The organism is Actinosynnema sp. NPDC037264 (assembly GCF_055603705.1).
Map to the genome: position 1 here is coordinate 55227 of NZ_JBVJVK010000013.1, position 56679 is coordinate 111905.

General features: G+C 72.7%; 56 protein-coding genes (2 of these 56 running past the window's edge). 19 read left to right on the plus strand and 37 right to left on the minus strand.

The window, feature by feature from the left end:
* Positions 1–19: the start of a hypothetical protein gene (locus ACZ7GX_RS17115; RefSeq protein ID WP_498777641.1), read on the minus strand. The gene continues 167 nt to the left of window position 1, outside the view; 19 of the gene's 186 nt are visible here — the first part of the coding sequence; the start codon lies at positions 17–19; the stop codon falls past the left edge of the window.
* 123 nt (positions 20–142) lie between these two features.
* Between ACZ7GX_RS17115 and ACZ7GX_RS17120 the strand changes: the two genes are divergently transcribed.
* From ACZ7GX_RS17120 to ACZ7GX_RS17130, 3 genes are all read left to right on the plus strand, one after another.
* Entirely contained in the window at positions 143–718 is a 576-nt protein-coding gene (locus ACZ7GX_RS17120) for a 3'-5' exonuclease (protein ID WP_498777643.1), read from the plus strand.
* 90 nt (positions 719–808) lie between these two features.
* Positions 809–3055 (plus strand): helicase-associated domain-containing protein, encoded by a 2247-nt coding sequence (locus ACZ7GX_RS17125; protein WP_498777646.1) that lies wholly within the window; start codon positions 809–811, stop codon positions 3053–3055.
* 296 nt (positions 3056–3351) lie between these two features.
* Positions 3352–3534, plus strand: coding sequence for a hypothetical protein (locus ACZ7GX_RS17130; protein ID WP_498777648.1), 183 nt, complete (start codon positions 3352–3354; stop codon positions 3532–3534).
* 75 nt (positions 3535–3609) lie between these two features.
* On the opposite strand, the gene ACZ7GX_RS17135 is transcribed toward ACZ7GX_RS17130, so the two are convergent.
* From ACZ7GX_RS17135 to ACZ7GX_RS17150, 4 genes are read right to left on the minus strand one after another with little or no spacing between them, the layout of a single operon-like run.
* Positions 3610–4215 carry a GTP-binding protein gene (locus ACZ7GX_RS17135; RefSeq protein ID WP_230569779.1) on the minus strand — a complete coding sequence of 202 codons (606 nt, stop codon included), beginning with the start codon at positions 4213–4215 and terminating at the stop codon, positions 3610–3612.
* Positions 4196–4954 carry a DUF742 domain-containing protein gene (locus tag ACZ7GX_RS17140; protein ID WP_498777650.1) on the minus strand — a complete coding sequence of 253 codons (759 nt, stop codon included), beginning with the start codon at positions 4952–4954 and terminating at the stop codon, positions 4196–4198. Before ACZ7GX_RS17140 ends, ACZ7GX_RS17135 begins: the two co-directional genes overlap by 20 nt.
* Positions 4955–4984: 30 nt before the next feature.
* The gene (locus tag ACZ7GX_RS17145) at positions 4985–5404 is read right to left on the minus strand and encodes a roadblock/LC7 domain-containing protein (protein ID WP_033442969.1); all 420 of its coding nucleotides are present in this window, start codon (positions 5402–5404) and stop codon (positions 4985–4987) included.
* A complete protein-coding gene (locus ACZ7GX_RS17150; protein ID WP_498777652.1) occupies positions 5401–8760 on the minus strand; it encodes a sensor histidine kinase in 3360 nt (1119 codons plus the stop codon). Before ACZ7GX_RS17150 ends, ACZ7GX_RS17145 begins: the two co-directional genes overlap by 4 nt.
* Positions 8761–9315: 555 nt before the next feature.
* Here ACZ7GX_RS17150 and ACZ7GX_RS17155 point away from each other — a divergent pair.
* A complete protein-coding gene (locus ACZ7GX_RS17155; RefSeq protein ID WP_498777654.1) occupies positions 9316–10182 on the plus strand; it encodes an ABC transporter substrate-binding protein in 867 nt (288 codons plus the stop codon).
* Between the two features lie 125 nt (positions 10183–10307).
* On the opposite strand, the gene ACZ7GX_RS17160 is transcribed toward ACZ7GX_RS17155, so the two are convergent.
* The 4 genes from ACZ7GX_RS17160 to ACZ7GX_RS17175 form a co-directional block, all read right to left on the minus strand.
* Positions 10308–11228, minus strand: coding sequence for an LppU/SCO3897 family protein (locus tag ACZ7GX_RS17160; RefSeq protein WP_498777656.1), 921 nt, complete (start codon positions 11226–11228; stop codon positions 10308–10310).
* A gap of 65 nt (positions 11229–11293) precedes the next feature.
* On the minus strand, positions 11294–11764 hold the full coding sequence (locus ACZ7GX_RS17165; protein ID WP_498777658.1) for an LppU/SCO3897 family protein: 471 nt from the start codon (positions 11762–11764) through the stop codon (positions 11294–11296).
* A 65-nt stretch (positions 11765–11829) separates the two neighbouring features.
* A complete protein-coding gene (locus ACZ7GX_RS17170) occupies positions 11830–12705 on the minus strand; it encodes an LppU/SCO3897 family protein (protein WP_498777660.1) in 876 nt (291 codons plus the stop codon).
* 151 nt (positions 12706–12856) lie between these two features.
* On the minus strand, positions 12857–13477 hold the full coding sequence (locus ACZ7GX_RS17175; RefSeq protein WP_498777662.1) for an LppU/SCO3897 family protein: 621 nt from the start codon (positions 13475–13477) through the stop codon (positions 12857–12859).
* Positions 13478–13688: 211 nt separating this feature from the next.
* Between ACZ7GX_RS17175 and ACZ7GX_RS17180 the strand changes: the two genes are divergently transcribed.
* The 3 genes from ACZ7GX_RS17180 (at position 13689) to ACZ7GX_RS17190 (ending at position 16882) form a co-directional block, all read left to right on the plus strand.
* Positions 13689–15350, plus strand: a complete 1662-nt coding sequence (locus ACZ7GX_RS17180; protein WP_498777664.1) for a DNA repair helicase XPB — start codon at positions 13689–13691, stop codon at positions 15348–15350.
* 122 nt (positions 15351–15472) lie between these two features.
* Positions 15473–15937 (plus strand): hypothetical protein, encoded by a 465-nt coding sequence (locus ACZ7GX_RS17185; RefSeq protein ID WP_498777666.1) that lies wholly within the window; start codon positions 15473–15475, stop codon positions 15935–15937.
* 9 nt (positions 15938–15946) lie between these two features.
* Entirely contained in the window at positions 15947–16882 is a 936-nt protein-coding gene (locus ACZ7GX_RS17190) for an o-succinylbenzoate synthase (protein ID WP_498777668.1), read from the plus strand.
* A 9-nt stretch (positions 16883–16891) separates the two neighbouring features.
* Here the strand turns inward: ACZ7GX_RS17190 and ACZ7GX_RS17195 are convergent, their stop codons facing one another.
* The 13 genes from ACZ7GX_RS17195 to ACZ7GX_RS17255 all read right to left on the minus strand — a co-directional run bounded on the left by ACZ7GX_RS17195 (position 16892) and on the right by ACZ7GX_RS17255 (position 29679).
* On the minus strand, positions 16892–17923 hold the full coding sequence (locus tag ACZ7GX_RS17195; protein WP_498777670.1) for a serine hydrolase domain-containing protein: 1032 nt from the start codon (positions 17921–17923) through the stop codon (positions 16892–16894).
* The gene (locus tag ACZ7GX_RS17200; RefSeq protein ID WP_498777673.1) at positions 17920–18825 is read right to left on the minus strand and encodes a DUF6895 family protein; all 906 of its coding nucleotides are present in this window, start codon (positions 18823–18825) and stop codon (positions 17920–17922) included. Before ACZ7GX_RS17200 ends, ACZ7GX_RS17195 begins: the two co-directional genes overlap by 4 nt.
* Complete coding sequence (locus tag ACZ7GX_RS17205; RefSeq protein WP_498777675.1) at positions 18822–19514, minus strand: hypothetical protein; 693 nt, start codon at positions 19512–19514, stop codon at positions 18822–18824. Before ACZ7GX_RS17205 ends, ACZ7GX_RS17200 begins: the two co-directional genes overlap by 4 nt.
* Before the next feature lie 42 nt (positions 19515–19556).
* On the minus strand, positions 19557–19745 hold the full coding sequence (locus ACZ7GX_RS17210) for a hypothetical protein (protein ID WP_498777677.1): 189 nt from the start codon (positions 19743–19745) through the stop codon (positions 19557–19559).
* A gap of 199 nt (positions 19746–19944) precedes the next feature.
* On the minus strand, positions 19945–21045 hold the full coding sequence (locus ACZ7GX_RS17215) for a CapA family protein (RefSeq protein ID WP_498777882.1): 1101 nt from the start codon (positions 21043–21045) through the stop codon (positions 19945–19947).
* Positions 21042–21668 carry an SRPBCC family protein gene (locus tag ACZ7GX_RS17220; RefSeq protein ID WP_498777679.1) on the minus strand — a complete coding sequence of 209 codons (627 nt, stop codon included), beginning with the start codon at positions 21666–21668 and terminating at the stop codon, positions 21042–21044. The genes ACZ7GX_RS17215 and ACZ7GX_RS17220 overlap by 4 nt, the downstream gene beginning before the upstream one ends.
* Entirely contained in the window at positions 21665–22519 is an 855-nt protein-coding gene (locus tag ACZ7GX_RS17225; protein WP_498777681.1) for an FAD binding domain-containing protein, read from the minus strand. Before ACZ7GX_RS17225 ends, ACZ7GX_RS17220 begins: the two co-directional genes overlap by 4 nt.
* Positions 22516–24978, minus strand: a complete 2463-nt coding sequence (locus ACZ7GX_RS17230; RefSeq protein WP_498777683.1) for a xanthine dehydrogenase family protein molybdopterin-binding subunit — start codon at positions 24976–24978, stop codon at positions 22516–22518. Before ACZ7GX_RS17230 ends, ACZ7GX_RS17225 begins: the two co-directional genes overlap by 4 nt.
* On the minus strand, positions 24975–25517 hold the full coding sequence (locus tag ACZ7GX_RS17235; RefSeq protein ID WP_498777685.1) for a (2Fe-2S)-binding protein: 543 nt from the start codon (positions 25515–25517) through the stop codon (positions 24975–24977). Before ACZ7GX_RS17235 ends, ACZ7GX_RS17230 begins: the two co-directional genes overlap by 4 nt.
* A gap of 72 nt (positions 25518–25589) precedes the next feature.
* A complete protein-coding gene (locus tag ACZ7GX_RS17240) occupies positions 25590–26696 on the minus strand; it encodes an XdhC family protein (RefSeq protein WP_498777687.1) in 1107 nt (368 codons plus the stop codon).
* Positions 26689–27786, minus strand: coding sequence for a vWA domain-containing protein (locus tag ACZ7GX_RS17245; protein WP_498777689.1), 1098 nt, complete (start codon positions 27784–27786; stop codon positions 26689–26691). Before ACZ7GX_RS17245 ends, ACZ7GX_RS17240 begins: the two co-directional genes overlap by 8 nt.
* The gene (locus ACZ7GX_RS17250; RefSeq protein WP_498777691.1) at positions 27783–28661 is read right to left on the minus strand and encodes an AAA family ATPase; all 879 of its coding nucleotides are present in this window, start codon (positions 28659–28661) and stop codon (positions 27783–27785) included. The genes ACZ7GX_RS17245 and ACZ7GX_RS17250 overlap by 4 nt, the downstream gene beginning before the upstream one ends.
* Before the next feature lie 106 nt (positions 28662–28767).
* Entirely contained in the window at positions 28768–29679 is a 912-nt protein-coding gene (locus ACZ7GX_RS17255; RefSeq protein WP_498777693.1) for an AraC family transcriptional regulator, read from the minus strand.
* 72 nt (positions 29680–29751) lie between these two features.
* Here ACZ7GX_RS17255 and ACZ7GX_RS17260 point away from each other — a divergent pair, with 72 nt between their 5' ends.
* On the plus strand, positions 29752–30558 hold the full coding sequence (locus ACZ7GX_RS17260; RefSeq protein ID WP_498777696.1) for an NADP-dependent oxidoreductase: 807 nt from the start codon (positions 29752–29754) through the stop codon (positions 30556–30558).
* 72 nt (positions 30559–30630) lie between these two features.
* The gene (locus ACZ7GX_RS17265) at positions 30631–30852 is read left to right on the plus strand and encodes a PspC domain-containing protein (RefSeq protein WP_230569752.1); all 222 of its coding nucleotides are present in this window, start codon (positions 30631–30633) and stop codon (positions 30850–30852) included.
* Here the strand turns inward: ACZ7GX_RS17265 and ACZ7GX_RS17270 are convergent, their stop codons facing one another.
* The 5 genes from ACZ7GX_RS17270 to ACZ7GX_RS17290 form a co-directional block, all read right to left on the minus strand.
* Positions 30853–32202, minus strand: coding sequence for a beta-N-acetylhexosaminidase (locus tag ACZ7GX_RS17270; RefSeq protein WP_498777698.1), 1350 nt, complete (start codon positions 32200–32202; stop codon positions 30853–30855).
* Positions 32199–33044, minus strand: a complete 846-nt coding sequence (locus tag ACZ7GX_RS17275) for a carbohydrate ABC transporter permease (protein WP_498777700.1) — start codon at positions 33042–33044, stop codon at positions 32199–32201. The genes ACZ7GX_RS17270 and ACZ7GX_RS17275 overlap by 4 nt, the downstream gene beginning before the upstream one ends.
* Positions 33041–33928, minus strand: a complete 888-nt coding sequence (locus tag ACZ7GX_RS17280) for a carbohydrate ABC transporter permease (protein ID WP_498777884.1) — start codon at positions 33926–33928, stop codon at positions 33041–33043. The genes ACZ7GX_RS17275 and ACZ7GX_RS17280 overlap by 4 nt, the downstream gene beginning before the upstream one ends.
* Positions 33928–35202: an extracellular solute-binding protein gene (locus ACZ7GX_RS17285; RefSeq protein WP_498777702.1), complete on the minus strand. Its 1275-nt coding sequence runs from the start codon at positions 35200–35202 to the stop codon at positions 33928–33930. Before ACZ7GX_RS17285 ends, ACZ7GX_RS17280 begins: the two co-directional genes overlap by 1 nt.
* 94 nt (positions 35203–35296) lie before the next feature.
* A complete protein-coding gene (locus tag ACZ7GX_RS17290; RefSeq protein WP_498777704.1) occupies positions 35297–35950 on the minus strand; it encodes a copper homeostasis protein CutC in 654 nt (217 codons plus the stop codon).
* A gap of 129 nt (positions 35951–36079) precedes the next feature.
* Between ACZ7GX_RS17290 and ACZ7GX_RS17295 the strand changes: the two genes are divergently transcribed.
* The 4 genes from ACZ7GX_RS17295 (at position 36080) to ACZ7GX_RS17310 (ending at position 40591) form a co-directional block, all read left to right on the plus strand.
* Positions 36080–36277, plus strand: a complete 198-nt coding sequence (locus ACZ7GX_RS17295) for a hypothetical protein (protein ID WP_498777706.1) — start codon at positions 36080–36082, stop codon at positions 36275–36277.
* Positions 36278–36465: 188 nt separating this feature from the next.
* Complete coding sequence (locus ACZ7GX_RS17300; protein WP_230569746.1) at positions 36466–37071, plus strand: RNA polymerase sigma factor; 606 nt, start codon at positions 36466–36468, stop codon at positions 37069–37071.
* Positions 37072–37130: 59 nt separating this feature from the next.
* On the plus strand, positions 37131–37553 hold the full coding sequence (locus tag ACZ7GX_RS17305; RefSeq protein WP_268997141.1) for a carboxypeptidase regulatory-like domain-containing protein: 423 nt from the start codon (positions 37131–37133) through the stop codon (positions 37551–37553).
* 263 nt (positions 37554–37816) lie between these two features.
* Entirely contained in the window at positions 37817–40591 is a 2775-nt protein-coding gene (locus ACZ7GX_RS17310; protein WP_498777708.1) for a CHAT domain-containing protein, read from the plus strand.
* Positions 40592–40637: 46 nt separating this feature from the next.
* On the opposite strand, the gene ACZ7GX_RS17315 is transcribed toward ACZ7GX_RS17310, so the two are convergent.
* The 5 genes from ACZ7GX_RS17315 to ACZ7GX_RS17335 all read right to left on the minus strand — a co-directional run bounded on the left by ACZ7GX_RS17315 (position 40638) and on the right by ACZ7GX_RS17335 (position 46021).
* Positions 40638–41417, minus strand: coding sequence for a phosphodiesterase (locus ACZ7GX_RS17315; protein WP_498777710.1), 780 nt, complete (start codon positions 41415–41417; stop codon positions 40638–40640).
* A gap of 459 nt (positions 41418–41876) precedes the next feature.
* A complete protein-coding gene (gene groL, locus ACZ7GX_RS17320) occupies positions 41877–43499 on the minus strand; it encodes a chaperonin GroEL (protein ID WP_498777712.1) in 1623 nt (540 codons plus the stop codon).
* Between the two features lie 216 nt (positions 43500–43715).
* Positions 43716–44966, minus strand: a complete 1251-nt coding sequence (locus tag ACZ7GX_RS17325; RefSeq protein WP_498777714.1) for a serine/threonine protein kinase — start codon at positions 44964–44966, stop codon at positions 43716–43718.
* A gap of 123 nt (positions 44967–45089) precedes the next feature.
* Positions 45090–45296, minus strand: coding sequence for a cold-shock protein (locus tag ACZ7GX_RS17330; protein WP_033432301.1), 207 nt, complete (start codon positions 45294–45296; stop codon positions 45090–45092).
* An 80-nt stretch (positions 45297–45376) separates the two neighbouring features.
* Positions 45377–46021 carry an AIM24 family protein gene (locus ACZ7GX_RS17335; RefSeq protein ID WP_230569741.1) on the minus strand — a complete coding sequence of 215 codons (645 nt, stop codon included), beginning with the start codon at positions 46019–46021 and terminating at the stop codon, positions 45377–45379.
* Positions 46022–46075: 54 nt separating this feature from the next.
* On the opposite strand from ACZ7GX_RS17335, the gene moeA reads away from it, so the two are divergent.
* The 3 genes from moeA (at position 46076) to pssA (ending at position 49155) form a co-directional block, all read left to right on the plus strand.
* Entirely contained in the window at positions 46076–47290 is a 1215-nt protein-coding gene (moeA, locus tag ACZ7GX_RS17340; protein ID WP_498777717.1) for a molybdopterin molybdotransferase MoeA, read from the plus strand.
* A gap of 175 nt (positions 47291–47465) precedes the next feature.
* Positions 47466–48179: a phosphatidylserine decarboxylase gene (locus ACZ7GX_RS17345; protein ID WP_498777719.1), complete on the plus strand. Its 714-nt coding sequence runs from the start codon at positions 47466–47468 to the stop codon at positions 48177–48179.
* Positions 48180–48183: 4 nt separating this feature from the next.
* Complete coding sequence (gene pssA / locus ACZ7GX_RS17350) at positions 48184–49155, plus strand: CDP-diacylglycerol--serine O-phosphatidyltransferase (RefSeq protein ID WP_498777721.1); 972 nt, start codon at positions 48184–48186, stop codon at positions 49153–49155.
* Positions 49156–49641: 486 nt separating this feature from the next.
* On the opposite strand, the gene ACZ7GX_RS17355 is transcribed toward pssA, so the two are convergent.
* On the minus strand, positions 49642–50223 hold the full coding sequence (locus tag ACZ7GX_RS17355) for a peptide deformylase (RefSeq protein WP_498777723.1): 582 nt from the start codon (positions 50221–50223) through the stop codon (positions 49642–49644).
* Positions 50224–50334: 111 nt separating this feature from the next.
* Here ACZ7GX_RS17355 and ACZ7GX_RS17360 point away from each other — a divergent pair, with 111 nt between their 5' ends.
* Positions 50335–50631, plus strand: a complete 297-nt coding sequence (locus tag ACZ7GX_RS17360) for a DUF3263 domain-containing protein (protein WP_053715184.1) — start codon at positions 50335–50337, stop codon at positions 50629–50631.
* Positions 50628–51260, plus strand: coding sequence for a LytR C-terminal domain-containing protein (locus tag ACZ7GX_RS17365; protein WP_498777725.1), 633 nt, complete (start codon positions 50628–50630; stop codon positions 51258–51260). The genes ACZ7GX_RS17360 and ACZ7GX_RS17365 overlap by 4 nt, the downstream gene beginning before the upstream one ends.
* A gap of 80 nt (positions 51261–51340) precedes the next feature.
* Here ACZ7GX_RS17365 and folE read toward each other — a convergent pair whose 3' ends face one another.
* Complete coding sequence (folE, locus tag ACZ7GX_RS17370) at positions 51341–51952, minus strand: GTP cyclohydrolase I FolE (protein WP_498777727.1); 612 nt, start codon at positions 51950–51952, stop codon at positions 51341–51343.
* Positions 51949–52386, minus strand: coding sequence for a hypothetical protein (locus ACZ7GX_RS17375; RefSeq protein WP_498777729.1), 438 nt, complete (start codon positions 52384–52386; stop codon positions 51949–51951). Before ACZ7GX_RS17375 ends, folE begins: the two co-directional genes overlap by 4 nt.
* Positions 52387–52465: 79 nt before the next feature.
* Between ACZ7GX_RS17375 and ACZ7GX_RS17380 the strand changes: the two genes are divergently transcribed.
* Positions 52466–53161, plus strand: coding sequence for a helix-turn-helix transcriptional regulator (locus ACZ7GX_RS17380; RefSeq protein ID WP_498777731.1), 696 nt, complete (start codon positions 52466–52468; stop codon positions 53159–53161).
* A 138-nt stretch (positions 53162–53299) separates the two neighbouring features.
* Here the strand turns inward: ACZ7GX_RS17380 and ACZ7GX_RS17385 are convergent, their stop codons facing one another.
* The gene (locus ACZ7GX_RS17385; RefSeq protein ID WP_498777733.1) at positions 53300–55531 is read right to left on the minus strand and encodes an AAA family ATPase; all 2232 of its coding nucleotides are present in this window, start codon (positions 55529–55531) and stop codon (positions 53300–53302) included.
* A gap of 857 nt (positions 55532–56388) precedes the next feature.
* Positions 56389–56679: the end of a hypothetical protein gene (locus ACZ7GX_RS17390; protein WP_498777735.1), read on the minus strand. The gene runs 471 nt beyond the window's last position; 291 of the gene's 762 nt are visible here — the last part of the coding sequence; the start codon falls outside the window, past its right edge; its stop codon occupies positions 56389–56391.

Sequence of the window (56679 nt, forward strand, 5' to 3'; positions counted from 1 at the left end):
CGGGGCGGGCCTTGGCCACGGTTCCTCCTCGGTCGTGCCTTCGTCGGGACAAGTGTGCCTCATCCGCCCGGGTGACGACGCGCGGTGCCCGGCGGCGAAAAGCGAGAGCCACGTCACCGGTGTGATCCCTACCCTCGGGCCGGTGAGCGACACGACGGCACTGCTCAACGTGGTCGACATCGAGGCCACGTGCTGGGCGGGCGACCCGCCGCCCGGCCAGGTGAGCGAGATCATCGAGATCGGCCTGACCGCGGTCGACCTCGCGTCGGGCGAACGGGTCGGCAAGCACCGGCTCCTGGTCCGACCGCGGCGTTCGGCGGTCAGCCCGTTCTGCACCGAGCTGACCGGCCTGACGCAGGCGGAGGTCGACGGCGGCGTGGACTTCGCCGAGGCGTGCCGGCAGCTGGCCGTCGAGCACCGGGCCGGTTCGAGGCCGTGGGCTAGCTGGGGCGACTACGACCGCAGGCAGTTCACGCGGCAGTGCGGGGCGACGGGCGTGCCGTACCCGTTCGGTAGGCGGCACTGGAACGCGAAGCTGGTCTTCACGCGGGCGCACGGGCTGCGCAAGCGCCCGGGGATGGCGCAGGCCCTGCGGATCGCCGACCTGCCGCTGGAGGGCAGGCACCACCGCGGCGCGGACGACGCGTGGAACATCGCCGCCCTGGTCCTGCACCTGACCGGTCGCGACGCCTGGCCGGCCGAACCCACCGCGGACTGACGCCGGGCGGGGTCCGGCGATTCCGGCCGACCGCAGGGTTGCGGGGGCTGGCCGGCCCGGTGCGGGTGGTCGGCATATACCGTGGTGAGGATGTCCGGCACGACCCTCGCCGAGTGGCTGCGGGCGCAGGACGACTCCGCGCTCGTGGCTCTGCTGCGCGCCCGGCCGGACCTGGCCACGCCCCCACCGGCGGACACGACCGTGCTCGCCACCCGCATCGGGTCGCGGGCGTCCGTGGCGCGGGCCTGTGAAGACCTCGACACGCTGACGTTGACCGTCCTCGAAGCGCTGCTCGTGCTGGACGCCGACCTCGCGCCGGTCGGCCGGACCGCCGTGCAGGAGCTGTTCGGGCCGACCGACATCAGCGCGCCGCTCGACGCGCTGCGCGCCCGTGCCCTGCTCTGGGGCGGCGACCACGCGCTCAGCACCCCGCCGGCCAGCCGTGACGCGGTCAACCCGTTCCCCTGCGGCCTCGGCCGCTCGGTGCCCCGGCTCGCCACCGCCGACCTCACCGCCCTCGACCCCGACGAGCTCCGCGTCCTGCAGACCCTCGCGGCCGGTCCGCCCGTCGGCCAGACCAAGGACGCCGCGCACGTCGTCTCCCTCGCGGGAGCCCGCACGCCGATCCAGAAGCTGCTCGCCCGCGGCCTGCTGGTCCGGCGCGACGCGCAGACCGTCGAGCTGCCCCGCGAGATCGGGCTGAAGGTGCGGGGCGACCGACCGCTCGGCGCGATCCAGACCACCGAACCGCCGCTCACCACGTTCCGCCGCGACCCGTCCGACGTCGACCACACCGGCGGCGGGGAGGCGTTGGAGCTCTGCCGGCACGTCGAGACGCTGCTCAAGAGCTGGTCGGAGGACCCGCCGGCGGTGCTGCGGTCGGGCGGCGTCGGCGTGCGGGAGCTGCGCAAGCTCGCCAAGGACCTCGACGTGGACGAGCGCCGGGCCGCGCTGCTGGTCGAGCTGGTCGTCAACGCGGGCCTGGTCGCCGACACCGAGGGCCTCGAACCCGAGTGGGTGCCCACCACGCAGACCGACGCGTGGCTGGTCGCCGCGCCCGAGCACCGGTGGGCGACGCTGGCCCAGGCGTGGCTCGACCTGCCCCGGCTGCCCGGTCTGATCGGGCGGCGCGACGACCGGGACCGGCTGCTCAACCCGCTGGCGCCGGAGCTGAACCGGCCGGGCGCGCCCCGTGACCGCAAGCGCATCCTCGAGGCGCTGGCCGCGTTGGAGCCCGGCACCGCCGTGATGGAGCCGGACGAGCTGGCCGCCGTGCTGGCGTGGCGGGCGCCGCGGCGTGGCGGGCGGCTGCGCGACGAGCTGGTGCGGTGGACCGTGGACGAGGGCACGCAGGTCGGCGTCCTCGCGCACAACGCCATCACCGCCCAGGGCCGCACGCTGCTGTCCGAGGGTCCCGGCGCGGCGGCGAAGCGGCTGGGCGACGCGTTGCCCGCGCCGGTCGACCACGTGCTGGTGCAGGCCGACCTGACCGTGGTCGCGCCCGGGCGGTTGGACCCGGAGCTGGCCGACGAGATCGCGCTGGTCGCGGACGTCGAGTCGGCCGGCAGCGCCACCGTCTACCGGGTGCGCGAGAGCTCGGTGCGGCGGGCGTTCGACGCCGGGCGCAGCGCCGCCGACCTGCACGAGCTGTTCAAGACCCGGTCGCGCACGCCGGTGCCGCAGTCGTTGACGTACCTGATCGACGACGCGGCGCGCAAGCACGGCCGGTTGCGGGGTGGTGCGGCCGGGTCGTTCCTGCGCTGCGACGACCCCGTGCTGATCACCGAGGTGATGTCGCACGCCGCGGCCGAGCGGTTGGCGCTGCGCAAGATCGCGCCGACCGTGCTGGTCAGCCCGTTGCCGCTGGCGGAGGTGCTGGACGGGTTGCGCGAGGCCGGTTTCGCGCCCGCCGCCGAGGGCCCGGACGGCCACGTGCTGGACCTGCGGGCCGGTGGCCGGCGGATCGCGGGCAAGGGGCGGCGCAGGCCGGTGCAGCCGGGCGCGCCGTCGGACGAGCAGCTGGACGAGCTGGTGCGGGTGGTGCGGGCGGGCGACCGCGCGGCGACGACCACCGGCGGTGCGCGGGTCTCGGTGCCGGGTCACCTGGGCGCGGGACCGTCGGCCACGCTCGCGTTGCTGCAGCGGGCGGCGCGGGAGGGTCGCAGCGTGCTGGTCGACTTCGTGGACGGCCACGGCACGGCGGCCCGCCGCGTGATCACGCCGCAGGTCGTGGGCGGTGGCGTGCTGGAGGGCGTCGACGTCAGCTACGGCGAGGTGCGCCGGTTCCCCCTGCACCGCATCACGTCCGCCGCCCTGGTCGAGGGTGACGACGCGTAACCCCCCGTTCGGCACTGATGATCACCCGATCGGTGAACCCTGGACGCCCTAGCGTCGAGTCGCGGTGCTCGCGCCGCACACCACCCGTGCGTCGAACGGCCGGGCCACCCCCGCCTGCTCGGGCACGTCGAAGGGCGGCCTCCTACGAGGAGACCGCCCTTCGACGTGGTGGCACCGCCGGGACAAGGAGAGGCCGCGATCGGCGGAGCTGGTGCGAACGCGACGTCCCGGTGGCCGATCGGAGGTTCGCCCGAGCACCTCGCCGACCGCACGCACGCCCGTGGAGGGACTGGCCGATGGCTCGTTCGTGGAAGGACGTCAAGGCGGACAAGGCTCGCCGTGACGGCGAAGCCGGCCGCGACATGGCACGCGCCCGTGAAGACGCGCGCAACCGGACGCAGGCGTTCATCCTCGGCTTCCGCCTGGCCCAACCGGACGACCGACGAGGACCGTCGCCGAGCCAGGTCGACGGACGCTGAAGGGCGGCCTCCTACGAGGAGACCGCCCTTCGACGCGAAACCGTCACCACCCGCACCGGCCGACCGGGAAGCCGATCAACCCGCGCGGACCGACATCCACTGGCGCATGGCGTGCTCGACCAGCGTGATCAACGTCTGCTTGGTCGACTGCCGGTTGCGCGCGTCGCACGTCACTATCGGCACCGACTGGTCGATCGTCAACGCCTCCCGGACATCCTCGATCCGGTGGTGCAGCAGACCGTCGAAGCAGTTCACCCCGACCACGTACGGCAACTGCCGGTCGTCGAAGAAGTCGATCGACGCGAACGCGTCCGCCAACCGACGCGTGTCCACCAGCACGATCGCACCGATCGCACCCTTCACCAGGTCGTCCCACATGAACCAGAACCGGTGCTGACCCGGTGTCCCGAACAAGTACAGGATCAGATCCTGGTCCAACGACACCCGACCGAAGTCCATGGCCACCGTCGTGGTGACCTTGTTCGGCGTCGCCGAGAGGTCGTCGACCCCCGCACTGGCCTCCGTCATCACCGCTTCGGTGGTCAGCGGAACGATCTCCGACACGGAACCGACGAACGTAGTCTTGCCCACGCCGAAGCCACCGGCCACCACGATCTTCGCGGAGGTCGTCGGCTTCCGTTCGCCATCGGCCGCGTTGGGGCTAGAGCCTGCGAAGCCCACTGAGCACCCTCTCAAGGAAATCAATGGACGGCTTGTCCCCCGTGATCAAGCCACCCTGATGAATCAAAACCAAACCCATGCTCGCCATGTCGCCGATCAACACCCTGGCCACGCCGAGCGGGAGCCGGAGGTGGGCGGCGACCTCGGCCACCGACCTGGTGTCGGTGCACAGCCCGCAGATCGACCGGTGCTCGGGGAGCACGGCCGCGTCGCGTTCGAGACCTCGCTCGCTGGTCGACACCAGCGCCTCGATCGCGAGGTCGTAGTCGGGCCGGGTCCGGCCACCGGTCCGGGTGTACGGGCGGACCAGCGACCCGGACTCCGCCGCGGGGTTCTCCTCGCGCCGCACGACCGGCTGCGGGCCGGTCGTGTAGGGCACCTGTTCCGGCACGCTGTCCGGCAGGCCGTGCGCGCCGAAGAGATCGGCTCCCGGACCTCCGAACAGGCCGCTGCCGTACCCGTCGATGTCGAACCGGTTGGGAACGTCGTCGTAGTCGTACGACGAGTCGTCAACCTCACGCTGAGACATATCGCCTTGCCCCTGCCCTGTGCCTTCGACCCGTGACCGCTGCGCCTGTTCCGCCCGGCGGCCTCGCCACGAGTTGGGTGCGTCCTCGGCTTCCTCGTCCTGTGCGGGGTCGGCATCCGGCTCAGCGAATTGGAAGCCGCCGACCGCCCACTCCTGGTAGTCGAAGTTCCTACCGAAGCGTCGGCCGCCGGCGCCAGATCGTTCAGCCATTTACCTTCACCCCCACGATCTCATGAGGATCTACCGCCGAACCACGCCCTGGAGCTGCGCGCGCAGCTCCGGGGTGAGCTGCTGGCCCACGCGCTCGACCAGCAACGTCATCTCGTACGCGACGAGGCCGATGTCGCAGTTGGGGGCCGCGAGCACCGCGAGGCACGACCCGTCGCTGATCGACATCAGGAACAGGTAGCCCCGTTCCATCTCGACCACGGTCTGGTTGACCGTGCCCGCCTCGAAGCACCGAGCCGCGCCCGCCGTGAGGCTGACGAGCCCGGATGCCACGGCGGACAGCTGTTCGGCGCGGTCGCGGGGCAGGCCCTGCGAGCCGGCGAGCAACAGCCCGTCCGCCGACACGACCACGGAATGTGCCACACCGGGAACCCGGCGCACGAAGTCGGTGATAAGCCAACCAAAGCTGCCTGGCTGAGCTGCGGTCGTCACTCCTGCTCCTCGTCTTGCCGGCTCGACATGTCACCAGCGTAAGCGTCGATCAAAGCGTGTCGCCCTCGACGGACGCCCTGCTGAAGACTCGACATGCGTCCACGGATCGCGTCAGCCGATCGTGGTGGCAGCGGGGGCCGCTGCGGTTGCCGCTCCGAGGCCGTCGGCTTCGGTGCGGCGGATCCCGGCACAAGCTGAGCCTTGGGCACCCGCTTGGGCAACCCCGCCTGTGTCGTGGTCTCGGGCGCCTTGTTCAGCAAGGCCTGTGCCGCCTGCCAGCCCTCGTCGGCGGGGGATTCCCACACCGCCTCGGCGGCGGGCGCGGCCGGCTCGGGTTCGGCGACCGGTTCGGGCTCGGTCACGCGGGACACCTCCGCGGCGCGCTTGGGCAGGTTGTTGGGTGATCCGGGCCGCCGCTTGGGCAGCCCGCCCTCGGTCAGACTAGTGCCCTCGGCGCGGTCGGTCGTCGCTTCGCCCCGTTGGGGCAGCGCACCGCCCTCCGGCTCGCGCCTGGGCTGGGCGTTCTGGCCCGAGTCGAGCAGCCCTCGCGAGGGCAGCGGGTCGGCCGACGTGGTGGGCGCGACCGGCGGGATCGGGCGCGGCCTGCGGGTCGGCAGCGCCGACTCGACCGGCTCCGGCTCCGCGGCCGGCGCCGGTGGCACCGCCTGCGCGGTCGCCGCCGACGTCTCGCTGCCCACGGCCTGGAACCACTGGGAGAGGACCGCCTCGTAGATCGGCAGCCGCTCGGTCGGCGCGTCCAGGTCGCGGTCGACCTCCCTGGCCGCGGGCGCGGCCTGCGGGGCCGAGCCGTTGCGGTGCGCGGGCTCCGGGGCGGGCTCGGGCTCCGGTTCGACGAGGAAGCCGCTGTCCAGCGGCGCGAACTGGGTGGTCTCGAAGCCGTGCTCGTAGTCGGCGTCGTGCTCGGAGCGGTCCTCGTAGGCGGTGAACAGGGTCGGCTCGCCGAACGAGCCCTCCGGCTCCCGCTCCACGTCGCGCTCGTCCGCCGCGCGCATCCACGGCTGCGACACCTCGGCGGGGGTCTCCTCGGGCGCCTGCCCGAACGCCGGCGCCTCGCCGAAGGCGGGCACGCGGGCCGGGTCCTGCTCGCCCTGGCCCTGCACGAAGCTCACCGGGAACGCCGGCTCCTCCTCGACGCGCGGCAGGCTCGGGAAGCTCGCATCGTCGTCCAGGCGCGACACGGTGCCGGTGCCGAACGCGCCGGCGATGCCGGACGCGCGCTGCGCCGTCGTCCCGAACCCGGAGTCGCCGAAGCCAGCGGCGTCGCCGAACCCGGCCGAGTCGCCGAACCCGGCGTCCGCGAAACCGGAGTCGCCGAACGCCGAGGCGGGCTCGGCGCCCATCGGGGAGCCCATCGCGCCGGGCGAGGCGACCAGCGTGTCGGGCACGAGCACGAGCGCGGTGGTGCCGCCCTCGATGTCCTCGTTCGACCGCAGCCGCACCTTGATGTCGTGCCGCTTGGCCAGCCGCGCGACCACGTACAGGCCCATCCGGCGGGACACCGCGACGTCCACGTCCGGCGGGTCGGCCAGCCGCTCGTTGGCGTCGTTGATCTCCTGCTCGCCCATGCCGACGCCGCGGTCCTGGATCTCGATCGCCAGCTCGCCCTTGCGGGTGCGGGCGGTGCGCACGGTGACCTTCGTCACCGGGTCGGAGAACGCGGTGGCGTTGTCGAGCAGCTCCGCGATCAGGTGCACGAGGTCGTTGACCGCGCGGCCCTGGACGGTGAGCTCGGGGGTCTGGCCGACCTGCACGCGGGCGTACTGCTCGACCTCGGACACCGCGGCGCCGAGCACCTCGGCGGCCGGGACCGGGCGGGTCAGCCGCCGGGACAGGTCCGTGCCGGACAGGACCAGCAGGTTCTCGCTGTTGCGCCGCATGCGGGTGGCGAGGTGGTCCAGCTCGAACAGGCTGGCCAGCTGGTCGGGGTCCTGCTCGTCCTGCTCCAGCCGGTCGATCAGGTTCAGCTGGCGCTCGACCAGGGCCTGCGAGCGGCGGGACAGGTTGACGAACATCGAGTTGACGTTGTCGCGCAGGAGGGCCTGCTCGGCGGCCAGCCGCACGGCCTCGCCGTGCACCGCGTCGAACGCCCGGGCCACCTGGCCGACCTCTTCGCGGGTGGTGATCGGCACCGGCGCGATGGCCGTCTTCGCCGCTTCCTGCGGGTTCGGGTCGGCGAGGATCCGGTTGACCGCCTCGGGCAGGCCGTGGTCGGCCACCGCGAGCGCGGTGCGGCGCAGCGTGCGCAGCGGGTTGAGGATCGAGCGGGCCACGAACAGCGCCATGACCAGGGCCAGCAGCAACGCGCCCAGCACGATGCCGGAGTCGCGGAACGCCGCGGCGCGGGCCACGCCGGTCAGCTCGTCGGTCCGGTTCTGCAGCTGCTCCAGCAGCAGGTTCTCCACGTCCCGGGTGAGGTTCACGGTCAGCGTGGACGCGATGTCCCACTTCTCCGGGCGCAGCGACGTCATCGGCTTGTCGGCGGCGGCCAGGTTCAGCGCCGTCTCCTGCATGTCGTTCGCGGTGTCGACGATCAGACCCGTGACGGTGTCGTCGTAGATCTTCGCCTGGTCGGCCGTGGCGGACTTGCGGAAGTCGTTGCGGGCCGCGTCCAGCTCGGCGTTCGCGGCCAGCAGCTGGCGTTCCTGGCCCGGGCCGAACGCGCCGCGCTGGAAGACGTCGAGCATGATGCCGCGCTTGCGCGACTCCTGCTCCTTGATGCGGGCGATGGCGTTGGTGGCCAGGTGCAGCCGCACGAGCTCGGGCTCGTTGATGCCGGCGATGGCCTGCTCGCCGAGGTCGAGGAGGCTCTCCACGGACTCGGAGTAGGTGCGCATCACGGCGTCGGACGGGTACTGCGTCTCGCGGACCGCGTTGCGGAGGCTGTTGAGCCGGTTGAGCTGGCTGGACGCCCGGCGGAACCGGGTCACCACCTCGTCGTCGAGGTCGGCGCTGAGGTCCACGATCTTGGCGTTGAGGGCCTGGACGGTGTCCTCGACGCGGCGCAGCTGGCGGTCGAGGACCACGCGGTCGAGCTGCTTGCCCGACGCCACGTGGCTCGCGCTCAGGTCGCGCTCGCGCTGCAGCTGCTGCACCAGGTCGGCGACCGCCGACTCCAGCTGGATCTGGTTCGCGAGCCGGTTGAGGTCCGCCGCGTCGGCGAGGTCCGAGTTCACGCGCAGGCCGCCGAGCGCGACCGCGGCGATGGTCGGGATCAGCAGGACGGCCGTCAGCTTGGTGGGCAGTCGCCAGTTGCGCAGGCGCCAGCCGGCCGTGCGGGTCGGCTCGACCCGTCCGGCCGCGGTCGAGCCCGTCGTCGGTCCCGTTTGCTCGGTCACAGTTCCATCACTCAGCGCAACCAGTCCGTCACCCGTTCCGGGCCTTTCGGAGCGCGGTGTAATCCCCACGCCTGACTGGCTGGGACCTCTCTCTCGACGGGCCACCCTGGGCTTCCTCTTCCGGCAGCAGTGGTTCCGGCCTCTCCCCCGCGGACCGAAGCATGGACTCGAATTCGGGCCGAATTGCAGCACAGGAGCGGTGGTGCCGGCTAGTCACCCCCACCCCTCGCGGGGACACGACGGTCTGCGACGACCTGTGCCACCAGCCGGGGAGCGTAGTGCTCGACCCCAGCCCCGGGGAAGACTCCGGAAGCACTCACCGTATCGGAGCAGGGCTGTCGTTTCATACCTCCGGGTGGTTACCATCCCGGACATCGACAAGTGCGTCGAGAAATTCGTTGATCAAAAGACCCCGCTCTCGAGGTCATCCCGGCGAGAGGTGCCATGCCTACCCCAGCGCGTGTTCTGCGACGTGCGGCAGCGTTGTTCGCTTGTGCCGCCACCTTGACGGCGTGCGGACTGATCCCCGGCACCGACGGGAACAGCCGCCCCGAGGTGGAACGCAACACACTGCGCATCGGTGTGCTGCCGGTGGTGGACGTCGCACCGCTGCGCCTCGCGTTCAACAACAAGCTGTTCGAGAAGGCCGGGTTGCAGGTGCAGCTGGTGCCGCTGAACAACGAGTCCGAGGGCATCAAGCAGCTCGACACCACGCTGGACCTGACCTGGGCGACGCACGTCACGCTGTTCCGCAGCTACGCCGAGGGCACCCAGCTGCAGCTGCAGGGCGAGGCGTACCAGGCGGGCGCGAACACGATGGCGCTGGTCACGCTCGACCCGAACTACGACAGCCCCGGCAAGCTGCCCAACCCGCGCATCGCGGTGCCGTCGACCGGTGACGTCGGCGCGCTGACCACGAAGGCCGTGCTCAAGACGGCGGGCGTGGAGAAGCAGCGGATCAGGCCGTCCGAGATGCCGTTCGAGCAGATGGTCTCCGCGATGCAGGCCAAGCAGGTCGACGCGGCGTGGATGACCGAGCCGTACATCACGCAGGCCCAGGCAGGGGCAGGTGCGCGCATCCTCACCGACACCGCCGTCGGCCCGACCAAGGACTTCCCCATGTCCGGGTACGCGTCGAGCAAGAAGTTCGCCGACGGCAACCCGCGCACGCTGGCCCTGTTCCGGCAGGTCCTGCGGGACGCGCAGGAGGCGGCGTCGAACGACAAGCTGTCCGTGCAGAACGCGCTGACCGGCTACATGGACGTCGACCAGCAGACCGCGGCGCTGGTGTCCGTCGGCACGTTCCCGCTGTCGCTCAACCCGGTCCGGCTGCAGCGCGTCGCCGACATGATGGACACCGAAGAGGTGCTGCCGGAGCGGTTGGACGTCGGCGGGTTGTTGCCGCCTGGAACCACCAACTGACTCACCGTCAGCGAAACTCGTGCGATAGGGGCCTTCCCATTGCGGGAAGGCCCCTTGTTCTTTTCGATTTCCGCGTCGGTTGGAACTCGATCCGGCGGCGACCGCGTCACGACGCGGTCACTCGATCAAGCTTCCGTCAAGCAGATCGTCGTAGCGGGCTGTGAGTAAACGGTCACGGTGTCGCCACTCTCGCACTCGTTCTCGTCCGCCCGGCCCCGCACGACCTTGCCCACCTTGTACGAGGCGCTCGAATCGCAGGTCACCTTGGTGGTTTTGGCCGCGACAATCGTGCCGTCCTCCTTGAAGCAGTCGCCCTCCTCCGCGTTGAGCATCAGGCACAGCTTGAAGCCGTTGCTGCGCCGACCGCCACGGTCGGAGTACTCGGAGTAGTCGCCGGGCGGGCAGGAGTCGGTGCTGCTGTCCAGGTTGGCGGCCACCTTGAAGGCCGCCTCGGGCGACGAGCACTCGATCTTCTCGACGTCGGCGTCCGTGACCGAGGCGGAGATGACCTTGATGCAGTCGCCCGCCTCGGCGCCCGACGGGCCGGTGATGTTCGCGATGATGCCCGCGACGACGATGCCCACGATGCCCAGCGCCACGACCGCGACCAGCGCTTTCGCGCCGCGGGACGTGCCCTTGGCCGGCGGGGGCGGGAACTGCTGCGGGTAACCGGGCTGGCCGAACTGACCGGGCTGGCCGGGCTGGCCGAACTGACCTGGCTGACCCGGCTGACCGAACTGGCCGGGCTGACCCGGGTACTGGGGCCCGCCCGGGAATTGGCCCTGGTCAGGGTGCTGGGGCTGCGCGTACTGCGGCGGCTGGTCCGGGTAGCCGGGCATCGGCTGGTAGCCGGGGGCCTGCTGCGCGTGACCGGGCTCCTGCCCGTACCCCGGCTGCGGGTAGGGCTGCTGGTGGGGCTGCTGCGGGTACGACTGGTGCGGGTAGGGCGGTGGGGCCGGGAAGCCCTGCGGCGACGACGGCGGACCCCAGCCGGGCTGCTGGGGTGGCGGGAAGCCGTGGGGCGGCTGGTCGGGTGGGGTGGTCACCTGGCGTTCCTCTCGACTGCGAACGAGCGGAACGTACCCTCGCGCGCCGCGTGGGCGCAGCGATTTCAGCCCTTGTCGGACGCGCGGACCAGGCAGAACGTGACGGAGGGCTCCACGTAGGTCAACTTCTGGCCGTTGGCGCACTCCACCGGCTCACGGGCCACGTTCGCCACCCGGATCGCCATGGCGGCCGTGCACTCCACCTTCTTCATCCCCGACTCGCGGTCGCCCTGGTAGCAGGCGCCCTGCACGAAGTTGGGCATCAGGCACAACGTCTCCGCGAGCGTGAAGACCGTGTACGGCGCGCCGCCCGTGGGGCACTGCGAGCCCTGGTCGACGACCTTGGCCACCCGCACGTTGGCCTCGTGGGCCCCGCAGTCGAGCGGCCGGTACCTGGCGACGCCCTTCTCGGCCTTCTCGATGTGCCCGCAGCCGCCCGGCTCGGCGCGCTCGGGCCCGCCGGTGAGCAGCGTGAACGCGAACGCGCCCGCCACCACGACCGCGACCACCCCGAGGCCCCACCCGATCTTCCGCATGGAACAGGGCATCGGCACGGTCGCGCGCCGGGTTGAGCGGGTTCACCCGCCGGTGGTCACGGGCGTCACATCTCGGCGGGCGCCAGGCAGTACGTGACGGGCGGCTCCGGGTAGGCCATGCCCGCGCCGTCGGGGCAGGCCTCCAGGTCCGCGGCGCCCTCGATGACCTTGACCACCTTGATGGTCTCGGGGCCGGTGCACCCGGTCTTGACGAACCCGGTGCCCTCGTCGGGCTTGTAGCAGGAGCCCTCGGCCATGTTGGGCAGCAGGCACAGCTTGTAGCCGTCGCCGACGCTCGCGGCCGGGACGATCTCGGTGTAGAGGCCGTCCTCGGGGCAGGTGGCGTCGGTGGTCTCCAGGACCTTGGCCACCTTGTAGGAGGCCTCGTCGGCGGAGCAGTCGAGGGTGTCGACCTCGGCCCGGTTGTCGGCCTCGGCGGACACGCTGACGCAGTCGCCGACCTCGGCGTTGGCGGGATCACTGGTGAGGTAGCGCACGCCGTAGACGACGATGCCGATCAGCAGCACGACCAGCACGCCGATGAGGATCTTCCGGCCACCGCCGCCGGGCTTGCCGGTCCCGTTCGCCGCGGGCGCCTGGGAGGCGGGCTCGGCCACGGGGTCCGCGGCGGGGGCCGGTCGCGCGCCGGGCACGGCGGTCGGGCCGGCGGGCGTCACGGGCTCGTTGCCGGCCACCGGGCGTTCCCCGGCGGCGGAGCCCGGCTCGGGGGCGGTGTCGTCGGGCTCGGTGGAGCCGGGGCCGGAGCCCAGACCGGACGACGCGGGGCTTGCGAGGTCCCGCTCGTCGGCCGACGCGGCGGCGTCCCGCGAGGCCGCGATGCGCTCGGCGTCGGCGGGCGGCACGTCGGGACGGGCGGCGGGATCGCCGGCGGCCCCGGTCGGCGCGTCGTCGTCGGCGGGTCGACTCGGCTCGTTGCTCATGATCATCCTCGCTGGACGGGTGCGCGTGACGCCACAGAAGGTAGCGCCACGCGCACCCGCGAGGTGGATCAGCCGCTCGCGGCTCGGCGGGCGTCCCGCCCCGTCCTGCCGGAACAGGACGTCAGGGACGGCCGCGCGCTCGCGAGCCGGGTCAGGCTTCCTCGGTCGGCGCGAAGCAGAGGGTCGTCTTCGGCTCGGGGAACGTCAGCGGCGCGCCCTCGGTGCAGGCGCTCTCGTCGGCGGTGCCCTTGATCAGCTTGACCAGCTTGACCGTGCCCGCCTTGCCGCAGTCGACGGCCGGGTAGCCCATCTGCGAGGTGTTGTCGAGGTCGTAGCAGCTGCCCTCGACCAGGTTCGGCACCAGGCACAGCTTCGAGTCCGGGCCACGACGGGCGGACTCGGTGTACTCGTCGTAGTACTCGCCGGCGCACTTCGCGCTGGTGGAGTCGAGCACCTGGCCGACGGTGTAGTTCGCCTCGGCGGAGCCGCAGTCGACGGTCTTGAACTCCGGCTTCGTGTTCGTGCCGGTCACGTTCGCGCAGTCGCCGGCCTTGGTCTGCGCCGCGTCACTGGTGAAGTAGTTGATGCCGTAGACGACCACACCGGCCACCGCGATACCGATGATCGCGGTGAGGATGCGCGCGACGATGCCCTTCTTCTTCGGCGCAGGCGGAATCGGCTGGCCCTGCGGGGCGTTGTGGAACTGCGGGGCGCCCTGGTGCTGCGGACCGTTCTGGTACTGCGGTGCGGACGCGGGCATGTCCGTGCTCATGTGGACCTTCGTTCATCCGGGGAGGGCCCCAGTGCATCCGCGCGTAGGGTCGCGGTGGGGCGCAGGGACGCTATCGGCTGCACCACAAGGGCGTACGCGGCTTTACCGAACCGAGTCCGTAAGCGTTGCGTGCACGTGCGCGTACTGTCCGCTTTCGACTTGCACGCGGTAGGCACACTTGAAGGACACCAAGCGACAGGAGCGCGCACCCGTGACCGACGGCCCTTTGATCGTCCAGTCGGACAAGACCCTGCTGCTGGAGGTCGAGCACCCGCTGTCGGACGACGCGCGCACCGCCATCGCGCCGTTCGCCGAGCTCGAACGCGCGCCCGAGCACGTCCACACCTACCGCATCACGCCGCTGGCGCTGTGGAACGCGCGCGCCGCCGGCCACGACGCCGAGCAGGTGGTCGACGCGCTGGTCCGGTTCTCCCGCTACCCCGTGCCGCAGCCGTTGCTGGTGGACGTGGTCGACACGATGGGCCGGTTCGGCCGGCTCCAGCTGGCCAACCACCCCGCGCACGGCCTGGTGCTGAACTCGCTGGACCGCGCCGTGCTGGAGGAGGTCCTCCGGCACAAGAAGGTCAAGCCGATGCTGGGCGCGCGAGTGGACGACGACACGGTGGTCGTGCACCCGAGCGAACGCGGCCGGCTCAAGCAGCTGCTGCTCAAGATCGGCTGGCCGGCGGAGGACCTGGCCGGGTACGTCGACGGCGAGGCCCACCCGATCGACCTGGTCGAGGACGGCTGGGAGCTGCGCGACTACCAGCGCCGGGCCGCGCAGGCGTTCTGGGCCGGCGGCTCGGGCGTGGTCGTGCTGCCGTGCGGCGCGGGCAAGACGCTGGTCGGCGCGGCGGCGATGGCCGAGGCGGGCGCGACCACGTTGATCCTGGTCACCAACACCGTGGCCGGTCGGCAGTGGAAGCGGGAGCTGGTCGCGCGGACCTCGTTGACCGAGGACGAGATCGGCGAGTACTCCGGCGAGCGCAAGGAGATCCGGCCGGTCACCATCGCGACCTACCAGGTGATCACCCGCAAGTCGAAGGGCGAGTACAAGCACCTGGAGCTGTTCGACTCGCGGGACTGGGGCCTGATCGTCTACGACGAGGTGCACCTGCTGCCCGCGCCGGTGTTCCGGATGACGGCCGACCTCCAGTCGCGCCGCCGCCTCGGGCTGACCGCGACGCTGGTGCGCGAGGACGGCCAGGAGGGCGACGTGTTCTCGCTGATCGGGCCGAAGCGGTACGACGTGCCGTGGCGCGACATCGAGGCGCAGGGCTGGATCGCGCCCGCCGAGTGCGTCGAGGTGCGGGTGACGTTGACCGACAACGAGCGGCTGGAGTACGCGACGGCCGAGGCGGAGGAGCGCTACAAGCTGTGCTCCACGGCCCGGACGAAGCTGCCGGTGGTGAAGGCGATCCTGGACCGGCACCCCGACGAGCCGACGTTGGTGATCGGGGCCTACCTGGACCAGTTGGAGTCGCTCGGCGAGGCGCTGGACGCGCCGATCATCCAGGGCTCGACGAAGAACAAGGAGCGCGAGGCCCTGTTCGACCGGTTCCGGCGCGGCGAGCTGCGGACGTTGGTGGTGTCGAAGGTGGCGAACTTCTCCATCGACCTGCCCGAGGCGTCGGTGGCCGTGCAGGTGTCGGGGACGTTCGGGTCGCGGCAGGAGGAGGCGCAGCGGCTGGGCCGGTTGTTGCGGCCCAAGGGCGACGGTCGGCAGGCGCACTTCTACTCGGTCGTGTCACGGGACACGTTGGACACCGACTACGCGGCGCACCGGCAGCGGTTCCTGGCGGAGCAGGGCTACGCGTACAAGATCGTGGACGCGGACGACCTGCTCGGCCCGAAGCTGCCCGAGGTCGGCTGAGCCGACGCACCGGGACGCCCCGACCCGCCTCCGGGTCGGGGCGGGCCCGAGGATTTTGCGCTCCGGGAGAAGAACGCTATTAAGGACCGGTGACCCGGATCGCGCCGTTACCCCGTTGGTGGATGTGGCGGCCCGAGGCCGACCTCGACGCGATCCGCCGTGCGGCGAAGGGGAAACGGGTCTGGGCGCGGCCGTCCGAGTGGGACGTCGTGCTGGCGGCCGACGCGCGGGACGTCGTGCACTGCGAGCAGTTCACCGATCCCGGCCAACGCCGCCGCGCCGGCCGCCTGTGCGCCCACTTCGACGCCATGCGGGACCTGGACGCGCGGCGGGTCGCGCGGGTGGAACTGCTGCTGTGGCGGGCGTTGCTGGCGTTGCGGGACAGCCAGCCGGTGCGGGAGGCGTTGCGGCGGACCGAGAACCGGCCCGGCCTGGCCGCCGCGATCGCCGAGCCGACCCGCGAGCTGGCCGAACTGGACCGTCGCCTCGACCAGTTCGAGTCGGCGCTGCGGATCGTCGTGGAGGAGCTGGACCCGGAGCTCACCGGCGCCGCACTGCGCCGGGTCGCCGCGCTGGACCCGCTCTAAGCTCGTCCGGTGCTGGTCTACTCGATCCCGATGCGCAACCGGTTCCGCGGCATCACGGTGCGCGAGGGCGTGCTGCTGGAAGGGCCCGCCGGGTGGGGTGAGTTCTGCGCGTTCCTCGACTACTCCGACGACGAGTGCGCGCCGTGGCTGGCGTGCGCGCTGGAGGCCGCCGAGCAGGGGTGGCCCGCGCCGGTCCGCGACCGGATCCCGGTCAACTGCACGGTTCCCGTCGTCTCCCCGGAACGCGCGCACGCCATCGTGGCCCGTTCGGGTTGCGCCACGGCGAAGGTGAAGGTGGCCGACCCGGGCACGCCGCTCGCCGACGACCTGGCGCGCGTCGAGGCGGTGCGGGACGCGCTCGGGCCGTCCGGTGCCATCCGGGTGGACGCGAACATGGCGTGGGACGTGGACGCGGCCGTGCGCGCGATCCGCGAGCTGGAACGGGCGGCCCAGGGCCTGGAGTACGTCGAGCAGCCGTGCCCGTCGATCGAGGAGTTGGCGGCGGTGCGGCGGCGGGTCGACGTGCGGATCGCGGCGGACGAGTCGATCCGGCGGGCGGAGGACCCGTTGAAGGTGGCGGTGGCCGGTGCGGCGGACATCGCGGTGATCAAGGTCGCGCCGCTGGGCGGTGTGCGGCGGGCGTTGGCCGTGGCGCAGGCGTGCGGGCTGCCGTGCGTGGTGTCGTCGGCGGTGGAGACGTCGGTCGGGATGGCGGCCGGGTTGGCGTTGGCGGGTGCGTTGCCGGAGCTGGACTTCGCGTGCGGCCTGGGCACGTTGTCGCTGATGGACGGTGACGTGACCGGTGACCCGCTGCTGCCGGTGGACGGCTACCTGCCCGTGCCGGCGCGCGCCCCGGAGCCCGACCGCTTCGCCGAGTTCGCCGCCGACGACGTGACCGCGGCCCGGTGGCTGGCCCGTCTCGACCGGGTCCGCGCCGGGTCCTGAGCGTGGGGTTCAGGGGTCCTGGGTGTTCGACACGAGGGGCTTGGAGGTGCGGCTCGCGGCGCGGTCGACCAGTGACCAGGCGGCGTCGTAGCAGCGTTGCACGAACGTGCCGCCCACGGTCGGACCCGCGTTGGCCAGGGCGGCGAACGCGGTCGACGTGGAGGGGCTGAAGGCGGCGAACGCCGTGCAGCCGCGCGTGGCGCCGGAGTGGAACAGCAGCTCGCGGCCCGCTCGGCGGCGCAGGTTCCACACCAGGCACACCTCGTGGTCGCCGGCCGACACCCGCGGCCGGGCGGCGTCGGCGACGGCCCGGCCCAGCGGCCCGGTGAACGGCGGCAGGTGGGCGGTCAGGTAGCGCAGCAGGTCGAGCGCCGACGAGCGCAGGGCGCCGGCGGCGGGCAGGCCGGGAATCTCCCACGGCGGCCGGGGACGTCCCCGCAGGTGCCCGGTGACCTGCGCGGACGCCGAGCAGTCCGTGTCGGTCAGGTTCAGCGGGCGCAGCACGCGGTCGGCCAGCAGGTCGGCGTAGGGCCGGCCCGCCGCGGCGGCCAGGGCCTCGCCCAGCAGCGCACCGCCGAAGTTCGAGTAGCGGTAGCGGCCGGGCGCGCGGGCCCGGGTGCGGCGCAGCGCGGCGGCGAAGTCGTCGGCGTCGAAGTCGCGGTAGGGGTTGGTGCGCCAGCGCGGCGCCGCCCGCGGCAGCAGGCCGGGCGGGAGGCGGGGCAGGCCGGAGGTGTGGGTGGCCAGGCGCTCCAGGGTGACGTCGGGGCCCAGGAAGGGCACCGATCCCGGCGGCAGGTGGCGTCGGACGGGGTCGGCCGGGTCCACCTCGCCCCGCCCGGCCATCTCGGCGAGCAGCAGGCCGGTGAACGTCTTGGTCAGCGAGCCCAGCTCGAAGCGGGTGTGCCCGGTGACCGGCGAGGACGCCCGGCGACCGGTCGTGCCGCCGACCAGGACGAGTTCCCGGTCGCCCTGGCGCAGCGCGACCGCCACCCCCGTGGCGTCGGGCGCGGCGGCCGGCAGGTGCTCAACCAGGTCCCTCACGTGCGGCTGCCGAGCAACCGGGACATGGCCAGCGTGCCCGCGACGGCGGCCACCACGGCGGTGTGCTGGTGGTCGTGGAACCGCTTGCGCGGGTCGTCGACGACCGGGTCGGTGTCGCGCGGCACGAACCCGTCGGGGTGCTGGGCCTTCGCGAACAGCTCCCACTCGGCCACCTCGCAGCGCGGCTCGGGCAGGCACGCGCCCACGATCAGGAACTCGCCGAGCAGGTCCCACTGCCCCGCTTCCGCCCACACGTCGACCCACACCGGGAGCCAGTTCTCCAGGTACTCGACCACGTCGGCCGGCAGGGCGTCCGGCAGCGCGCCCCAGTCGGTGAAGTGGAAGACGGCGTGCGTGAGGTGGTAGGCGGTGTACCAGTCCAGCGCCCACGGCTGCGGCGTGCGACCCAGCCACGTCTGCCGGAGCATGGCCATGAGGTCGTCGTCCCGGTGGATGCCCACCACGCGGTGGGCGTTGGCCACGGCCAGCCTCCGGTTGGGCAGCACCTCGGTCAGGGAGTCCGCGGCCGAGCCCTCGCGGAGGGCCTCCTCCAGCGACTCGTGGTGGTAGCCGCTGCGGGCGTGGTGGACGTAGGTCTCCAGCGGGTCGGTGAGCAGGGCGTGCCGCAGCTGGCGTTCGTAGAGCAGGTCGCCGTCGCGCAACTGGCCCCAGGAGAAGTCCAGCAGCTCGCGCGCCGCCGCCTGCTCCGCCGTGCCGGCCACGCCCTCGCGCAGCACCAGCGACGACACGAGCGCCAGCTCGCACAGCGACTTGTAGACCCCGTTCGGGTCGTTGAGGTCCGCGGTGGCGTCGTCCTCGAACGCGCCCAGCTCGCGGTGGGCGTGCAACCAGCCGAGGGCTCCCGCGGTGACGTCGTGGGCGATGTGGACCACCGTGGTCACGGCTCACCCACCAGGTGACGGGCGACCGCGAGGTCGAGCAGCCGCCGCGGCTCCGGGCCCACCCGCAACGCGACGTGCTCGACCAGCATCACCGGACTGAACGGCAGCGGGGCGCCCGCGGCGTGCACGAAGGCGACCCAGCGGGTCAGGCGGCTCGCGGTGGCGAAGTCCCGCCGCAGCACGGTCCGCAGCACGCCCCGGCACAGGGCCAGCGGCTGCGCCACCACCGCGTCCACCACGGGACCGGTCGCGCCGGGGTGGGCCAACGACGACAGCTGCGCCACGGCCACCGACCACCGCGCCCACTCCCGCGCCGGGCCCAGCACGCCGGCCGGGTCCTCGGGCGTCGCGACGGCCGCGTCGCCCGTGACGCGCGCGAGCAGGCGGGCGGTGGACCAGTCGTGCCAGGCCATCACCCGCTGCTCCGGCGCGGCCGGCTCCGCGACCGGCGGGAACACCGCGAGGGACGCCGTGACGACTTCCACGTCCTGGGCGTCCAGCGGGCGGTTCAGCACCACGTGCGGCAGGAAGACGTCCGCGCCGACCAACCGGACCGCGCCGAGCCCGGCGGTCGGGTCGGCGCGCGACTCGAGGAAGGCGGCGAGGTCGACCCCACCGCCACCCCTCAGCGCGCCGAGCACCCGACCGGCCAGGTCCGCGGCGTCACGCGCACAGGACGACGCGTCCACGGCACTCCCGTCGCACGTTCGTTCGAGCTCGGACGGTGGGCGTTACTTCGCGGGCTCCTTCGGCGTGCCCGGCGAGAGCGCCAGCAGCAGGCCGAGCAGGAGGACGCCGGCGGCGTTCGGCACGGGCAGCGGCGGGTCGGACAACTCCGACTCGGGCTCCGCCACCAGCGTGCTCAGCCGCGCCAGGTCGCCGGGCGAGGCGACCGGCAGGGTCAAGGTGTGAACAGACATTGGAGCCTCCCTCCACAGTGGGCGTCACGACGTTCGTCGCAGTGGCTGCCCGTGAATGTTCGCCCATCGAGTGGAGCACAGCCGGCCGCGTACGTCTTCTGCCCGGCTCGGGATCCCGGCCGGTAATAACTGAGTGGGTGACAAGTGGTTTTCCGTTTCGCCCCAACGGTTTCGGAGCGTTACGGCCTGCCGGCCCCGGTCACGGGTGGGCGATGGTGGAGCCCAGGCTGCGCACGACGCCGTCGGTGCGGGCGAGGGCTTCCGCCCGGCGCGGGGTGGCCGGGACGCGGGTCAGGTCGACCACGCGGATGGGTGGGCCGAACTCGACCAGGGTCGGGACGTAGGACGCCTCCTGGACCGCCCAGCCGGACGGTCCCTTCACGAACTTGAAGCGGGTGACGATGCCCTCTTCCGTGATGCCCCGCGGCTCGGAGTGGCGGGCCACCTCGTTGCCCATGCCGTAGACGACCCACTTGCCGCCGATCTGCTCGATCGGCTGCACGGCGTGCACGTGCGTGCCGATGATCAGGTCCACCGCCGGGTCGGCGAGGACGGCCCGCGCCATCTCCCGCTGCTGCGGCGTCGCCTCGTGCTGGTACTCGTTGCCCCAGTGCAGGCTCGCCACCACGACCTCCGCGCCGGCCGCCTTCGCCGCGCGCGCCGCGGCCAGCACGCCCTCCGTGGAGAGCTGGTTCGCCATCCACGGCTGCGGCAGCGGGATGCCGTTGAACCCGTAGGTGAACGCGATGTGCCCGACCTTCACCCCGCCCACGTCCAGCAGCAACGGGGTCGCGGACTCCTCCGGCGAGCGGAACGAGCCGGTGTGCTTCAGCCCGGCCGCGTCCATCACGTCCAACGTCGTCCTGATGGCAGGCGCGCCCCGGTCGAGGGTGTGGTTGGACGAGGTGGAGCAGCTGTCGTAGCCGATCTCCTTCAACGCCGACGCGACCTCGGGCGGCGCGCTGAACGCCGGGTAGCCGTAGGTCGGCGCGCCCGGCGCGGACAGCGGCGTCTCCAGGTGGCAGATCGACACGTCGGCGTCGATCGCCTCGCGCAGCCCCTCCAGCAGCGGCACGAAGTTCCGCGCGCCGTCGGCGTCGGCCTGCTCGGTCAGCGCCGGGTGGATCAGGATGTCGCCGCCCGCGGCCAGGGTGAACGACGGCGGCTCCGGCTCTGACGACGTGGTGGTCACGGGCGCGGACCGCGCGGACGTGATCACCACCGGCGACCCGGTGCAGGCCGCGAGCAGGCAGAGGCAGGCGACCAGCCCGAGGACCGGTCGCCCGCCGCGCGCGTTCAGCGGTGCCGCCCGCGGAGCCTGCGCACCAGCAGCGCCACCACCAGCAGCCCGGCCACGACCGGCAGCACCCGCTTGAGCAGGGGCACGCCCGCCGTGTCGAGCAGGTCGATCGGCTCGTCGGGCACGGCGCGCAGGTGCGGCTTGGCGGCGGTCTCCGTAGCAGTCACCTCCTCAGCTTCCGCCGGCGCGAGCCGCGTCGCCAGGCATTCCGCGAACTCGCCGATGATCCTGCCGCTGACCTCGCTGATCAGACCCCGGCCGAGCTGGGCGGGACGGCCGGTGATGCTCAGGTCCGTGACCACGGACACCTCGGTGCCGTCCGAGGCCGACACCAGCGCCACGGACACGGAGGCGGACGCGGTGCCGTTGCCCCTGGTGTCCTTGCCGGACGCCTTCAGCACGGCCGCGTGCACCCGCTCGTCGACGGAGGTGAACTCGCCGGTCCCCTTGTACAGCAGCGTGACGGGCCCGAGCTTGACCTTGACCGTGCCGGTGAACTTCCGCCCCTCGACCCCGGTGAGGGTGGCGCCCGGCATGCACGGCGCCACCTTCTCCGGGTCGAGCAGCGCCGCCCACACGTCCGGCACGGGCGCGGGGACGGCGAACCGGTGCTCGAGCTTCATGCGCTCACCGCGGCCGTCACCGCCCGCTCGGTGAGCACGCGGGCCAGGTGCGACCGGTACTCGGCGTCGGCGTTGCCGTCGCTGGACGGGTCGGCCCCCTCGGCGGCCCGGGTGGCCGCCGCCGTGATCGCCTCGGCCGTCGCGGGCTGCCCGACCAGCGCTTCCTCCACGCCGCGGGCCCGCACCGGGGTCGAGCCCATGTTGGTCAGGCCGACCCGCGCGTCGGCGATCCGGCCCTCGGCCACCCGCACCGCCGCGGCCACCGCCACGATCGACCACGCCTGCGCCACGCGGTTGAACTTCTCGTAGTGCGCGCCCCAGCCGGTCAGCTTGGGCACCTTGACGTGGGTGAGCAGCTCGTCGGGCGCCAACGCGGTGGTGAAGTAGTCGACGAAGAACTCCGCCGCGGGCACCTCGCGCGTGCCGTCCGGCCCGGCGCACACCATCACCGCGTCCAGCGCCAACGCGGGCGCGAGCAGGTCGCCCGCCGGGTCGGCGTGGGCGAGCGAGCCGCCGAACGTGCCCCGGTGGCGCACCTGCGGGTCGGCGACGGTGTCCGTGGCCAGCCGCAGCAGCCCCGCGTGCTCGCGCACCAGCGGGTCGCGCTGCACCTCGTAGTGCGTGGTCATGGCGCCGATGCGCAGCGAGTCGCCGTCGTCGTGCACGCCGGTCAGCTCGGTCAGCCCGGACAGGTCGACCACCACGGTCGGCACGGCCAGCCGCATCCGCAGCACCGGGATGAGGCTCTGCCCGCCGGCCATCACCTTGGCGTCCTCGCCGCCGGCGGCCAGCGCGCGCACCGCCTCGTCCACCGTGGTGGGCGCGACGTAGTCGAACTCGGCCGGGATCATTCCGCACCTCCCCGCTCGTCGGCGGCGCGCGAGTCGAGGGAGCCGAGGCCGCCGCCCGCGCCGGGCGTGGTCGGCACGCCGTCGCCGCGGCCCTGGATCGCCTTCCACACCCGCATCGGGGTGCACGGCATCTCGACGTCGGTGACGCCCAGGTGCCGCACGGCGTCGACGATCGAGTTGACCACGGCGGGCGTGGACGCGATCGTGCCCGCCTCGCCGACGCCCTTCACGCCCAGCGGGTTGCTGGTCGCGGGCGTCTCGGTGCGGTCGGTGGTGAAGTGCGGCAGGTCGACCGCGGAGGGCAGCAGGTAGTCGGCGAAGGTGGCCGTGGTGAGCGTGCCGCTCTCGTCGTGCACCGCCTCCTCGTACAGGGCCTGCGCGATGCCCTGCGCCAGGCCGCCGTGCACCTGGCCCTCCACGATCATCGGGTTGACCACCTTGCCGACGTCGTCCACGCACACGTACGAGCGGATCTTCACCGCGCCGGTCCGCGTGTCGACCTCGGTGGCGCACAGGTGCGTGCCGTGCGGGTAGGAGAAGTTCTCCGGGTCGAACGTGGCCTCGGCGTCCAGGCCGGGTTCCACGCCGTCGGGCAGGTCGTGCGCGACGTGCGCGGCCACCACCACGTCGCCGAGGGCCATGGTCGTGGACGTGCCGCGCACGGAGAACGCGCCGGCGGTGAACTCGACGTCGTCCTCGGCGACCTCCATCAGGTGCGCGGCGACCGTGCGCGCCTTGGCCAGCACCTTGTCCGCGGCCAGCGCCACCGCCACGCCGCCGACGGCCAGCGACCGCGAGCCGTAGCTGTCCAGGCCGCGGTGCGAGACGCGCGTGTCGCCGTGCAGCACCTCGACGTCCTCGAACGGCACGCCGAGCCGGTCGGCCACGATCTGGCTCCACGCCGTCACGTGGCCCTGGCCGTGCGGCGAGGTGCCGGTGATCAGCTCGACCTTGCCGGTGGGCAGCATCCGGATCGCCGCGTGCTCCCAGCCGCCCGCCGCGTACCGCAGGGCGCCGAGCACGCGTGACGGCGCGAGCCCGCACATCTCGGTGTAGGTGGAGATGCCGATGCCCAGCTGCACCTGGTCGCCGTTGGCGCGGCGCTCGGCCTGCTCCGCGCGCAGCGCGTCGTACCCGAACAGCTCCTTCGCGCGGGCGGTGGCGGTCTCGTAGTCGCCCGAGTCGTAGGTCAGGCCCGCGACCGTGGTGAACGGGAACTCGTCGTGCTTGATCCAGTTCCGCTCGCGCAGCTCCAGCGGGTCGACGCCCAGCTCGGCGGCCAGCTCGTCCATGATCCGCTCGATGGCGAACGTGGCCTCGGGCCGTCCCGCGCCGCGGTACGCGTCGGTCGGCACCTTGTTGGTGAACACGTTCGTGCAGGTGAACCGGTAGGCCGGGAACTTGTAGATGGCGTTGAACATGAACGCGCCGAGGATCGGCACCCCCGACGAGATCAGCCGCAGGTAGGCGCCCATGTCGGCGAGCAGGTCCACCTTCAGGCCGGTGACCGTGCCGTCGCGGCGGGCCGCGATCGTGATGCGCTGCAGCTGGTCGCGGCCGTGGTGGCCGGACAGCATCGACTCGGTGCGCGACTCGGTCCACTTGACCGGCTTGCCCAGCCGGCGCGCGACCAGCAGGGTCAGCACCTCTTCCGGCGTGACCTGGAGCTTGCCGCCGAAGCCGCCGCCGACGTCGGGCGCGATGACGCGGAGCTGCTGCTCCGGGATGCCGAGCACGGCCGCCAGCATCCACCGCAGGAGGTGCGGCACCTGCGTGGACGACCACATCGTCACCGAGTCGGGTGACGGGTCGACCACGACCGAGCGGGGCTCCATGAACGCCGGGATCAGCCGCTGCTGGCGGAACGTCCGCTCGACCACCACCTCCGAGTCGGCCACGGCCCGGTCGACGTCGGACCCGGTGCCCGCCTCGGCGGAGTCGAACACCCAGGTGGCGCTCTTGTTCGTGCCCAGGTCGGGGTGGACGAGGTCGGCGTCCGGTCCGACCGCCTCCGCCAGGTCGAGCACGACCGGCAGGTCCTCGTAGTCCACGTCGATCAGCGCCAGCGCGTCGTGCGCCTCGGCGGCGCTGCGGGCCACGACCAGGGCGACGGCCTCGCCGGCGAAGTTCACCCGGTCGACGGCCAGCGACGGCGCGGGCGGCGCCAGCATGTCCTCGGTGATCGGCCACGCGCACGGCAGGCTGCCCTGCTCGGCGGCCAGGTCCTGGCCGGTGAGCGCGAGCAGCACGCCGGGCATCCGGACGGCCTCGGTGACGTCGATCGAGGTGATCCGGGCGTGCGCGACCGGGCTGCGCAGCACGGCCAGGTGCAGCATCCCGGCGAGCTGGATGTTGTCGGTCCACCGGGTCGCGCCGGTGATAAGCCGGGCGTCCTCCTTGCGGCGGCGGGCCTGGCCGATCTCCCGCGCGCCGGCTTCCGGTTCGGCGGTGGCGGTCATTCGCCACCCCCGGCGTGCATCGGGGCGCGGTCGACCAGCGCCGTCTCGTCCACGCGCTCCGCTTCGGGGCCGGAGCCGGGGCTCATCCTCTTCGCGGCGTCACGCACGGCGCGCACGATGTTCTGGTAGCCGGTGCAGCGGCAGAGGTTGCCCTCCAGGCCGTGCCGCACCTCGTCCTCGTCGGGGTCGGGGTTGTCCGCGAGCAGGTCGATGGCCTGCATGATCATGCCGGGGGTGCAGAAACCGCACTGCAACGCGTGGTTCTGGTGGAACGCCTGCTGGACGGGGTGCAGCTGCCCGTCGCGGGCGACGCCCTCGATGGTGGTGACCTCGCGGCCGTTCGCCTGGACCGCGAGCACGGCGCAGGACTTCACGCTGTGGCCGTCGAGGTGGACCGTGCACGCGCCGCAGTTGCTGGTGTCGCAGCCCACGACCGTGCCGGTCTTGCCGAGTCGCTCGCGCAGGTAGTGCACCAGCAGCGTGCGCGGTTCGACGTCGTCGCGGTAGTCGACGCCGTCGACGGTGACCGTTATCCGCATGAACCCTCCAAGAGTGGTGGTGATGGGGGTCACAGCCGAGACTGCTCTTTGTTGCCTCGTCAAACAACCCCCTCACTTGTGGATGGAGCCGTCCGTCCGGGCCAGTCGCCCACCTCCCCCGCCCCAGCGCAGCGCGATGATCTCCGCGGCGATCGACACCGCCGTCTCCTCGGGCGTGCGCGCGCCGAGGTCGAGGCCGATCGGGGACGCGAGCCTGGCCAGCTCGCCCTCGGCCAGGCCCGCCTCGCGCAGCCGGCGCAGCCGGTCGTCGTGCGTGCGGCGGGAGCCCATCGCGCCGACGTAGCCGAGCTTGAGGCGCAGCGCGACCTCCAGCAGCGGCACGTCGAACTTCGGGTCGTGGGTGAGCACCGCGACGACCGTGCGCTCGTCCACCTTCCCGGCGTCGGCCTGCCCGGCGAGGTAGCGGTGCGGCCAGTCGACGACCACCTCGTCGGCTTCGGGGAACCGGCTCTTCGTGGCGAACACCGGGCGCGCGTCGCACACCGTGACGCGGTAGCCGAGGAACGCGCCCAGCCTGGCCACGGCGGCGGCGAAGTCGATCGCGCCGAACACCAGCATCCGGGGCGGCGGCTCGAACGAGTTCACGAACACCGCCATGCCCTCGCCGCGCCGCTGCCCGTCGGGCCCGTAGTGCAGGGTGCCGCTGCGGCCGGTGGCGAGCAGGCCGCGGGCGTCGTCGGTGATGGCGTCGCGGGCGCGGGCCGAGGGGATGTCGCCGGTGGCCCGGTCGGGCCAGACGACCACCCGCCGGCCGACCCACTCGGGGTGTTCCACGATCGTGGCGATGGCCACCGGTTCCTGGGCGCGGACCGTCTCCAGGACCTCGGGCAGTTCGGGGAAGGTCAGCCGGTTGACCGGCTCGACGTAGACGTCGATGATCCCGCCGCAGGTCAGCCCCACCGCGAACGCGTCGTCGTCGGTCACGCCGTAGCGCTGGAGGACCGGCTGGTCGGTCCGCACCACCTCTTGGGCCAGCTCGTAGACGGCGCCTTCGACGCAGCCGCCGGAGACGCTGCCGACGACGGCGCCGTCCGCGCCGACCAGCATCGCCGCGCCGGGTGGGCGGGGCGCGGAGCTGAACGTGGCGACCACCGTGCCGACGCCGACCGTCTCCCCCCGGTCGACGCGATCGGCCAGTTCGGCGAGGACATCACGCAAGTCGAACCTCCTCCAGCAGGGCGTGCAGGGTGTCGAGGCTGTGGCCGGCGAGCAGCCGGTCCAGGTGCGGCAGGGCCGCGGCGATGCCGGACTGCACCGGCAAGTACCCGTCGTGGCCGGCGTGCGGGTTGACCCACACGACCTTGTGCGCGAGCCGCTTGAGCCGTCGGACCTGCTCGGCGAGCAGGGCCGCGTCGCCGCGTTCCCAGCCGTCGGAGCAGATGACCACGACGGCACGGCGTGCGGCCCCGCGTTGGCCCCAGCGGTCGAGGAACGCCTTGAGCGTCTCGCCGAGCCGGGTACCGCCCTCGTAGTCGGGCACGGCGCGCGCGGCGGCGGCCAGGGCCTGCCCGGGGTCGCGGTGGCGCAGCTGGCGGGTGACGCGGGTCAGGCGGGTGCCGAGCGTGCAGACCTCGACGGGCATGCGGCGGACGACGACGTGCGCGAAGCGGAGCAGCGCGTCGGCGTAGGGCTTCATCGAGCCGGAGACGTCGATCAGCAGCACGACCTTGCGGGGCCGGGTGGCGCGGCGGCGGTGGCGCGGCCGGGTCGGCTCGCCGGTGGCGAGCATGTCCTTAAGGGTGCGGCGCGGGTCGATCACGCCTCGCCGTGCCGGTGTCCGGCGCAGCGCGCGCCTCTTCGGCGGGACGGGTTCGAGGGCGGCCAGCAGTTCGTCCAGGTGCCGCTTCTCGGCGGGGCTGAGCGTGGCGATGTCCTTGCGCCGCAGCACTTCCACGTCACTGGCGGCCGCCTTGACCGCGGGCGCCCGCCGACCGCTCCGACCGCTCCGGCCGCCCGCCCCGTCGCCGAGCGCGGCCAGGTGGCTGGTCTGCCGGACGCGCCTGCCCGGTGCCGCGGGTGGCACCCCGCCGAACCAGGCCGCGAACGCCGCGTCGTACCGGGGCAGGTCGTCGGGCTCGCCGCACAACGTCACCCGGCCGGCCCAGTAGACGTCCTCGCGCCGTGCCACGTCGAGGACGTCGACCGCCGCGACGAACGCCTGCACCCGGTCCGGCCCGCACGCGACGCCACCGTGCCGGAGCGCGCGGGCGAACCCCACGAGCCCGATGGACGCCCCGGCTCCCGTCATCCCACGATTGTGCTCCCGGTCACGCCGCCGAGCACACCGGCTGAAAGGGCGCGCTGGGCGTCCTCCCGGTACTTGAGGACGGCACCGAGCGTGGTCGCCGCCGATTCCGCGTCCAGTTCGGTCCGGCCCAGGGTGAGCAGGGCTTCGGCCCAGTCCAGGGACTCCGCGACGCCCGGCGGCTTGAGGAGGTCCAGGTCGCGCAACCGCCGCACGGCTGACGCCACCTGGTGCGCGAGCCGTTCGGTGACGCCCGGCAGCCGGCGGCGGAGGATGGCGACCTCGCGGGCCAGGTCGGGGTGTTCCAGCCAGTGGTAGAGGCAGCGGCGCTTGAGGGCGTCGTGCACCTCGCGCGTGCGGTTGGACGTGAGCAGGACCAGCGGCGGGGTCTTCGCGGTGACGCGGCCCAGTTCGGGGATCGTCACCGCGTTCTCGCCGAGCACTTCGAGCAGGAACGCCTCGAACTCGTCGTCGGCCCGGTCCACCTCGTCCACGAGCAGGACGCACGGCGCGTCTTCGAGGGCTCGCAGGAGCGGCCGGGCGAGGAGGAAGCGGCGGGTGTAGAGGGAGGCTTCGGCCTGCTCGGCGTCGACGGGCCCGGCGGCTTCGAGGGCGCGCAGGTGCAGGAGCTGGCGGGGGAAGTCCCAGTCGTAGAGGGCCTGGGTGGCGTCGATGCCCTCGTGGCACTGGAGCCGGATCAGGGGCAGGTCGAGGGCTTGGGCGAGCGCGACGGCCAGGGACGTCTTGCCGGTGCCCGGCTCGCCCTCGCAGAACAACGGCCGGTGCATGCGCAACGCCAGGTAGGCGGCGGTCGCGATGCCCTGGTCGGGCAGGTAGCCGGCGCGGTCCAGGCCGGCGGCGAGCTCCTCTGGCGTCACGGTATCAGTTTGCCGCTGCTCCGCAGACGGCGGCGAGATCGCCCGGAAGTCGGTCGTTCGCGACTGATTTCCCGACGATCGAAAAGCGTGATCGCCGGGAAATGAGTCACGAACGACCGACGCGATCTCGCGAAGGCGAGCGCCGGTAGCGGCCCGGCGGGGTGCCGTGGGCGCGCTTGAACGCGGCGGCGAAGGCGAACTCCGAGGTGTAGCCGACCTGGCCGGCGATCCGCGCCAGCGGCGCGTCGGTGTCCCTGAGCAGGCGGGCGGCGGTGGTCATGCGCCACCACGTCAGGTAGGTCAGCGGTGGTTGGCCCACCAGCGCGGTGAAGCGCTTGGCGAACGGCGCCCGTGACAGGCCGGCGGCCGCCGCCAGCTCCGCCACCGTCCACGGGTGCGCGGGGTCGCGGTGGATGTGGTGCAACGCGGTCGCGGTGACGGGGTCGTTCAGCGCGGCGGCCCAGCCCGTGGTCCGGTCGGCCCCGGTGAACCACGTGCGCAGCAGGTAGAGCAGGAGCGTGTCGAGCAGGGCCGGGACGAGGGCGTCGGAGCCCAGGCGCGGGTGTTCGAGCTCGCCGGCCAGCAGCGTGACGGCGGCGTGCAGCTCCGGGCCGGACACGAGCACGGTGTCGGGCAGGTCCCGCAGCAACGGGTGGACGCCGTGCTCCAGCTCGTACGCGCCGCACAACGTGACCGCGGTCGGGTGCGCGGGCACGGGGTGGTCGGCGACGAAGTCCGGGTCGTCCGGGTCGCACGCCTCGCCGACCACGGGCGTGGTGGGGCTGTCCGCGAGCACGTGCCCCCGCCCGTCGGGCAGGAACACGACGTCACCGGCGCGCAGCTCGACCGGATCGGCGTGGTCGCGCACGAGCCAGCACGTGCCCGCCAGCACGACCTGGAACCCGGACGCGCCCGGCACCGGCGCGAACCGCTGCGCCCACGGCTCCTCCCACGCCACCCGCGCGACCACGGGACGGCCGGTCCGCATCACCGCGATCACGTCGCTGAGCACGTCCACGAAGACGATTAGACAGGAAAACAGGACTCAGAAGCATGGATGGTCTCTCCGGCACTGCCTACGTTCGACAGCATGAAGAGCGCACGCATCCACACCCACGGCGGCCCGGACGTGATCGTGGTCGACGACGTCCCGATCCCCGAACCCGCTCCCGGCGAGGTGCTGGTGCGGGTGGCCGCGACCTCGTTCAACCCGACGGAAGTCGCCGTGCGGCGGGGCCTGGTCGACGTCCCGCTGCCCCACACGCCCGGGTGGGACGTGGCCGGCACGGTCGACGGCGAGCCGGTGGTCGGCTGGATCGACGGCGCGGCGGCCGAGTACGCCGTCACCACCCCCGACCGGCTCGTCACCGCGCCGCGCGCCATCCCGCTGGCCGACGCAGCCGCCCTGCCCCTGGCCGGCCTCAGCGCGTGGCAGATGGTGTTCGAGCACGGGGACGTCCGGCCGGGCCACCGCGTCCTGGTCAACGGCGCGGGCGGCGGCATCGGCGGGTTCGCGGTGCAGCTGGCCAAGCACGCGGGCGCGCACGTCACCGCCACCGCGTCCCCGCGCAGCGCCGGCGCCGTGCGCGAGCTGGGCGCGGACGAGGTCGTCGGCTACGGACCGACCGGGCGGTTCGACGTCGTGCTCAACCTCGTCGCGGACGCCGAAGTGGCACGGCTGGGCGGCGTCGTCGTCTCCGCGACCATGAGCGACGCACCCGACGCCCACTTCGTGACCCGCTTCGACCCCGCTCAGCTCACCGCCCTGGTCGCCCTGGTCGACCAAGGCGTCGTGGTGGTCGACGTGTCCGAACGCCACGGCCTCGCCCACCTGCCCGAACTGCACCGCCGCGCCGAGGCGGGCGACCTCAGGGGCAAGGTCCTCGTGACACCCTGAGAACGGGGGTCCGGGTGAAGTCAGGGTGCGTCCCCGATGCCCCGGACGGCCCCCGCGGCGCACTCTTGAGCCATGACGAACGACGTGCTCAACCAAGCCACCGACAAGGTCAAGAAGCTCCGCCGCAGCCGGACCGACAAGATGGTCGCGGGCGTGTGCGGCGGCGTCGCCAAGCTGCTCGGCGTGGACGCGGCGCTGGTCCGCATCCTGCTGGTCGCCGCCACCCTCTTCGGGTTCGGCGCGGGCGCGATCCTCTACCTCGCCTGCTGGATCCTCATGCCCGAGGAGGACTGATCACCGCGGGTGGCCGGGCACGCCCGGCAGCGCCTGCCACGGCCGGGGACCGTCGAGGGGGCGGTACTCGACGCCGAGCGCGTCGAGCCGCGGCAGGTGGTGCTCGGCCAGCCGGGTCAGGAACTCCGCCTCGTCGCGCCCGGCGGGGCTCCACACCACCTCGGCGAACGCGCTCAACCGGGGGAACGCGGCGTAGTCGAGGCGCCGCGGCGAGTCGAGGTGTTCGGTCCACAGGTTCGCCTGCGCCCCGAGCACCCGGTCCGCCGCCGCCGGCTCGTAGCGGTAGACGTCCTCCAGGGTCGTGACGGTGCCGACGGGGATCGGCTCGTCGGGGTGGTCGGACTGCCGGTAGTCCAGGTAGACGTGCTCCTCCGGGCACATCACGACGTCGTGGCCGCGGTCCAGCGCGGTCAGGCCGGCGTCCTCGCCGCGCCACGACGCCACGATCGTGCGGGTCGGCAGGGGTCCGACGCCGAGCACCTCGTCCCACCCGAACGGCCGCCGCCCGCGCTGGTGCAGGTGCTGGGCGATGCGCCGGACGAACCGGCCGTCACCGCCCTCGGCCTCGTCGCCGCCGAGCCCGACGACCTCGGACGGGAACACGTCCAGCAGCTCGTCGAACACCTGCCGGTAGAAGTCCACTGTGGACTCGTCGGCCCGCAGCACGTTCGGGTTGATCCCCCAGTCCGTCCACACGCCGCCGCCGGACGCGCCGAGCTCCGGGTACGCCGCGATGGCCGCCTGGCTGTGCCCCGGCACGTCGATCTCCGGCACCACCGCGATGTGCCGCTGCGCCGCGTAGGCGACGACTTCCCGCAGGTCGTCCTGGGTGTAGTAGCCGCCGTGGGGCCGCCCGGCCATGCCACCGGAACGCCGGTCGCCGAACCGCGAGTCCGGCCGCCACCCGCCGACCTCGTGCAGCCGGGGGAAGCGCCGCGACTCGAACCGCCAGCCCTGGTCGTCGGTCAGGTGCAGGTGCAGCACGTTCAGCTTGTGCACGGCCAGCAGGTCGACGTACCGCAGCAGGTCGTGCTTGGGCAGGAAGTGCCGCGCCACGTCCAGCATCACGCCGCGCCACGCGAACCGCGGGTGGTCCTCGACCTCGCACACCGGCAACGTCACCGCGCCGGGAGCCACCGCCCGGAACGCCGCCGGCCCGCTCAGCTGCCGCAACGTCTGACGCGCGTAGAACTCACCGGCGTCGTCGGACGCCCGCACCCGCACGCCGTCCGCCGACACCGACAGCCGGTACCCCTCGGCGGGACCGGCCACCCGTTCGACCTGGAACGCGCCGTCGAACGGCACCTCGCCCGCACCGCGGGTGAACGAGACGGGACGCGGCAGGATCACGACTTCACCGCCCCGGCCAGGCCCGCGACCAGCCGGCGCTGCACCAGGATGAAGAACAGCAGCACCGGGATCGTCATCAACGTCGAACCGGCCATGATCGCCCCCCAGTCGTTCTGATCGGGTTTCACGAACACCTGCAGCGCCAACGGCAGCGTCTGGTTCTCCGCCGCCGAGATGATGAACGTCTTGGCGAAGAGGAAATCATTCCACGCGTGGATGAACGACAGCACGCTCGTCGCCACCAGACCGGGAGCCACCAGCGGGAACAGCACCTGCCACAGGAACCGGAACCGGGACGCGCCGTCCAGCGTCGCCGCCTCCTCCAGCTCCACCGGCACGGCCGCGACGAACCCGCGCAGCATCCAGATCGCGAACGGCAGGCTGAACGCGAGGTGCACCAGCACCAGCGAGCCGAGGTGGTTCAGCCCGAACGCCGGCGCCACGTCCCGCACCGACCGCATGAGGAAGAACAGCGGGATGGTCAGCGCCTCGACCGGCACCATCTGCACGACCAGCAGCATGATCAGCAGCGTGGTGCGGCTGCGGAACCGGAACCGGGTCAGCGCGGTGGCCGCCAGGAACGAGATCAGCAGGCTCAGCAGCACCACCGCGACCGCCACCACCACGCTGTTGAGCAAGTAGCGGCCGAAGCTCTGCACGGTCAACGCGCGCACGAAGCTGTCGAGCGTCGGCGCGAGCGTCCACGGCCGCGGGTCGGCCGAGATCACCTCAGCCTCCGGCTTCAGCGCCGTGAGCACCATCCAGTACAGCGGGAACGCCACCACGGCCGCGACGACGACCGTGACCGCTTCCGCCAGTCCTCGCGACGCACGCCGGTTCACAGCGCCTCCCCGCTCCGCCGCAGCGCACGCAGGTAGCCGAGGGTGACGAGCAGCAGCAACGCCGTCATCACCACGCCGATGCTCGCGCCGAGCCCGTACTCCGAGGCGGCGAACGCCTGCTGGTAGGCGTAGACGTTGAGCACCAGGTTGCGGCCCGCGATGCCGCCGCCGTTGGTCATGATGTAGATCTGGGTGAACACCTTGAAGTCCCAGATGACCGACTGGATCGTCACCACGATCAGCAGCGGCCGCAGCAGCGGCAGGATCACCTTGGTGGCCGCCTTGGCCGTGCTCGCGCCGTCCAGCGCGGCGGCCTCCAGCACCTCGCCCGGGATCGCCTTGATCCCCGCGTACAGGGTGACCATGACGAACGGGAACGAGCACCAGATCACCTGGGCGGCGACCAGCCCGAACGCCGTCCACTTGTCGTAGGTCCAGGAGAGCCCGGTGGTGCCCAGGACCTCGTTGACGAACCCGAAGTTGGCGTCGAACAGGAACAGCCAGATCGTCGACCCGGCCACCGCCGGCGTCGCCCACGCGCCGAGCGCGGCCAGGAACAGCACCGTCCGCGCCCACGTGCGGACCCTGGTGGCCAGCACCGCCAGCGCGGCGCCGACCAGCAGGGTGCCCGCCACGCAGACCGCGGCGAACCCGACCGTCTGCCCGAGCACGGACCAGAACCGCTCGTCCGACAGCAGGGTCGCGTAGTTGGCCAGGCCGAGGAAGGTCAGCGGCGCGCCACCGCTGACCTGCTCCTGGCCGTAGTCGAACAGGGAGATCAGCACGAGCTGGTAGATCGGGTAGCCCATCAGCCCGACCAGCACCAGCAGCGCGGGGGCGAGGTAGGCGGACGCGATCCGCCCGTCGCCCTTCGACGTCCGCATCACGAGCCGAAGGCGGCGTTCATCTGCTCGGCCGCGTCCCCGGCTGCCTTGTCGAGGTCCTCACCGCCGGCGGCGACCTGCTGCAACAACGTCGGCAGCACCGCCTGGGCGTCGATCTTGGCCCAGTTCGGCGTGACCGGCACGAACCGCGTGCCCGCCTCCAGGGTCGCGATGAACGGTTCCAGCACCGGGTTGGCCTTCGCCACCTCGGCCTGCACGTCGCCGAACGTCGGCAGGTTCCCCATCGCGTCGAACATCCTGCGCTGGTACTCCTTGCCGCCCAGCAGGCGCACGAACTCGGTGGCCAGCGTCCGGCGGTCGGTGCCCTTCAGCACGCCGAGCAGGTTGCCGCCCGCGAACGCCGGCGCGATGTCGCCCGCGTTCTTGCCCGGCAGCGGCACGACCGCGTACTTGCCCGCCGCGGCGGACGCGTCGACCGACTTGCGGTTGAAGTCGCCGCCCACGACCATCGCCGCCTTGCCCGCGCGGAACGCCTCGACGCTGGCGTCGCCGCCGTTGCCCGCGCACTGGGCGGGCGGGCAGATGTCGTCCGCGATCAGCTCGGTGTACTGGCGCAGGCCCGCCTTCGACTCGGCGCTGTCGATGGTGGCGACGTACTTGTCGCCGTCCTTGCGGGCGATGTCGCCGCCGTTGGCCCACACGAACGGCATCGCGCCGTAGGTGTACTTGCCGCCGGCGGAGATGCCGAGCAGGTCCGGCTTGGCGGCGCGGATCTTCCTGGCCAGCGGCGCGATCTCGGCCAGGGTGGCCGGTGGCTGGAGGTTCAGCTCCTGGAAGACGTCGGTGCGGTAGTAGAGCGCGCGCACGCCGACGTACCAGGGCACGCCGTAGACCTTGCCGTCCACCTTGCCGGTGTCGACGACGGCGGGCAGCAGGTCCTTCGCCTCGTCCCAGCCGCCGAGGTCGAGCTCGGCGAACCCGCCGCCCGCGACGTAGCCCGCGAGGTCGGTGTTGCCGAACTCGGCCACGTCGGGCGCGCTCTCGGGGTCGCTGAACGCGGCCTTGAACCGCTCGGCGCGGGTCTGCACCTGGATGTACTGGACGTCGACCGTGACGCCCTGGTGCCCCTGCTCGAACTCGGTGATCGCCTCCTTGACGACCTCCTCCTTCGGACCCCGGTTGACCTCGTCGAACAGCCAGACCTTCAGCTGACCCGCCCGCTCGTCACCACCGGTCGGCGCCGAGCCGGACTGGACCGGGGCGCACCCGGCCAGCACGACGGCGCCCACGACGACTGCTCCTGCGAACCGCATCTCGCCCACCCTTCAGGTGTCCCGTGTTGCGTGATGTGCAACGGCTATTTCACGGGAAGCAACGGCGATGCTAATGTCCGCATCGGCAAGCGGTCTAGACCAAGTTCGCCCAGGTCCGGACGGCGTCGGCCGACACCGGGGTGTCCCACCCGCCTGGCCGCACCGCGCCGCCGACGTGGAACCCCGTGACGCCGACGGCCTTCAGCGGCGCGACGTGCTCGGCCTTGAGCCCGCCGCCGACCAGCAGCCGCACCGGGCCCTGCCGCGCCGCCAACCGCTCCAGCACGGCCAGGCCGTCGCCGACCCCGCGCGCGCTGCCGGCCGCGAGCACCGTGTCGCAGCCCAGTCCACCGACGACGGTCCACGCCGCCTCGGGGTCCGCCGAGTTGTCCAGCGCGCGGTGGAACGTCCACGCGCAACCGTCCAGCTCGGCGACCAGCGCCGCGCACGCCGCCTCGTCCACCCGCCCGTCGGCGTCGAGGAAGCCGAGCACGAACTCCGACGCGCCCGCCTCGCGCAGCGCCGCCGCGTCGCGCCGCAGCCCGTCCAGGTCGCCGGGCGCGAAACCAGGCGCGTCGCGCAGCATGACCCGGACCGGCAGGTCGGTCGCGGAGAGCACGTCCCGCAGCACGGCGACCGGCGGCGTCAGCCCGTCCGCGGCCATGTCCACGGTGAGTTCCAGCCGGTGCGCGCCGCCGGCCTGCGCGGCCTCGGCGTCGACGGCGTCCAGTGCGATGACCTCAAGCATGGTCTGGACCATAGCTCTCACCGGGCCGCGGACGACATCAGTGAACTGTTAAAGCGAAGTCGTGTATCTCGCGTAGAACTACTCACTCCTTACCTAATGACCGGTCCTCACCCCGACTGAGGAGGCCGCATGACCGCCAATCCGCCTGGCGTCGACGAACTGGATCCCGTGGAGCTGGAGAAGCAGTTCGCGGGTGACGAGGAGCTGGTCGACGAGTTCGACCCGGAGCAGGACCTGGACGAAGTGCCACCGGTGACGCCCACCGGCCACCACCAGACGCACAGCGCGCCGGTGGACGCCGAGAGCGCTCCGGTAGCGGGCAGCTGAAACCTCTGGGGGAGGAAAAAAGGGGTGGCAGTCGGTCGGCTTCGAGGGGTGCCGATCGGAGGTCGCCCGCAATGGGGGGAGGCGGTCCGCGGTGCGAGGGGGGCATCGCGGACCGCCGCCGCGCCGGTGGCGGCGCGGGTGTGTGACGATCAGCTTCGGCTGGGGGACGCCGAGAAGGAGGTGACGACGTGGGAGAACTGCGCACGGCCGGTGAGCGCCCACCGTGGGAGGGGCTCGACGGGACGGACCGGCACGCGGCCTGTGTCGTCGCCGCCCGCGACGGGGACCGCAGGGCCCTGGACGTGCTGGTCGCCGACCTGACGCCACTGGTGTGGCACGTCGCCCGAGGGCACGGGCTGGACCGCAGCACCGCGGAGGACGTGGTGCAGACGGTCTGGCTCGCGCTGCTGCGGCACCTCGACCGGCTGGTCGAACCGCGCGCGCTGGCCGGGTGGCTCGTCGTCGCGACGCGCCGCGAGGCCCAACGGACCTGGACACCGGCTCGCCGCGAAGCGGCGCTGAGCGACGAGCTGGCGGACCAACTGGAAAGCGAGTACGGCCTGCCCGAGGACGCCGCCCTGGTCGACGACCGGGACCACCGGCTGTGGCGGGCCTTCGGTCGTTTGTCGCAGAAGTGCCAGGAACTTCTGCGGCTCACCGTGCTGGCCGGCCGGGCGGAGTACCGCGCGGTCGCCGAAGCACTGTCCATGCCGCGCGGCAGCATCGGCCCCACCCGGGGTCGGTGCCTGACCATGTTGCGCACACATCTCGACGCGGAAGGAGGATCGCGGTGAACGACATCGACCCGCGCGATGACCGCAGAGGCCAAGAGGACACCGCTGTCCTCACTGAACTGAACCGCCTGGTGTACGAGTTGGACGCGCCCCCGCCGGGGCTCGTCGAACGGATCCAGTTCGCGGTGGCACTGGAGAACCTGGACGTCGAGGTGGCCCGCTGGGAACGCGCGGGCTCGTTCGCGGGCGTGCGCGGCGGCAGCCCCGGCACCATCACGTTCACCGTGGACAACCTGACGTTGATGGTGAACTTCACCTCCATCGGCGCGCGGCACCGCATCGACGGCTGGCTCGTGCCCGCGGGTGAGCACACCGTCGAGGTCCGGGTGGCCGAGCACGAGTCGAGCACCACCAAAGCCGACGACGGTGGCCGGTTCGTGCTGTCCGACGTGCCCGCAGGCACCACGCAGATCGTGGTGCACCTGGTGAACTCGCGCGGCGAGCCGGGGCGGACGGTCGTGACACCGACGATCATGTTGTAGGAACGGTTCCGCCAGACGGCCGCGAGGACGGCGTCACGGGTGGGTCGGCCGGTGGTGTTCTCACGGAGAGTAACCCGTTCGGCGCACGGAGAGCATCCACAAGACGGCTTCTCGGACACGTTCTGTGTGCTGGCATTAAGGACGTGTCCGTGTCTCGTGCTGCAACGCCGGTCTCCTCACACACTTCGAACGGTGTCGAAGTGGCGGTCGACCTGCACAAACAGGCGTTCCGAGCGGCATCGGGAGGAAGGCCTGCGGATGCGGTGACGCTCCTGCGCCGCGCGCTGCGTGCACTGCCCGTGATGTCGCCGAGCGTCGAAGCGACCACGGTCCGCATCCGGATCCTGATCACGCTGTCGTACGGCGAGGCGGAGACGGACTCGGTCGAGGACGGCCTGGCGCGCCTGCGGACGGCGGCCGAGCTGATCGCCACGCTGCCCGAGGGGCCGGACGCGGTCGGCCTGCGGGCGATCGTGAAGGACCAGGAGGCCCTGATCCTCCACCGGGCCGGCCGGACCGCCGAGGCGATCGCGCTGTACGACGAGTCGGTGCGCGACCTGGAGGCCGGGTGGGCGTCCGGCGCGGTCGGCGCGGCGACGTTGTCGACGGCGCTGGTGAACCGCGGGCTGACCAACATCGCGTTCGGCCTGCCGGAGGCGGCGGAGCGCGACATGCGCCGGGCGATCGAGCTGGCCGAGGCCGAGGACCTGCCGCTGATGAAGGCGAAGGCGCTGGGCAACCTCGGCGACATCGCCCACCTGACGGGTGACGTGCCCCGTGCGCTGGCGTACCACGAGCAGGCCGAACGGGTGTTCCGGCTGCTGGCGCCGGACCTGGTCGCCCGGACCCAGATCGACCGGGCGCGCGTGATGCTGGCGGCGGGGTTGGCGGACGAGGCGGCCGGGCACCTGGACGAGGCGCTGGTCGTGCTGCGCCGGCGGCGGGTCGGCCAGGACCTGGCGGAGGCCGAACTGGCGCGCGCCGCGGCGGCCCTGCTGCAAGACGACCCGACCACCGCGCGTCAACTGGCGGACCAGGCCCAACGCCGGTTCCGCCGACGTGGCAGCAAGTCGTGGGCCGAACTGGCCGCGCTGATGCGCATGCGGGCCGAGTTCGCCTCCGCCACCCGCCCGCCCGACGCCGCCACCCCTCCCTCGACCTCCTCTACCGCCATCCCCACCCCCTCCGCCGCCCACACCTCCTCCACCGAACCGGCCCCCACCGAACCGGCCCCCACCGAACCGGCCCCCACCGAACCGGCCCCCACCGAACCGGCCCCCACCGAACCGGCCGACCACGGCCGCGCCGCCCCCGCCGCCCCCGCGCCCGCCGCCGCCCTCACCTCCCCCGCCGGCCGCACCTCCCCCGCCGACCCCTTCGTGCCCGCGCAGGAGCGAACGGAGACCCTGCCCACCCGCGCCTCGACGAGGGTGTCGGCGCGGGTGTCGGCGCGGGTCACCCCGGCCCGCGCGACGCGGCTGGCCGAGCGGCTGACCGCGGTCGGGCTGACCGACGAGGCCTCCGTCGCCAGGCTCCTCGCCGTGCGGATGGCGATCCGGCGCGGCGACACCAAGGCCGCGCGCGCGTTGCTGGACCAGGTGCCGGCGCCGGGCCCCATCACCCCGATCGACCACCGGATGCTGCTGCGGCTGTGCCGGGCCGAGCTGGCCGTGGCCGTCGGCGAGCCGGGGCCGGCGTTGCGCGAAGCGGAGGAGGGCCTGGCCGAGCTCGGCCGCGTCCGTGATCGGATGGGTGGTCTGGACCTGCTCTGCGGCACCGCCGTGCACGGCCGTGAGCTGGGCGAACTCGCCGTCGGGCTGGTGCTGGAGCACGACGGCGACGCGGAGGCGACGTTCGACTGGCTGGAGCGCACGCGGGCGCAGGTGTACCGGTACGAGCCGTTGCCGGCGATCGACGACCCGGTGTTGGCGCGGCGGGTGGCGCAGTCGCGGTCGTTGTCGCGGGCGGTGCAGCAGGCGCGGTTGGACGGTCGGCCGGTGGCGGAGTTGGAGGCCCGGCTGGACGAGTTGCAGCGCGAGGTGGCGCGGCTCGGGTGGCACACGAGCGTGTGGGGCCGGCCGCGGCCGGTGCGCGGGGTGACCGAGGTGCGTGCCGCCCTGGGTGATCGCGCGATGGTGAGCTTCGTGACGCACCGTGACGTCCTGTCGGCGGTCGTGCTGGTGGCCGGCGAGGCGAGGCTGGTGCGGCTGGGGCGGACGGCGCAGGTGTTCGAGTCGGCTCGGCAGTTGCACGCCGATGTCGACGTGCTCGGGCCGGACCACCTGTCGCCGCTGCTCGCCGCGGCGGTGGCGGCGTCGGCGGCGCGGCGGGCGGAGCGGTTGGACGAGGCGCTGTTCGGGCCGCTCGGCGGGTTGATCGGCGAGCGCGAGCTGGTCGTCGTGCCGACCGGTGACCTGTACGCGGTGCCGTGGAACACCCTGCCGTCGCTGCACGGTCGCCCGATCGTGGTCGCCCCTTCGGCGACGGCGTGGCTGAACGCGATGGCGGCGCGGACGTCGGCGAAGCGGGTCGTGCTGGTCGCCGGTCCGAACCTGCCCGAGGTGGTCGGGGAGGTGAGCGACCTGCGCGGCACGTACCCCGATGCGGTGATGGCGGAAGCGGTGAGTGACGTCCTGGCCGCGTTGGACGGCGCCCGCCTGGCGCACATCGCGGCGCACGGCGAGCACGTCGCCGACAACGCCCTGTTCTCACGCCTGGAGCTGGCCGACGGCCCGCTGTTCGCCCACGAGACCGCCCGCCTCCGAACCACACCCGAACAAGTGATCCTCGCGGCGTGCTCGCTCGCGCTGAGTCACATCCGGCCGGGCGACGAGGCGCTGGGATTCGCGGGCGCGCTGCTGGCGAGCGGCTCGCGCACCGTCGTCGCCGCGGTCAACCAGGTCGGCGACCGGGCCGCCGCGATGACCATGGGCACGTTCCACAAGTTGCTGGCGGACGGCAAACCGGTGTCCCACGCCCTCGCCGAAGCCATTGCGGCGGACCCTCTACGTCGCCCGTTCGTGTGTTTCGGGGCCTGAACTTTCTGCCACCACCACCCCACCCGACCAGGCGAATTCCCCCACGTCAGAACGCCCCGATCACCGCTCCCGCATCACTGACCGCAACCGTGTGCGTGGCGAACCCGGACTCGGTCGCCACGTGCAACAGGAACCCGGTGGGCTCCGCGAGGTACCCGATCTGCCGGTCCGCGCGGAGGGTCAGCGACGTCTGGCGGTAGGTGCTGGGCGCGACCGTCACCACCGTGCCCGCGAACGGCACGCTGATCGCCCGGTGCACGTGCCCGGCCAGGACGCGGGCGACGTTGCCGTGCCGGGCGAGCACCTCACCCAGCGCCGGCCCGTCGTGCAGCCGCATGCCGTCGAGGAACGGGATGCCGACCGCCACCGGCGGGTGGTGCAGGCAGACGAACGCGGGCACATCCGGCCGCTGGGCGAGCACGTCGTCCAGCCACGACAACTGCTCGTCACCGACCCGCCCGGCCGGACTGCCCTCCACCCAGGAGTCGAGCGCGACCACCGTGACCTCCGCATGCGCGACCGCGTAGTGCGCCGACGACCCGCCGCCGAGGAACGACGATCCCCCGAACACCTCCAGCAGCGCCGCCGGATTGTCGTGATTGCCGGTGACCAGGTGCAGCGGCAACGGAAACGCCCCGATCACCTCCCGCAACCGCAAGTACTCCTCGACCCGCCCGTGCTCGGCGAGGTCACCGGTGATCACCACGCAGTCGGGCCGGGGATCCAACGCGAGCACCGTTCCCAACGCGCGGTGCAACGACGCGGCCGGCTCGGCGGCCAACGCATCCGTCCGCAGGTGCGGATCGCTCAGGTGCGCGATGAGCACGTGGTCAACTCCAGTCCTTGAGTTCCGGCAAGGGTGTCGCGCAGGTGATGCCGGGCAGGTGATGTCGGGCAACGGTCGGCGGGCGTCGGGGCGACTGGCGGCGTCGGGGCGGATAGCGGCGTCGGGGCGGATAGCGGCGTCGGGGCGGATAGCGGCGTCGGGGGTGGACTGACGGGGTCGAGGGTGGACTGACGGGGTCGAGGGTGGACTGGCGGGGTCGAGGGTCAGGCGGTGGGTAGGCGGGTGGGTGGTTCGGGGTTCCGTCTCGTTCTAACCGAGGGGCGGTAACGGTGTTTCCGTACACTTTTTGGTTGATCTCACCCGATCGTGTACGCCGCCGTCCTGCCCCACGCCTCCATCCCACCTCACCCGGCACGGCGAAGGGCCCGGTTCGCCAGAGGCGAACCGGGCCCTTCGTGAACTTCAGCCGATCGAACCTCGGTCAGGTGACCTGGTCGATCAGAAGTCCATGCCGCCGCCCTCGGGCATGGCGGGCGCGGCGCCGGCCTTCTCCGGCTTGTCCGCCACCACGGCCTCCGTGGTGAGGAACAGCGCGGCGATCGACGCGGCGTTCTGCAGCGCCGAGCGCGTGACCTTCGTCGGGTCCGGCACGCCGGCCGCCAGCAGGTCCTCGTACACACCGGTCGCGGCGTTGAGGCCGTGGCCGACGGGCAGGCCCTTGACCTTCTCCACGACGACACCGCCCTCGAGGCCGGCGTTCACGGCGATCTGCTTCAACGGCGCCTCGACGGCGACCTTGACGATGTTCGCGCCGGTCGCCTCGTCACCCTCGAGGTTCAGGCCCGCGAACGCGATCTCGGCGGCCTGCAGCAGCGCGACGCCACCACCGGCGACGATGCCCTCCTCGACGGCGGCCTTCGCGTTGCGGACGGCGTCCTCGATGCGGTGCTTGCGCTCCTTGAGCTCCACCTCGGTGGCGGCGCCGGCCTTGATCACCGCGACACCGCCGGCGAGCTTCGCCAGGCGCTCCTGCAGCTTCTCGCGGTCGTAGTCGGAGTCCGACTTCTCGATCTCCGCGCGGATCTGGTTGACGCGGCCCTGGATCTGCTCCGGGTCACCGGCGCCCTCGACGACCGTGGTCTCGTCCTTGGTCACGACGACCTTGCGCGCCTTGCCCAGCAGCGACAGGTCGGCGTTCTCCAGCTTGAGGCCGACGTCCTCGGTGATGACCTGGCCACCGGTGAGGATCGCGATGTCCTGCAGGATCGCCTTGCGGCGGTCGCCGAAGCCGGGCGCCTTGACGGCGACGGACTTGAACGTGCCGCGGATCTTGTTGACGACCAGCGTGGCCAGGGCCTCGCCCTCGACGTCCTCGGAGATGATCAGCAGCGGCTTGCCGCCCTGCATGACCTTCTCCAGCAGCGGGAGCAGGTCCTTCACCGACGAGATCTTCGAGCCGTAGAGCAGGATGTACGGGTCCTCGAGGACCGCTTCCTGGCGCTCGGGGTCGGTCACGAAGTAACCGGAGATGTAACCCTTGTCGAAGCGCATGCCCTCGGTGAGCTCGAGCTCGAGCCCGAGAGCGTTGCTCTCCTCGACGGTGATGACACCTTCCTTGCCGACCTTGTCCATCGCCTCGGCGATGAGCTCGCCGATGGTCGAGTCGCCCGCGGAGATGGACGCCGTGGCGGCGATCTGCTCCTTGGTCTCGACCTCCTTGGCGGTCTTCAGCAGCTGCTCGGTCACGGCCTCGACGGCCTTCTCGATGCCGCGCTTGAGGCCGAGCGGGTTGGCGCCCGCGGCCACGTTGCGCAAGCCCTCGCGGACCAGAGCCTGGGCGAGCACGGTGGCGGTCGTGGTGCCGTCACCCGCGACGTCGTCGGTCTTCTTCGCCACTTCCTTGACGAGCTCGGCCCCGATCTTCTCCCACGGGTCCTCGAGCTCGATCTCCTTGGCGATGGAGACGCCGTCGTTGGTGATGGTCGGCGCGCCCCACTTCTTCTCGAGCACGACGTTGCGGCCCTTGGGGCCGAGCGTCACCTTGACGGCGTCGGCGAGAATGTTCATGCCACGCTCGAGACCGCGGCGGGCATCCTCGTCGAACGCGATCATCTTGGCCATTGCGGTGTGTTCCTCCGCCTGATTACGAATGGGGCCACTGCGGACGCGCGCCCGCAGCGGAACACGGTGCTTCGGCCAGGCTCGGTGCCCGCGACGGACGACCAGCCCCCAACAGGGGACGGGCCTCACCGTCCCAGCCTGCGTGTTGGCACTCGGGTGTTCCGAGTGCCAACACCGTGTTTAGCACTCGACGGAGGAGAGTGCAAGAAGAGCTGGTCAGCGTGACGTGCGGACGGGCACGCTCGTGGGCAGCGCCCTCTTGCTCGTCGTGCCCCCGACCTCGATGGATCGGCTGGTGCCGCTGTCGCCGCCGTTGCCGCTGGGTCGCGGAGGTTCATCCTTCGGCGTGAGGATCACCACGAGGATGACGATGAGCACGATCGCGACCGCCCCGGCGATCACGGGCGCGAACCACGCGGGCCGCGACTTGGCGGACGTGGTGAACGCGCTCGCGCCGACCTGCGCGGGCGGGCGCAGCCGCACGGGCTCGTGCAGGAACCCGGGCGGCTGTTGCTGCTGGTAGGGCTGCTGCCGGTACGGACCGCCGGGCTGCTGGGCCACGGGCACGCCGCCGGTCTGCGGCCCCATGGGCACCGCGCCGGAGTCCGTGCGACGGGGCGGCGGGGCGCCCTGGGGCGCGCCCTGCAGCGCGACGCGCGCCGCGGCGATCAGCTCCACGCACGAGCCGTAGCGCTGGTTCGGGTCCTTGGAGGTGCCCTTGCGCAGCACGTCGTCGATGGCGGGCGGCAGCGACACCATCGAGGTCAACGGCGGGATCTCCGCGCCGAGGTGCCCCTGGATGACGTCCTGCACGCCGCCCTGGAACGGCGGCCGCCCGGACAGGCACGCGAACACCATGCACGCGAGCGCGTACTGGTCGGTGCGGCCGTCGAGCGGTTCGCCGCGCAGGTGCTCGGGCGCGGCGTAGGTGGGTGAGCCGAGGAAGTCGCCGGTGCGGGTGCGGTGCCCGGTGGCGCCGCGCCGGGTGAGGCCGAAGTCGGCGAGGTAGACGTGCTCGCCCGCGGCTTCCTTGGTCGTGACCAGCACGTTGGCCGGTTTCACGTCGAGGTGGACCAGGCCCTTGCCGTGCAGCATGTCGAGCGCTTCGGCGACCTGGCCGAGCAGCGTCAGGGTGCGCGCGGGCGAGAGCGGGCCGTCCTTGATGTGGCTGGCGAGGTCCTGCCCGTCGACCAGCCGCATGGCGATGTAGAGCAGCCCGTCGACCTCGTCGAAGTCGTAGAGCGGCACGATGTTGGCGTGGTCGATCGCCGAGGTGTTGCGCGCCTCGTCGACGAACCGCTCCCGGAACTCGGCGTCCGCGGTGAGGTGCTCGCCGATGACCTTCAGGGCGACCTTGCGACCGAGCCTGACGTCCGTGGCCTTGTAGGTCACGCTCATGCCACCGCGGCCGAGCACCCCGTCGATCCGGTAATGGCCCAGCCGTCGCCCGCTCAGGTCCTCCGACACGCGACGGAGCCTAACGCCCGCGTACAGGGGCTCACACGGGGTTCCCGGCAAACGGAGCAAACGGACCGCGCGGGGCGCCGGGGGAAGGACGCCCGACCCGCCGGGTGACGGGTCGGGCGGAGGTCACGATGCCTTCCGCACGTCCGATGCCTGGCTGCGGCCGTCGCGCCCTGCCTGGATCTCGAACTCCACGCGGTCGCCCTCGGCCAGCGTCCGGAAGCCTTCCATCTGGATCGCCGAGTAGTGCACGAACACATCGGGCCCGCCGTCGGCGGCGATGAATCCGTACCCCTTCTCCGAGTTGAACCACTTGACCGTGCCGACAGCCAAGACGTCCTCCTTCGAGAAATACCTTGAGCAAACCGCCACGCTAGAGGCACGAGGGGGTTCGCCGATACCTCCTTATGGAGTCATGAGCGTGCGCTGAATCCGTTGTCGCGCAACCAACTGACGAGTCCGCGCGGGCTGCGGGTCCGGGTGAGCACCAGACCGGGTCCGGCGAAGTCGAGGACGAGTCCTTCGCCATTCCGCACGGATTGGGGCGCGTCGGGGGAAACGGCGCGCAGCCGGCACTGCACGGTGTCGGCGAACGCGACCACGTGGCCGCCGGCGAGGGTGACCAGTTCGCCCGGTTCGAGGGTGACCACGTCGAGCGTGCCGTAGCAGCTGAGCACGACGGGCCCGGTGCCGAACGCGTAGGTGAGGAAGCCGTGGTCGCCGCCGTGCAGCGCGCGCACGGGCGGCGCGGACGGGTCGAGGCGGGCGGTGGCGGCGCAGGCGAGCCAGCTGTCGCGGGAGACGCACCAGCCGGTCGTGGCGTCGAGTTCGAGCACGTGCAGGTCGCCGGGCAGGGGCGGCGCGACGTCCACCCAGCCGCCTTCGGGGCCGGCGGTGCACAGCGCGGCGCTGACGCCGGGCGACTTGGTGCGGCCGTCGACGGTGATGCCGTAGCTGGTCGCGAGCACCGAGGAGCGCTCGACCACCACCGGTTCACCGGGTGCCAGGACGAGTCGGGCCACCCCGAACGTGGGGGTGTGGCGGGTCCGGACCTGCAACTTTCCCCCTGTCGTGATCAGCCGGTTGGAGCAGTCTGCCACGGGCGCGGCAGGATGGGGCGCGTGTCGAACACGCTGACCCGAGTCGCTGATCACAAGGCCCGCGTCGCCGGGCTGGTCGGGGCGATGCCGGTGGTGACCTCGCCCGTGGCCGACTGCCTGGGCCTGGTGCTCGCGGAGGACCTGGTCGCGACGGTGCCGTTGCCGCCGTTCGACAACTCGGCGATGGACGGTTACGCGGTGCGCGCGGCGGACGTGGCGTCGGTCCCGGTGGAGTTGCCGGTGGTGGAGGACATCCCGGCGGGGCGGCCGGCGTCGGCGCCGCTGGCGGCGGGCACGGCGCACCGGATCATGACGGGCGCGCCGGTGCCGGCGGGCGCGGACGCCGTCGTGCAGGTGGAGTGGACCGACGGCGGCACGTCGGTGGTGCGGGTCGACCGGCCGGTGGCGGTGGGCCAGAACGTGCGGCGGATGGCGGACGACGTGGCCGTGGGCACGACGGCGCTGCGCGCGGGCGTGGTGCTCGGGCCGGCGCAGCTGGGGTTGGCGGCGGCGCTGGGCTTCGGTTCGCTGCCGGTGCGGCGCAGGCCGCGGGTGCTGGTGCTGTCGACCGGGTCGGAGCTGGTGGGGCCCGGTGCGGCGTTGGAGCCGGGGCAGATCTACGAGTCGAACGGCGTGATGCTGGCCGCGGCGGTGCGCGAGGCGGGCGGCGAGGCGGAGCTGCTGCGGTTCGTGCCGGACGACGTCGAGCAGTTCCACGCGGCGATCGCGCCCCGGTTGGCGTCGGTGGACCTGCTGCTCACGTCCGGTGGCGTGAGCGCGGGGGCGTACGAGGTGGTGAAGGACGCGTTCACCGGGCGCGGGGTGGAGTTCACGAAGGTCGCGATGCAGCCGGGCGGGCCGCAGGGGGCGGGGCGCTACCAGGGGGTGGCGGTGGCGACGCTGCCCGGGAACCCGGTGAGCGCGCAGGTGTCGTTCGAGGTGTTCATCCGGCCGGCGCTGCGTGCCGCGATGGGGTTCTCGCGGGTGGAGCGGCCGATGGCGGTGGCCCGGTTGAGCGCGGCGCTCACGTCGCCGGCGGGACGCACGCAGTTCCGGCGGGGCGCGTACGACCCGGAGTCGGGGCGCGTGGTGACGCCGGTCGGCGGGCCGGGTTCGCACCTGCTGTCGGCGTTGGCGGTCAGCGATTGCCTGATCGAGGTGCCGGAGGACGTCACGGAGCTCGCGGCGGGAGCCGAGGTGGCGGTGCGCCTCCTACACGGAGAGTGACATCGATCTGACGCTGAGCCATTGATCGCCGCTGTGACGCGGCTTACACTGGGAGTGATCGCGGTTCCGGCCGGTCCGTGCGTTCGTCGGGGGACGCACGGGCGGGCCGGACGCGGGCCGGCGGAGCCGCGTAGCGTGTGGCGGGCCGGAAGCACCGCCCTGACACGGAAGAGCCATGACCGTCGATCGCGACAAGCACAGTGGTGCCGTCTCCCACTTCCTCGAGCTCGCCCGGGGCATCGTCCCCCCGATGCACCCCGCGGGCCGTCCCTTCGTGGCGGGAGCTGCCGTCGCGACACTGCTGCTGCGCCGCTACTCCAGGCGCGCCGGTGTCGTCGGCGGCCTGCTGACCGCGTGGGTCGCGTGGTTCTTCCGCGAGCCCAAGCGGACCACGCCCACCCGTCCCGGCGTCGCGGTCGCACCGGCCGACGGCACCGTGTCGCACGTGGTCGAGGCCGTGCCGCCCGCCGAGCTCGGGCTCGGTTCCGCGCCGATGACCCGGATCAGCGTGTTCCTGTCGGTGTTCGACGTGCACGTGCAGCGCGTGCCCGTGCCCGGTCTGGTGCGGCAGGTGTCGTACCGGCCAGGGAAGTTCCTGTCCGCCGACCTGGACAAGGCCAGCGAGGACAACGAGCGCAACACGGTGTGGCTGACCACGCCGTCCGGGCACGACGTGGTGGTCGTGCAGATCGCGGGCCTGGTGGCGCGGCGGATCGTGTGCGAGGTCGTCGAGGGCGACAAGGTCGCGGTCGGGCAGACCTACGGCCTGATCCGGTTCGGCTCGCGGGTCGACCTGTACGTGCCGACGGGCAGCCGGGTGCTGGTGGAGGCCGGGCAGCGCACGATCGGCGGCGAGACCGTGCTGGCCGAGCTACCCGCGGAGGGCTGAGCGGATGGCTCCCAGCGGGCCGGGGATCAGGCTGCTGCCGAACGCCATCACGGTCCTCGCGATGTGCGCGGGGCTGTCGGCCGTGCACTTCGCGATCGGCGGGTTCTACGGGGCGGCGATCGGCTCGATCGCGGCGGCGGCCGTGTTCGACGGGTTGGACGGGCGGATCGCCCGGTTGCTCGACGCGACCAGCAAGATGGGCGCCGAGCTCGACTCGCTGGCGGACGCGATCTCGTTCGGCGTCGCGCCCGCGCTGGTGATCTACGTGTGGAAGTTCGACCCCGGTCGCGAGGGCTGGGTCGTCGCGTTGATCTTCGCGGTGTGCATGGTGCTGCGGTTGGCGCGGTTCAACACGCTGCTGGAGGTCGAGCAGCCGCCGTTCGCCAAGGAGTTCTTCGTCGGCGTGCCCGCGCCGGCCGGCGGGCTGTTGCTGCTGCTGCCGTTGATCCTGGACGAGCAGCTCGGCCGCTCCGGCTGGTGGTCGAGCCCCGCGGTCGTCGCGGTGTGGACCGTGGGAATCGCGTTGCTGCTGGTGAGCCGGATCCCGACGCTGTCGGTGAAGACCATCAAGGTCCCGCCGCGCTTCGTCGCGCCGTTGTTGGTGCTGGTCGGGCTGCTGGCGGCGGCGGTGATCACGTTCCCGTTGGTGGCGCTGATCGCGGCGATGCTGGTGTACCTCGCCCACCTGCCGTACTCGGTCCGGCGGTACCGGTGGTTGGCGAAGCACCCGGAGGCCTGGTCGGTGCCCGCGGCGGATCGGCGGGCGATCAAGCGGGCTCACGGCGTGGCGGCGCGGCGGTTGGGGTTGCGGCAGCCGTTGGGCGGCCGGGTGGCGGGCGCGGCGATGCGCGCCGTGCGGCGGCCACGGCGGGTGGTCGACCCGACGCACGTGGCCGCGGAGGCGAACGGCCAGGCGAGGCCGGGCAAACGCCGGGGCTGGCGACAGATCGGCTTGCGCCGACATGATCGACCTTAACCGGCACCCCACCCCTGACCTGCTGTTTCACCCCGTCACCGCGTTCACGATCGAGTGATCTCCACTCGGACCGTGAACCAAAACGCCGTTTTCAACACCCTGAAACGTCGGTTGGAACAACGAGGCCAGCAACCAACCCCCGCCCCGCACCCACCAGCCGCACGCCCCCACAACCACCCACCGGGTCCACCACACCCAGCCCGCCCACAACGGACCCGCACATCCGCACCTAGGCCCGATTTGACATGGGTTCGGGTGCCACAGGCTGGTCGAAGCCGGGCAGGCCTGGCGGACGCTTTTCCCGCCAGGCCTGCCCGGCTTTGGCCTGCCTGGGGTGCCCGTAAGGGCCCCATGTCAAATCGAGCCGAACGAGACCACCCCGCGCCACCCGCCCAGCGTGACCTCGCACGCGCCGACCGCCGCGCGCGCTCCGCCCCGCGCTCCGCCCGCCCGCGCCAACCAGCCCCCGCGCCAACCAGCCCCGCGCTACTCCTCGTCGTCCGCGAACGGATCCTCCGAAGTCGCCGGATCCCACGACAACCCGGGCACACCCCACCCATTCGCCTTGATCATCTTCTTCGCCGCGCGCTTGTGCCGCCCCACCAACCGGTCCAGGTAGATGACCCCGTCCAGGTGATCGGTCTCGTGCTGCAAGCACCGCGCGAAGAACCCGGTGCCCTCGACCTCGACGGGCTTGCCGTCACCGTCGAACCCGGTCACCTTCGCCCACGACGCCCGCCCCGTCGGGTACGTCTCCCCCGGCGCCGAGAGGCAACCCTCGAAATCGTCGTCCGGGTCCGGCATCCCCAGCGGCACGTCCGACGTCACCAACGTCGGGTTCACCACCACACCCCGGTGCCGCACACCCTCGTCATCCGGGCAGTCGTAGACGAACAACCGCAGGTCGACCCCGATCTGGTTGGCCGCCAGACCGACACCGTGCGCCGCCGCCATCGTCTCGTACATGTCGTCGATCAACGTGCGCAGCGACTCGTCGAACACCTCGACCGGGCGGGTCGGGTTGTGGAGCACGGGATCTCCGGCGATCCGGATCGGGTGAACTGCCATGGCGTGCAGCCTAACGGCGCGTCGGATCGGACGCGCCGACCGATGAGCCACTCCCCGCGAAGATCACGTGATGTAATGGCACCCACGCACGGGACACGGCTGAGGAGCCAGATGGACGCCGCAGAGGCACTGGCGCCGGCGGAGGGGCCGGACGACGGTTTGAACGACCGGGAGCGCGAGATCCTGGCCTTCGAACGCCAGTGGTGGAAGTACGCGGGTGCGAAGGAACAGGCCGTCAAGGAGCTGTTCGACATGTCCGCGACGCGCTACTACCAGCTGCTCAACGCGTTGATCGAGAAGGAAGAGGCGTTGGCCGCCGATCCGATGTTGATCAAGAGACTGCGCAGGTCCCGCTCCGGCAGGCAACGCGCCCGCGCGGCGAAGCGGCTGGGCGTCGAGCGCCGATGACGAATCCGGAACAGCCGACCGGGCCCGCGCACCCGGCACGCGCCGCGGGCTACGCGCTGCTCGGCGTGGCCGTGATCGCCCTGGTGGTCGGCCTCGTCAGCCTGTTCACCGGCGACCCGGACGACACCCCGCCCGCGGCCCAGTCGACCCCGCCGTCGGCGACCTCGGGCACGTCGGACGGCTCCGGGACCTCGGCCGCGCCCACCGAGCCGACCACCCCGCCGTCGTCGGAGACGTCGCCGCCGGCCGGCACCACCGCGCCCACGACGTCCGCCAACGCCGGCGCGACGACCACGGAGACCCCGCCGCCGCCCGTGACCACGACGCCCAAGGTCCCGGTGCGCATCTACAACAACAGCACCACCCAGGGCCTGGCCGCCCGCGCGTCGGACGACGTCGTGAGCGCCGGCTGGGAGGTCGCCGAGAAGGGCAACTACTCCCAGGGCACGATCTGGACCACCACGGTCTACTTCCGCCCCGGCACCGACGAGGAAGCCTCGGCGCGCGAACTGGCCCGGCTCCTCAACGCCCGGGTCGAGCCCCGGTTCGACGGCATCCAGAACGCGCAGCCGGGCATCATCGTGATCGTCACCAACGACTACAAGGGTCCGGCCAAGAAGGTCTCCTAGTGCGGCGGCGGCGCGCAGGGCAGTCGGCGCGGTCGGGCGGCCTCGTCCTCGCGTGGAGGACGGTCCGCTCAGGTGGGATCTCACCCCCGCACGCCGGTCAGGGCGAAGAACTCCTGCCTGGTGCGCGGGTCGTCGCGCAGCGCGCCCAGCATGGCGGAGGTGACCGTGCGCGAGCCGGTGGCGCGGACACCTCGCAGGGACATGCACAGGTGCTCGGCCTCCACCACGACGCCGACGCCGCGGGGTACCAGGTGCTCCTGCAGCCAGTCCGCGACCTGCTTGGTCAGCCGTTCCTGCACCTGCAGGTCGCGGGCGAACAACTCGACCACGCGGGCGAGCTTGGACAGGCCGAGGATGCGCGCGCCGGGCAGATAGCCGACGTGGGCGACGCCCTGGAACGGCAGCAGGTGGTGCTCGCACAACGACTGCACCGGGATGCCGCGGGCGAGGACCAGTTCGTCGTAGCCCTCTTCGTTGGGGAACGTGGTCAGGTCGAAGTCACGTGGCGTCAGCATCTCGGCGTAGGCGTCGGCGACCCGCCTGGGCGTGTCGGCCAGGTGCTCCGACGCCGGGTCCTTGCCCAGCGCGGCGAGCAGGTCGGCCACGGCCCGCCGCGTCGCGTCCAGGTCGATGCCGTCGCGCCCGCCGACGGGGTGGAGCCGTCGGCGCGCGCCCGCGGCGGGGGCGCTCACCCCGCCCGCCCACGACGTGCCGGCGCGTACCGCGAACCCAACCGGGCCAGGGCGAGGGCGGCGACGAACAGGCCGAAGTCGCGCAGCGCCACGTCGTAGTGCGCCGGGATGGTCAGCAGGTTCACGATGATCCCGGCCAGCCAGGCTGCGACCAGCAGGCCGCCGAAGCGCGGCGCGACCGCGACCACGACGCCCGCCACGACCTCCACCACGCCGACCGCGTACATGGCCTGCTGCGCGGTGCCCGGCACAATCCCGTCGACCCAGGGGGCCAAGTACCGCGGCCAGTCCACGAGCAGGTTGGCGAACTTGTCGAGCCCGAACAGGACCGGTGCCAGCGTGAACGCGGCGCGCAGGAGCAGGAACGCCTGGTGGGCTGGGTCGGACGGCAACGCACGACCGGCGGGCCGGGCGCCGGATACCTCGGTGGCCATGACGCGCTCCTTCTATAGACAACTTTCGCTAACCTTAGAGCCTGGCCCGAGATTTAGTCAACCAAAGTGGGTTTTAGAAATGGACGATGTCAGCCAGCCCGAGGGGCACATCTCGGCCGTCGCGGCGCTCGACGAGCCGACCCGTCGCCGGCTGTACGACTTCGTGGTGCGCCGACCCGCGCCGGTGAGCCGCGACGAGGCCGCCGAAGCCGTGGGCGTGCCCCGCACCACGGTCGCGTTCCACCTCGACCGACTGGTCGCCGAAGGGCTGCTGGAGGTCGTCCACGAACGCCGCACCGGGCGCACCGGTCCCGGCGCCGGGCGGCCATCGAAGCTGTACCGGCGGTCCGCCGAGCAGATCGCCGTGTCGCTGCCCGACCGGCGCTACGAGCTGGCCGGCCTCCTGTTGGCCGGCGCCCTCGCCGAGGTGGAGACCTCGGACGAACCGCCGCGTGTCGTGCTGCGGCGCCGTGCCCGCGCGGTGGGCCGCGACCTGGGCGAGGCCGCCCGTGGCGACCAGGACGGCCGGGCCGGCGTGCTGCGCGCGCTGGAGGGCTTCGGCTTCGAGCCGCGCGCCGACGAGCCCGACGCCTCGATCCTGCTCGGCAACTGCCCATTCCACAGCCTGGCCCGGCAGCAGACCGAGCTCGTCTGCGGCATGAACCTCAGCCTGCTCGACGGCCTGCTCGACGGCCTCGCCGCGACCGACCTGACCGCCCGCCTCGCGCCCTCGGCGGACCGCTGCTGCGTGCGACTGGACCCGGCCGACGGCTGAGCCGGGCCGGGCGGCGCCCCCGAGGCGGCCGTCGTGGTGGGTACTCGCGCGGAGGCCGACGCCGACGGAGGTCGTCCACCTCACCTGCCCGCTCCGCAGCCGTCCAGGTGGCACGAGCGCCCAGCACTCGCTCAGCCCTCAGCGCTCGCGCGACTTGGCGTAGGCGGCGAGGGTCGCGAGCTGGGCCGGGTCCAGCGACGGCCGGACCGCCTCGCGCGCCGACGCCAGGTGCGCGCCCGTGACCTCCGCCGCCGACAACGACTCGCGCATCGCGGTCAACGCGGCCTCCCGGATCAACGCCGCGCAGTCCGCCGCCGAGTACCCGTCCAACTCCTCGGCCAACGCGTCCAAGTCCACGTCCGACCCCAACGGCGTGTTCCGCGACGACGCCCGCAGGATCTCGGCCCGCGCCTCGGCGTCCGGCGGCGGCACGTACACGAGGCGCTCCAACCGGCCCGGTCGCAGCAGCGCGGGGTCGACCAGCTCGGGCCGGTTCGTCGCGCCGAGCACGATGACGTCGCGCAGCGGCTCGACCCCGTCCAGCTCGGTGAGCAGCGCGGCGACCACCCGGTCCGACACACCGGAGTCGGACGACTGGCCGCGCCTCGGCGCCAGCGCGTCGACCTCGTCCAGGAACACCATCGCGGGCGCCGCCTCGGCCGCACGCCGGAACAGCTCGCGGACCGCGCGTTCGGACTCGCCGACGAACTTGTCCATCAGCTCCGCGCCCTTGACCGAGAGCACGTTCAGCCGACCGGTGCCCGCCAACGCGCGGACCAGGAACGTCTTGCCGCACCCCGGCGGCCCGTAGAGCAGGAGGCCGCGCGGCGGCGCGACGCCGAGTCGGGCGAAGGAGTCCGGGTACTGCAACGGCCACAGCGCGGCTTCGGTGAGGGCCTGCTTGACCTCGGTCATGTCGCCGACGTCGGCCAGCGTCAGCCCGCCGGTCCGCAAAGTGTCCGAAGTGGACATCGAGATCGGCCGGACGATCTCCAGCGCTCCCAGCAGATCCGCCTGCGCGACGCGCGGCTCGTCCACGTCGCGTTGCCGCAGCGCGGCCCGGAGCGCCGCCTCCCTGCGCATCGCCACCAGGTCCGCGGCGACGAAGCCCGGTGTCCGGTCCGCGATCACGCCGAGGTCCACATCGGACTCGACGGGCACGTCGCGCAGCAGGACCCGCAGCAGCTCGGTCCGCACCTTGCCGTCGGGCAGCGGCAGCACGAGTTCCCGGTCGACCAGCTCGGGCACCCGCAGCCGCGGGTCGATCGCCTCCGGGTGCGCGCTGGTGACCACGAGCGCGACGCCGTCGGGCCGTGCGCGCAACGCGTCCAGCACGACGGTCGCGACCGGCGGCGCCGAGGTGGCGGGCAGCAACGCCTCGACGTCGGTCAGCACGAGCACGGACGGCGACCGCGACCCGGCCCGGGCGAGCGCGTCGGCGATCCGCTGCGCCGCCGCGTTCGCCTCCAGCACGGCGATGCTGGGTGCGGCGACCTCGACCACCGTGGCTTCGGCGCCCTGCGCGACGGCCCGCACGAACGTCGCCTTGCCGACGCCCTCGGGTCCGCTGACCAGTGCCGCCAGCCGGGGTGCGGCGCCGAGCCGGGCCAGCAACTCCGGGTGGCTGAACGTCAGGTCGAACCACTCCGCCAACCGCTTCGCGGCCTCCTGCTGCCCGACCAGGTCCGCCACCGGCACCGCGGGCGTCACGACCTCGACCTCCGCCGCGCTCACGCCGGTGGTCGCCGTCGCGGTCACGCTGACGGTCGTCGTGCCGCCGGTTCCCGACACGACCGCGGGCGCGTCACCCGTGCGTGCGCCGTCACGCCAGCCGACCACCGTCGACGGCTGCACGGCGACCGGCCCGGACGGGTCGGCGGAGGTGATGGTGAGCAGTTCGTTGGTCCACGTCATGCCGATGGCGTTGGACAGCTTGCGGCGCGTGGCGCTCACGTCCGAGCCGGGTGGTGGGGCCAGGTCCTGCGGCAGGAGGGAGACGGCGTCGCCGACGGTCAGCACCTTGCCGGTCAGCGCCATGCGCAGCGTTTCGGGGGTGAGCGAGGTGCTGGCCAACCGCGATCCGGCCACGGTGACGGAGCGTGCGGCGGCGACGTCCACCGGGGCCACCACGACCTCCGAGCCCTCCACCACGCCGAGGTTGGACAGGGTCACGTCGTCCACCAGCACCACGCCGGGCGGGCCGTCGCCGGCGGTCGCGGCGGCCAGGGCGGCGCTCACCCGGGCACCGGTCAGTCGCACCGCGTCCCACGCGCGCAGGCCCAACGCGTCCAGCACCTCCGGGTGCAAGCGGACCACGCCGCGGCGGGTGTCCAGGGCCGAGGGGGACAGGCGGGCGGTCAGCGTGATCACGGGGTGAGCGTAGTTGGGGTGGGCGGCCGGGGGCGCGTGGTCGGGCCGGATCGGGGCGGGCCGGATCGGGCTGACGGGCCGGATCGGGGTGACGGGCCGGATCCGGCGGCAAGGGCCAGGCGACCGGCAAGCGACCGCTCGATTCGCGGGCCACTGATCGGGGCGCGCGGGGCGGTGGGCGCGGGATGCGACGGTCGATGTGGGCCGGGCTGGTGGCTGACGGGCAGCCGACGGGGGCATGTGCGGGCGATGCGCGGCAGGCGCGGCGGCAGTGCGGGGGGCGCGCGGCAGGTTCGGCGGCGCATGGCAGGCCGGGCAGACGACGGCGCGGCGACACGTGACCGGCGCAGGCATGCGCGGCAGCGCGGCGGGTGCAGCGATGTGGGCCAGGCGACAGGCCGGGCACGCGGGCAGACGGAGGGTGCGGGCCGGGCGGAGGTGTGGGTCAGGTGGTGGCAGGTGTGTGGGGTGGTGGTCGGGGCGGCAGGTGTGGGGTTGGGGTGGGTGGTGGGTCAGGTGGGGGGTGCGGCTGGCTGGTGTGGGGCGAGGGTTGGTTGCGGGCCTCGTTGTTCAACCGACGTTTCACGGTGGCGATAACGGCGTTCTCGTTCATGCCCTTTTTCAGGATCACTCGGATGGGTGACCCGGCGGACGTGGGCGAAGGAGGTGGAGAGGGGTTTGCCGCAGGTCACGGTGGGGCGATGTGGAGTTCGTTGGCGGCGTTGGTGGTGGCGTCCTTCCTGATCGCGTTGTCGCCCGGGCCGGGCACGGCGCTGGTGTTGCGGCACTCGGTCCGCGGCCGGCGGAGTGCGGTGGCCGTGGTCGCGGGCGCCTGGTACCTGGTGCTGGTCGGCGCCCTAGACCGGGTCCGCGGCCGGCTCGCCCGGGCCGGGGTTCGGCGCGCCCTGGACCGCGTCTGCGGTGGCGTGCTGGTCGCGCTGGGCCTTCGCCTGGTGGTCGACGCGCGGTGAGCGCTCGGGGCGTCGCCAGGGCAGTTCGGGGTACGACGCCAGCTCGACGTGCGTGGTGCAGCCGGCCAGGTCGGCGTACGCGCCGGCGAGCACCGCGGCCCTGATCCGCCGCACCTGCCCCACCGTCGGCAACTCCCCCACCAGCAGGAACGGCACCAGCAGCCGCCACGCGCCCAC

Excerpts from the sequence above, each read along its gene's own strand:
- ACZ7GX_RS17125 (WP_498777646.1), top strand. The coding sequence starts at position 809 with ATGTCCGGCACGACCCTCGCCGAGTGGCTGCGGGCGCAGGACGACTCC.
- ACZ7GX_RS17130 (WP_498777648.1), top strand. The coding sequence starts at position 3,352 with ATGGCTCGTTCGTGGAAGGACGTCAAGGCGGACAAGGCTCGCCGTGAC.
- ACZ7GX_RS17140 (WP_498777650.1), bottom strand. The coding sequence starts at position 4,954 with ATGGCTGAACGATCTGGCGCCGGCGGCCGACGCTTCGGTAGGAACTTC.
- ACZ7GX_RS17165 (WP_498777658.1), bottom strand. The coding sequence starts at position 11,764 with ATGCGGAAGATCGGGTGGGGCCTCGGGGTGGTCGCGGTCGTGGTGGCG.
- ACZ7GX_RS17170 (WP_498777660.1), bottom strand. The coding sequence starts at position 12,705 with ATGAGCAACGAGCCGAGTCGACCCGCCGACGACGACGCGCCGACCGGG.
- ACZ7GX_RS17175 (WP_498777662.1), bottom strand. The coding sequence starts at position 13,477 with ATGAGCACGGACATGCCCGCGTCCGCACCGCAGTACCAGAACGGTCCG.
- ACZ7GX_RS17185 (WP_498777666.1), top strand. The coding sequence starts at position 15,473 with ATGTGGCGGCCCGAGGCCGACCTCGACGCGATCCGCCGTGCGGCGAAG.
- ACZ7GX_RS17210 (WP_498777677.1), bottom strand. The coding sequence starts at position 19,745 with ATGTCTGTTCACACCTTGACCCTGCCGGTCGCCTCGCCCGGCGACCTG.
- ACZ7GX_RS17220 (WP_498777679.1), bottom strand. The coding sequence starts at position 21,668 with ATGAAGCTCGAGCACCGGTTCGCCGTCCCCGCGCCCGTGCCGGACGTG.
- ACZ7GX_RS17225 (WP_498777681.1), bottom strand. The coding sequence starts at position 22,519 with ATGATCCCGGCCGAGTTCGACTACGTCGCGCCCACCACGGTGGACGAG.
- ACZ7GX_RS17230 (WP_498777683.1), bottom strand. The coding sequence starts at position 24,978 with ATGACCGCCACCGCCGAACCGGAAGCCGGCGCGCGGGAGATCGGCCAG.
- ACZ7GX_RS17235 (WP_498777685.1), bottom strand. The coding sequence starts at position 25,517 with ATGCGGATAACGGTCACCGTCGACGGCGTCGACTACCGCGACGACGTC.
- ACZ7GX_RS17245 (WP_498777689.1), bottom strand. The coding sequence starts at position 27,786 with ATGACGGGAGCCGGGGCGTCCATCGGGCTCGTGGGGTTCGCCCGCGCG.
- ACZ7GX_RS17260 (WP_498777696.1), top strand. The coding sequence starts at position 29,752 with ATGAAGAGCGCACGCATCCACACCCACGGCGGCCCGGACGTGATCGTG.
- ACZ7GX_RS17265 (WP_230569752.1), top strand. The coding sequence starts at position 30,631 with ATGACGAACGACGTGCTCAACCAAGCCACCGACAAGGTCAAGAAGCTC.
- ACZ7GX_RS17280 (WP_498777884.1), bottom strand. The coding sequence starts at position 33,928 with ATGCGGACGTCGAAGGGCGACGGGCGGATCGCGTCCGCCTACCTCGCC.
- ACZ7GX_RS17285 (WP_498777702.1), bottom strand. The coding sequence starts at position 35,202 with ATGCGGTTCGCAGGAGCAGTCGTCGTGGGCGCCGTCGTGCTGGCCGGG.
- ACZ7GX_RS17290 (WP_498777704.1), bottom strand. The coding sequence starts at position 35,950 with ATGCTTGAGGTCATCGCACTGGACGCCGTCGACGCCGAGGCCGCGCAG.
- ACZ7GX_RS17295 (WP_498777706.1), top strand. The coding sequence starts at position 36,080 with ATGACCGCCAATCCGCCTGGCGTCGACGAACTGGATCCCGTGGAGCTG.
- groL (WP_498777712.1), bottom strand. The coding sequence starts at position 43,499 with ATGGCCAAGATGATCGCGTTCGACGAGGATGCCCGCCGCGGTCTCGAG.
- moeA (WP_498777717.1), top strand. The coding sequence starts at position 46,076 with ATGGGGCGCGTGTCGAACACGCTGACCCGAGTCGCTGATCACAAGGCC.
- ACZ7GX_RS17345 (WP_498777719.1), top strand. The coding sequence starts at position 47,466 with ATGACCGTCGATCGCGACAAGCACAGTGGTGCCGTCTCCCACTTCCTC.
- pssA (WP_498777721.1), top strand. The coding sequence starts at position 48,184 with ATGGCTCCCAGCGGGCCGGGGATCAGGCTGCTGCCGAACGCCATCACG.
- ACZ7GX_RS17355 (WP_498777723.1), bottom strand. The coding sequence starts at position 50,223 with ATGGCAGTTCACCCGATCCGGATCGCCGGAGATCCCGTGCTCCACAAC.
- ACZ7GX_RS17360 (WP_053715184.1), top strand. The coding sequence starts at position 50,335 with ATGGACGCCGCAGAGGCACTGGCGCCGGCGGAGGGGCCGGACGACGGT.
- ACZ7GX_RS17365 (WP_498777725.1), top strand. The coding sequence starts at position 50,628 with ATGACGAATCCGGAACAGCCGACCGGGCCCGCGCACCCGGCACGCGCC.
- ACZ7GX_RS17375 (WP_498777729.1), bottom strand. The coding sequence starts at position 52,386 with ATGGCCACCGAGGTATCCGGCGCCCGGCCCGCCGGTCGTGCGTTGCCG.
- ACZ7GX_RS17380 (WP_498777731.1), top strand. The coding sequence starts at position 52,466 with ATGGACGATGTCAGCCAGCCCGAGGGGCACATCTCGGCCGTCGCGGCG.